The organism is Longimicrobium sp., assembly GCA_036387335.1.
GTDB lineage: Bacteria > Gemmatimonadota > Gemmatimonadetes > Longimicrobiales > Longimicrobiaceae > Longimicrobium.
On record DASVTZ010000110.1, the window covers coordinates 1 to 56,920 of the forward strand.

Annotated in this window: 52 protein-coding genes and 2 tRNA genes (1 of these 54 cut by a window edge); 16 read left to right on the forward strand and 38 right to left on the reverse strand. The window is 69.2% G+C overall.

Annotated features, from left to right (window positions below):
* The 11 genes from VF647_10165 to VF647_10215 all read right to left on the reverse strand — a co-directional run.
* Positions 1-505, reverse strand: a 505-nt coding sequence (locus tag VF647_10165; GenBank protein HEX8452452.1) for a hypothetical protein, incomplete at its 3' end; no start/stop codon positions are given.
* 14 nt (positions 506-519) lie between these two features.
* Positions 520-2,568: an HlyD family efflux transporter periplasmic adaptor subunit gene (locus tag VF647_10170; GenBank protein HEX8452453.1), complete on the reverse strand. Its 2,049-nt coding sequence runs from the start codon at positions 2,566-2,568 to the stop codon at positions 520-522.
* A 4-nt stretch (positions 2,569-2,572) separates the two neighbouring features.
* Positions 2,573-4,798 (reverse strand): peptidase domain-containing ABC transporter, encoded by a 2,226-nt coding sequence (locus VF647_10175; GenBank protein ID HEX8452454.1) that lies wholly within the window; start codon positions 4,796-4,798, stop codon positions 2,573-2,575.
* Between the two features lie 25 nt (positions 4,799-4,823).
* Positions 4,824-5,885: a grasp-with-spasm system SPASM domain peptide maturase gene (gene gwsS, locus VF647_10180; protein ID HEX8452455.1), complete on the reverse strand. Its 1,062-nt coding sequence runs from the start codon at positions 5,883-5,885 to the stop codon at positions 4,824-4,826.
* Positions 5,886-5,889: 4 nt separating this feature from the next.
* On the reverse strand, positions 5,890-6,099 hold the full coding sequence (locus VF647_10185) for a hypothetical protein (GenBank protein ID HEX8452456.1): 210 nt from the start codon (positions 6,097-6,099) through the stop codon (positions 5,890-5,892).
* Positions 6,096-7,079, reverse strand: coding sequence for a grasp-with-spasm system ATP-grasp peptide maturase (gene gwsG, locus VF647_10190; GenBank protein HEX8452457.1), 984 nt, complete (start codon positions 7,077-7,079; stop codon positions 6,096-6,098). Before gwsG ends, VF647_10185 begins: the two co-directional genes overlap by 4 nt.
* A 225-nt stretch (positions 7,080-7,304) precedes the next feature.
* Positions 7,305-7,508 carry a hypothetical protein gene (locus VF647_10195; protein HEX8452458.1) on the reverse strand — a complete coding sequence of 68 codons (204 nt, stop codon included), beginning with the start codon at positions 7,506-7,508 and terminating at the stop codon, positions 7,305-7,307.
* A gap of 348 nt (positions 7,509-7,856) precedes the next feature.
* On the reverse strand, positions 7,857-8,060 hold the full coding sequence (locus VF647_10200; protein ID HEX8452459.1) for a hypothetical protein: 204 nt from the start codon (positions 8,058-8,060) through the stop codon (positions 7,857-7,859).
* A gap of 428 nt (positions 8,061-8,488) precedes the next feature.
* Positions 8,489-8,686: a hypothetical protein gene (locus VF647_10205; protein ID HEX8452460.1), complete on the reverse strand. Its 198-nt coding sequence runs from the start codon at positions 8,684-8,686 to the stop codon at positions 8,489-8,491.
* A 262-nt stretch (positions 8,687-8,948) separates the two neighbouring features.
* On the reverse strand, positions 8,949-10,796 hold the full coding sequence (locus tag VF647_10210) for a DUF2207 domain-containing protein (GenBank protein ID HEX8452461.1): 1,848 nt from the start codon (positions 10,794-10,796) through the stop codon (positions 8,949-8,951).
* Positions 10,796-11,350, reverse strand: coding sequence for a LemA family protein (locus tag VF647_10215; protein ID HEX8452462.1), 555 nt, complete (start codon positions 11,348-11,350; stop codon positions 10,796-10,798). Before VF647_10215 ends, VF647_10210 begins: the two co-directional genes overlap by 1 nt.
* Positions 11,351-11,495: 145 nt before the next feature.
* Here VF647_10215 and VF647_10220 point away from each other — a divergent pair, with 145 nt between their 5' ends.
* Positions 11,496-13,181: an ABC-F family ATP-binding cassette domain-containing protein gene (locus VF647_10220; protein ID HEX8452463.1), complete on the forward strand. Its 1,686-nt coding sequence runs from the start codon at positions 11,496-11,498 to the stop codon at positions 13,179-13,181.
* A gap of 147 nt (positions 13,182-13,328) precedes the next feature.
* Positions 13,329-13,853 carry a hypothetical protein gene (locus tag VF647_10225; protein HEX8452464.1) on the forward strand — a complete coding sequence of 175 codons (525 nt, stop codon included), beginning with the start codon at positions 13,329-13,331 and terminating at the stop codon, positions 13,851-13,853.
* 379 nt (positions 13,854-14,232) lie between these two features.
* On the opposite strand, the gene VF647_10230 is transcribed toward VF647_10225, so the two are convergent.
* Positions 14,233-15,774: an AarF/UbiB family protein gene (locus VF647_10230; GenBank protein HEX8452465.1), complete on the reverse strand. Its 1,542-nt coding sequence runs from the start codon at positions 15,772-15,774 to the stop codon at positions 14,233-14,235.
* A gap of 269 nt (positions 15,775-16,043) precedes the next feature.
* On the opposite strand from VF647_10230, the gene VF647_10235 reads away from it, so the two are divergent.
* Both VF647_10235 and VF647_10240 read left to right on the forward strand, forming a co-directional pair.
* Positions 16,044-19,676: a PAS domain S-box protein gene (locus VF647_10235; protein ID HEX8452466.1), complete on the forward strand. Its 3,633-nt coding sequence runs from the start codon at positions 16,044-16,046 to the stop codon at positions 19,674-19,676.
* 118 nt (positions 19,677-19,794) lie between these two features.
* A complete protein-coding gene (locus tag VF647_10240) occupies positions 19,795-20,055 on the forward strand; it encodes a hypothetical protein (protein HEX8452467.1) in 261 nt (86 codons plus the stop codon).
* A gap of 211 nt (positions 20,056-20,266) precedes the next feature.
* Here VF647_10240 and VF647_10245 read toward each other — a convergent pair whose 3' ends face one another.
* Together VF647_10245 and VF647_10250 are read right to left on the reverse strand one after the other, a co-directional pair.
* Positions 20,267-23,197, reverse strand: coding sequence for an AAA family ATPase (locus VF647_10245; protein ID HEX8452468.1), 2,931 nt, complete (start codon positions 23,195-23,197; stop codon positions 20,267-20,269).
* A gap of 11 nt (positions 23,198-23,208) precedes the next feature.
* Positions 23,209-24,267 (reverse strand): PA0069 family radical SAM protein, encoded by a 1,059-nt coding sequence (locus tag VF647_10250; GenBank protein ID HEX8452469.1) that lies wholly within the window; start codon positions 24,265-24,267, stop codon positions 23,209-23,211.
* 249 nt (positions 24,268-24,516) lie between these two features.
* On the opposite strand from VF647_10250, the gene VF647_10255 reads away from it, so the two are divergent.
* Together VF647_10255 and VF647_10260 are read left to right on the forward strand one after the other, a co-directional pair.
* Complete coding sequence (locus VF647_10255) at positions 24,517-24,999, forward strand: SRPBCC family protein (GenBank protein ID HEX8452470.1); 483 nt, start codon at positions 24,517-24,519, stop codon at positions 24,997-24,999.
* 40 nt (positions 25,000-25,039) lie between these two features.
* Positions 25,040-25,333 (forward strand): metalloregulator ArsR/SmtB family transcription factor, encoded by a 294-nt coding sequence (locus VF647_10260; GenBank protein ID HEX8452471.1) that lies wholly within the window; start codon positions 25,040-25,042, stop codon positions 25,331-25,333.
* Between the two features lie 68 nt (positions 25,334-25,401).
* Here VF647_10260 and VF647_10265 read toward each other — a convergent pair whose 3' ends face one another.
* From VF647_10265 to VF647_10335, 15 genes are all read right to left on the reverse strand, one after another.
* A complete protein-coding gene (locus tag VF647_10265; protein ID HEX8452472.1) occupies positions 25,402-25,959 on the reverse strand; it encodes a putative glycolipid-binding domain-containing protein in 558 nt (185 codons plus the stop codon).
* Between the two features lie 180 nt (positions 25,960-26,139).
* Positions 26,140-27,960, reverse strand: a complete 1,821-nt coding sequence (locus VF647_10270) for a hypothetical protein (GenBank protein HEX8452473.1) — start codon at positions 27,958-27,960, stop codon at positions 26,140-26,142.
* Between the two features lie 299 nt (positions 27,961-28,259).
* Positions 28,260-28,871, reverse strand: a complete 612-nt coding sequence (locus tag VF647_10275) for a YceI family protein (GenBank protein HEX8452474.1) — start codon at positions 28,869-28,871, stop codon at positions 28,260-28,262.
* Positions 28,868-29,563, reverse strand: coding sequence for a hypothetical protein (locus VF647_10280; GenBank protein HEX8452475.1), 696 nt, complete (start codon positions 29,561-29,563; stop codon positions 28,868-28,870). The genes VF647_10275 and VF647_10280 overlap by 4 nt, the downstream gene beginning before the upstream one ends.
* 109 nt (positions 29,564-29,672) lie before the next feature.
* Positions 29,673-30,632 (reverse strand): hypothetical protein, encoded by a 960-nt coding sequence (locus VF647_10285; GenBank protein HEX8452476.1) that lies wholly within the window; start codon positions 30,630-30,632, stop codon positions 29,673-29,675.
* On the reverse strand, positions 30,625-31,257 hold the full coding sequence (locus VF647_10290) for a sigma-70 family RNA polymerase sigma factor (protein HEX8452477.1): 633 nt from the start codon (positions 31,255-31,257) through the stop codon (positions 30,625-30,627). Before VF647_10290 ends, VF647_10285 begins: the two co-directional genes overlap by 8 nt.
* Positions 31,258-31,469: 212 nt before the next feature.
* Positions 31,470-31,649, reverse strand: a complete 180-nt coding sequence (locus tag VF647_10295; protein ID HEX8452478.1) for a hypothetical protein — start codon at positions 31,647-31,649, stop codon at positions 31,470-31,472.
* A gap of 173 nt (positions 31,650-31,822) precedes the next feature.
* A complete protein-coding gene (locus tag VF647_10300) occupies positions 31,823-33,739 on the reverse strand; it encodes a M48 family metallopeptidase (protein ID HEX8452479.1) in 1,917 nt (638 codons plus the stop codon).
* Positions 33,740-33,822: 83 nt separating this feature from the next.
* The gene (locus tag VF647_10305; GenBank protein HEX8452480.1) at positions 33,823-33,987 is read right to left on the reverse strand and encodes a hypothetical protein; all 165 of its coding nucleotides are present in this window, start codon (positions 33,985-33,987) and stop codon (positions 33,823-33,825) included.
* Positions 33,984-34,160, reverse strand: coding sequence for a hypothetical protein (locus VF647_10310; protein HEX8452481.1), 177 nt, complete (start codon positions 34,158-34,160; stop codon positions 33,984-33,986). Before VF647_10310 ends, VF647_10305 begins: the two co-directional genes overlap by 4 nt.
* Positions 34,161-34,289: 129 nt before the next feature.
* The gene (locus VF647_10315) at positions 34,290-34,625 is read right to left on the reverse strand and encodes a type II toxin-antitoxin system PemK/MazF family toxin (GenBank protein ID HEX8452482.1); all 336 of its coding nucleotides are present in this window, start codon (positions 34,623-34,625) and stop codon (positions 34,290-34,292) included.
* Positions 34,626-34,628: 3 nt separating this feature from the next.
* Complete coding sequence (locus VF647_10320) at positions 34,629-34,838, reverse strand: hypothetical protein (protein HEX8452483.1); 210 nt, start codon at positions 34,836-34,838, stop codon at positions 34,629-34,631.
* Positions 34,839-35,034: 196 nt separating this feature from the next.
* Positions 35,035-35,853, reverse strand: coding sequence for an FAD binding domain-containing protein (locus VF647_10325; GenBank protein ID HEX8452484.1), 819 nt, complete (start codon positions 35,851-35,853; stop codon positions 35,035-35,037).
* The gene (locus VF647_10330) at positions 35,850-36,278 is read right to left on the reverse strand and encodes a (2Fe-2S)-binding protein (GenBank protein HEX8452485.1); all 429 of its coding nucleotides are present in this window, start codon (positions 36,276-36,278) and stop codon (positions 35,850-35,852) included. Before VF647_10330 ends, VF647_10325 begins: the two co-directional genes overlap by 4 nt.
* Entirely contained in the window at positions 36,263-38,338 is a 2,076-nt protein-coding gene (locus VF647_10335) for a xanthine dehydrogenase family protein molybdopterin-binding subunit (protein ID HEX8452486.1), read from the reverse strand. Before VF647_10335 ends, VF647_10330 begins: the two co-directional genes overlap by 16 nt.
* Positions 38,339-38,683: 345 nt before the next feature.
* On the opposite strand from VF647_10335, the gene VF647_10340 reads away from it, so the two are divergent.
* The 3 genes from VF647_10340 to VF647_10350 are packed head-to-tail and all read left to right on the forward strand — an operon-like array spanning position 38,684 to position 40,337.
* Positions 38,684-39,253, forward strand: a complete 570-nt coding sequence (locus tag VF647_10340; GenBank protein HEX8452487.1) for a nucleoside deaminase — start codon at positions 38,684-38,686, stop codon at positions 39,251-39,253.
* A gap of 9 nt (positions 39,254-39,262) precedes the next feature.
* Positions 39,263-39,733 (forward strand): hypothetical protein, encoded by a 471-nt coding sequence (locus tag VF647_10345; GenBank protein ID HEX8452488.1) that lies wholly within the window; start codon positions 39,263-39,265, stop codon positions 39,731-39,733.
* A gap of 34 nt (positions 39,734-39,767) precedes the next feature.
* The gene (locus VF647_10350) at positions 39,768-40,337 is read left to right on the forward strand and encodes a hypothetical protein (GenBank protein HEX8452489.1); all 570 of its coding nucleotides are present in this window, start codon (positions 39,768-39,770) and stop codon (positions 40,335-40,337) included.
* Positions 40,338-40,352: 15 nt separating this feature from the next.
* Here the strand turns inward: VF647_10350 and VF647_10355 are convergent, their stop codons facing one another.
* The 3 genes from VF647_10355 to VF647_10365 are packed head-to-tail and all read right to left on the reverse strand — an operon-like array spanning position 40,353 to position 43,512.
* Positions 40,353-41,147 (reverse strand): glycosyltransferase family 2 protein, encoded by a 795-nt coding sequence (locus VF647_10355; protein ID HEX8452490.1) that lies wholly within the window; start codon positions 41,145-41,147, stop codon positions 40,353-40,355.
* Positions 41,144-41,884, reverse strand: a complete 741-nt coding sequence (locus VF647_10360) for a class I SAM-dependent methyltransferase (GenBank protein ID HEX8452491.1) — start codon at positions 41,882-41,884, stop codon at positions 41,144-41,146. Before VF647_10360 ends, VF647_10355 begins: the two co-directional genes overlap by 4 nt.
* Entirely contained in the window at positions 41,881-43,512 is a 1,632-nt protein-coding gene (locus VF647_10365) for a glycosyltransferase family 39 protein (protein HEX8452492.1), read from the reverse strand. The genes VF647_10360 and VF647_10365 overlap by 4 nt, the downstream gene beginning before the upstream one ends.
* Positions 43,513-44,074: 562 nt before the next feature.
* Between VF647_10365 and VF647_10370 the strand changes: the two genes are divergently transcribed.
* From VF647_10370 to VF647_10390, 5 genes are all read left to right on the forward strand, one after another.
* Positions 44,075-44,149 (forward strand) — tRNA-Arg (locus tag VF647_10370).
* 7 nt (positions 44,150-44,156) lie between these two features.
* Positions 44,157-44,230, forward strand: a tRNA-Asp gene (locus VF647_10375).
* Positions 44,231-44,624: 394 nt separating this feature from the next.
* On the forward strand, positions 44,625-45,233 hold the full coding sequence (locus tag VF647_10380) for an HNH endonuclease (GenBank protein ID HEX8452493.1): 609 nt from the start codon (positions 44,625-44,627) through the stop codon (positions 45,231-45,233).
* A 63-nt stretch (positions 45,234-45,296) separates the two neighbouring features.
* Positions 45,297-45,935 (forward strand): RluA family pseudouridine synthase, encoded by a 639-nt coding sequence (locus tag VF647_10385; GenBank protein HEX8452494.1) that lies wholly within the window; start codon positions 45,297-45,299, stop codon positions 45,933-45,935.
* Between the two features lie 75 nt (positions 45,936-46,010).
* Positions 46,011-47,333 carry a hypothetical protein gene (locus VF647_10390; protein HEX8452495.1) on the forward strand — a complete coding sequence of 441 codons (1,323 nt, stop codon included), beginning with the start codon at positions 46,011-46,013 and terminating at the stop codon, positions 47,331-47,333.
* A 7-nt stretch (positions 47,334-47,340) separates the two neighbouring features.
* Here VF647_10390 and VF647_10395 read toward each other — a convergent pair whose 3' ends face one another.
* From VF647_10395 to VF647_10405, 3 genes are all read right to left on the reverse strand, one after another.
* Positions 47,341-48,612, reverse strand: coding sequence for a hypothetical protein (locus VF647_10395; GenBank protein HEX8452496.1), 1,272 nt, complete (start codon positions 48,610-48,612; stop codon positions 47,341-47,343).
* 641 nt (positions 48,613-49,253) lie between these two features.
* Positions 49,254-49,505, reverse strand: a complete 252-nt coding sequence (locus VF647_10400; protein HEX8452497.1) for a hypothetical protein — start codon at positions 49,503-49,505, stop codon at positions 49,254-49,256.
* A gap of 182 nt (positions 49,506-49,687) precedes the next feature.
* Positions 49,688-50,698: a GAF domain-containing protein gene (locus tag VF647_10405; protein ID HEX8452498.1), complete on the reverse strand. Its 1,011-nt coding sequence runs from the start codon at positions 50,696-50,698 to the stop codon at positions 49,688-49,690.
* A 1,012-nt stretch (positions 50,699-51,710) separates the two neighbouring features.
* Between VF647_10405 and VF647_10410 the strand changes: the two genes are divergently transcribed.
* Positions 51,711-52,424 (forward strand): hypothetical protein, encoded by a 714-nt coding sequence (locus VF647_10410; GenBank protein ID HEX8452499.1) that lies wholly within the window; start codon positions 51,711-51,713, stop codon positions 52,422-52,424.
* Between the two features lie 110 nt (positions 52,425-52,534).
* On the forward strand, positions 52,535-54,178 hold the full coding sequence (locus VF647_10415; GenBank protein ID HEX8452500.1) for a hypothetical protein: 1,644 nt from the start codon (positions 52,535-52,537) through the stop codon (positions 54,176-54,178).
* 154 nt (positions 54,179-54,332) lie between these two features.
* On the opposite strand, the gene VF647_10420 is transcribed toward VF647_10415, so the two are convergent.
* The 3 genes from VF647_10420 to VF647_10430 all read right to left on the reverse strand — a co-directional run.
* Positions 54,333-54,671 carry a hypothetical protein gene (locus VF647_10420; GenBank protein HEX8452501.1) on the reverse strand — a complete coding sequence of 113 codons (339 nt, stop codon included), beginning with the start codon at positions 54,669-54,671 and terminating at the stop codon, positions 54,333-54,335.
* Between the two features lie 57 nt (positions 54,672-54,728).
* Complete coding sequence (locus VF647_10425) at positions 54,729-56,153, reverse strand: C1 family peptidase (protein ID HEX8452502.1); 1,425 nt, start codon at positions 56,151-56,153, stop codon at positions 54,729-54,731.
* Positions 56,154-56,470: 317 nt separating this feature from the next.
* Positions 56,471-56,920 carry the final stretch of a PQQ-dependent sugar dehydrogenase gene (locus tag VF647_10430; GenBank protein HEX8452503.1) on the reverse strand. The gene runs 813 nt beyond the window's last position, so only the last 450 of its 1,263 coding nucleotides appear in the window; the start codon falls outside the window, past its right edge; the stop codon is at positions 56,471-56,473.

Consider the following 56,920-nt stretch of genomic DNA (forward strand, 5'->3'; position numbering starts at 1 on the left):
CGCGCCATTCCGGCGGGGCCTGCGGATGCGCGGCGTCCATCTCCTCCAGCGCCAGGTAGGTGGCGAGGTAGCCCGCGCGCTCCATTCCCGCCAGCGCGGCGCCCGGCTGCGGAAGCGACGCCAGCATCCGCTCGTGCTCCGCGGCGCGGGCGCGGGCGGCGGCGGCCACCTCCGCCCAACCGGGAAGCGAGCGGAGCGAGGCCAGGTCCGGGTCGCGCTCCAGCAGCAGGTCGTAGCCTTCGAAGCCGGCGTCCAGCGCGCGGCGAAGGAGCGCCAGCGCCTCGGGCGCGCGGCCGGCCAGCGCCGCGCTGCACGCCGCGTTGTAGAGGTCCAGCGCCGAGGGTGAGGGCATGGCGGCGAGGCGGAGGTAGAGAGCGGCCGACGCCGGGTAGTCGTGCCGGCCGTACGCCTGCGCGGCGGCGCTCCGCAGCGAGTCCGCGGACTGCGCGGCCAGCGGCGCCGCGCACAGCAGCAGGGCGGCGAGCGCCGCGACGGTCTTCTTCATCGGTGATGCTCCCCTCAGTCTGTACCGGAGCCGAGGACCTGGTCGAAGAGGCGGGCCACCAGGCGGCGGTCGCGCGTCACGATCTCTGCGTCGCCGCGCATCTCCTGCCGGAAGGGGAGGCGGCGGCGGTAGGTGGTCACCAGGTCCTGTGGCACTTCCACCTCCACCAGGTACTGCGTCTCGTCGCTGTCCCGCTTCTCCATGGCGAGTTGCGAGACTCGCGCCACCCGGCCCGCCACCGCCCCGAACTCGCGGGAGGGGAAGCTCTCCAGCCGCAGCAGCACCCGCTGCCCCACTTCCACCTTGCCGGCGCCGGCGGATGCCAGGAGCACGCGCCCCACGGCGCGCCCGCCCTCGGGGACGATGGCGAGGAGCGGCGCGCCCTGCTCCACGAACTGGTGCTCGGCCAGCGCGCGGAAGTTGGACACGCGCCCGGCGGAGGGCGCCCGCATCACGTTCTCCTGGTCCCACCGGGCCACGGCGCCGCGCAGGGTGGCGAGCGCCGCGCGCAGCGCCAGTCCCTGGTTGCGCCCCATGTCCTCCATGGACCTGCCCAGCTCCAGAAGCTGCGAGCGCGAGGCGGAGATCTGCACGTCGGCCGCGGCCACGGCGCTCTCCCCGTCCTGCATCGCGGAGCGGCGCTGGAGGTACTCGGCCTCCGCGCGCTCGGCGTCGGCCTCGGAGATCAGGCCGCGCGAGGCCATGGCGCGGGCACGGTCACGGTCGCGGCGGGCGAGATCCAGCTGGTCCGCCTGCACGCGCTGCTTGGCCGCCGCGTTGGCGCGCACCACCTGCTGGTCGCGGATCTGCTGCTCCACCTCCGCCACGCGCCGCGCGTCGTACCCCGCGGCGGACGATGCGCCGCGGTCGGAAAGGCTCTGCAGGAACGCCGCGTAGGCGGGGTGCAGGTCTCCCAGGCTGAGCATGGGGTCGAACGAGGCGGCGATGCGCCCCAGGTCGCCTCCCAGCTCACCCTCCACCTGCTCCAGCCGGCGCGAGAGCGCGAACACGTCCTCCCAGCGGGCGGAGCTGCGCAGCACCAGCAGGGGGGCGCCGGGCTTCACCCGCTCGCCGTCGCGCACGAAGAGGTGGGCCACCTCGCCGCTCACGCGCGGCACCAGGCGCACCGGGGGCTCGGGGGTGGTGAGCACCACTTTGCCGCTCACCACGTCCGGATAGCGCACCAGCCAGCCCACGGCGAAGAGCATGGCCACGGTGGCGAACACCAGCGTCGTACCCCAGCGCACCAGCCAGTGGGGGATGAAGCCGATGATCTCCTGCAGCTCCTCGCTGCGCAGGTTGAGGTCCGGCTCCGCGTCGGAGTCCGCCGGCTCGGAGCGCGCCGGGAGCGGGCGTGCGCTCGCTACCGGTACGGGCGCCGGCGCTTCGGGCTCCGCGGAGTCGTGGGGCGACGACAGGTCGATGCGGTGCGCGCCGGCCACCAGGTGCCTGCGGCCTCGGGCATCGGTCTCCACGCGCGCGGAGCGGGCCTCGGCGGGGGTGAGCACGACGCCGGGGAGCGGGGTGCGCTCGCCCGCGTGCAGCAGCACCGTCTGCCCCGCGTCGTCCTTGAGCACGATGGCCGGCTCGCTGCGCGTCTCTACCACCGGGGGGGCGGAGGCGGCGGGCGGGGCGGCGATCACCACCCGGTTCGGCCCGGCCACCAGGATGTGCCGGCCCGAGTCGTCCACCAGCACGCGGGCGGCGGCGGCCTCCTGCGCCGTGAGCGAGAGCGGCGCGATCTCCACGCGGCGCCCGTCGAACGACACGTACGTGCGTCCCGTGGCGTCCGCCTCCACCCGCGCCAGGTGGCCGCCCAAGAGGCTCAGGTCGGGCGCCGCCGCCTCGGGGGGAGCGTCGCCCGCCGGGAGCGGGATCTCCTCGGCGCCCAGCAGCAGCACCCGGCGGCCGTTCTGGTCCTCCGCCACGCGAGCCTCGGGCACCGCCCCGCCGCCGTGCAGGCCGGGAAGGGGAATGCGCTGCATCCCAAAGACGAGCACCCGGTGCCCGGCACCGTCCACCACCACGCGGATCCCGCCGGCGGCCGTTCCGTTCGCGGACATGGCGTCAGCTCCCAAGCTCGAGTTGGTTCTTCACCAGCGTGTAGTAGTGGCCGCGCAGCGCGGCGAGATCTTCGTGCGTGCCGCGCTCCACCACGCGCCCGCGGTCCAGCACCACGATCTGGTCGGCGTTCTTCACCGTGCTCAGCCGGTGCGCCACGATCACCACCGTGCGCCCGCGGAACTCGTCCTGCAGCCGCCCCATGATCGCCTTCTCGTTGTTGGCGTCCAGCGCGCTGGTGGCCTCGTCGAACAGCAGGTACTTGGGCTGCTTGTAGACGGCCCGGGCGATCAGGAGGCGCTGCTTCTGCCCCTGGCTCATCCCCAGCCCGTCGCGGCCCACGCGCGTGTTGTAGCCCAGAGGCAGCGTTTCCACGTACTCGCGGATGTTCGCCACCGTCACCGCGTGGAGGAGGCGGCGCTGGTCCACCGTGTCCTCGCCCACCGCGATGTTCCCCGCGATGGTGTCGGAGAAGAGCTGCCCGTCCTGGAGCACCGCGCCGCACTGGCTGCGCCAGCTGCGGGCCGAGAGGGTGCCCAGGGCGCTCCCCCCCACCGCGATGTCGCCGCGCGACGGGTTGTAGAACTTCAGCAGCAGCTTAAGCAGCGTCGTCTTTCCGCTCCCGCTGGCGCCCACGATGGCGGTCACCTTGCCGTCGGGGATCTCCATCTCCACGTCCTTGAGCACCTCCTCGCCCAGCGCGCCGCCGTAGCCGAAGCCCACGCCGCGCAGCGAGATGGAGCCTTCCTCCGGCAGATCCACGATCTTCTCGCCCGGCTCCTCCTCGTCCGGGTGCCCGTGCAGCTCGCCCAGCCGCTCGGCCGAGATGCGCGCGTCCTGCGCGTTGTGCACGATGGCGACGAGCTGCCCCAGCGGGCCGTTGAGCTGGCCCAGGATGTACTGCACCGCCAGCAGCATTCCCAGCGTCAGCTCGCCGTCGATCACCAGCTTGGCGCCCAGGAAGGTGATGAAGATGTTCTTCATCTCGTTGATGGCGATGGAGCCGCCGTCCTCGAACTGGCCGAGCGAGAGGGACTTGAGGTTCACGCGAAAGAGCCGCGCCTGGATGCGCTCCCACGCCCACCGCTTCTGCTGCTCCGCGTTGGCCAGCTTGATCTCGCTGATCCCGCCCACCAGCTCCACCAGCGCGCTCTGCGTGCGGGCCTGCTCCGCGAACTTCTGGTAGTCCAGCTCCTTGCGCCGCTTGAGGAAGAGGAGCGAGTACACCACGTAGAGCGCGCTCCCCACCGCGAACACCCCAAAGATTGCCCAGCTGTACACCGCCAGCACCACGCTGAACACCGTCAGCGTCATTACCGAGAAGAGCGTCTGCAGGATGGTGCCGGTAAGGAACTGCTGGATGCGGGTGTGGTCCTGCACACGCTGCAGGATGTCGCCCACGTGGCGCGTGTCGAAGAAGGGGACCGGCAGGCGCAGCAGCTTGGCCAGGAAGTCGGATATGATGGAGACGTAGATGCGCGTCCCCACGTGGAACAGGATGCGATTGCGGATGAACTCCACCGACGTGCGGCTGGCGAGCAGCGCGAGCTGCGCCAGCAGCACCACGTTCACGAAGCCGATGTCCTGGTGCCCGATCCCATGGTCCACCAGCGCCTGCGTAAGGAAGGGGAAGACGAGCTGCAGCAGGCTCGCCACCATCATCCCCAGCGCCACCTGCGTGAACAGACCGCGGTAGCTGCGCACGTAGCCCAGCAGGAAGCGCAGGCCGGCGCGGCTGTTGTCGCCCGCGTCGTCCTGCTCGTAGAACGCCGGCGTGGGCTCCAGCAGCAGCGCCACGCCGCGGTCGCTGGCGGCACCTCCGTCGTGGAGCCAGCCGCGCGTGAACTCCTCGTGCGTGTAGCTGAGCTCGCCGTCGGCGGGGTCCGCCACGTACACCCGGTCGCGCGTCACCCGGTGCACCACCACGAAGTGGTTCTGCCGCCAGTGAACGATGCAGGGAAGAGGCGCCTCGCCCCCCAGCGCGGCCAGCGTGGTGCGCACGGAAAGGGTGCGGAAGCCCACCGCCTCGGCCGCGTAGGCGATGCCCAGCAGCGAGACGCCGCCGCGGTCGATGCAGGCGCGCGCCCGCATCTCGCGCTGGCTGAAGCGCTTGCCGTGGTGGCTGGCCACCATGCGCACGCAGGTGGGGCCGCAGTCCATCGCGTCGAACTGGCGGAGCGAGGGAAAGGTGGGCTTCAGGCGCGGGCGGGCGCGCAGTATGGAGGAGGACATTCGAAGGCGGGGTCGCGGGGTCACGTCAGCGCGCCGCGGCGGGCGCGCTGGCGGGGAAGGGGGCGGGGTCTCCGCCCCACTCCGCCGTATACGGGTCGTAGCTGCAGCGGGCCGGCTTGCTGAGGGCGTCGGCGGGGTCGCGCACCCAGGCGCGGCAGTCGGTGCACACGTAGCGGAACTCGCAGTCGCGGCACGTCGCCACCTGGTCCTTGGTCACTCCCCAGTGCTGGCGGAAGCCGTCGGCCTCCAGCGCGGTGGCGAGCGGCACCCGCGCCGCGTTGCCGAACGCGCGGGGCATCGACGGGCAGTTGCGGATCTCGCCGTACTCGTCTACCGAGATCTTGCGGTTGAGGCACGAGTTGGCCGTGCTCGCCTCGGTGAATGCGCCCATGTTGACGGCGAAGACGGCCGGGTGCACCTGCCCGCAGTGCGAGTGGTGGTCGATCGCCTGCGTGGTGTAGTGCACCGGCGTGTCGCCCCGCCTGAACTCCTGCGTGCGCCCCTGGGGGGCCGAGTGCACCAGCATGGACGACACGCGCTGGTGGCGGAACACCAGCTCCGCCATCTCCTGCGCGCTCCACTCGTCGGACCAGGGAAAGACCACCTCGATGGTGCGCAGGCGGCTGCCGGCGGCCTCGGCCAGCGCCGCGTCCAGCCGGGCGAGCGGCCACGGGGCGAACACGCGCAGCTCCAGCGCCCGGCACCCCAGCCCGTCCAGCTGGCGGACCAGCGAAGCGAAGTCGTGGTCCGATGCGGGGCCTACGTCCACGATGGCGTTGCTCACCAGCCCCGGGTGGTCCCACGAGAGGTCCAGGTCGGGAAAGGCGTCCGGGTCGTCGCACCAGAAGCCCAGCTCGTTTTCCAGGAGGAAGGTGAAGTACTCCTCCAGCGTCTCGGCCGCGGCGGGCCCGTAGATGCAGCGCAGCTCCGCCAGTGTGCGTCCGCGCCCCGCCGTGACCACCTCGTGCAGCCCGTTGGGGACGGGGTGCACGCGGCCGCGCTGCAGGTCGCAGATGGTGCTGCGCCGGGCGCCGCGCACGGGAACGCAGTTGGCGAACAGCACGAACGGCTTGTCTTCGTGGAGCATGGCGTCACACCTCCATGCCGACGCAGCGGGAGATCGTCTTGTAGAAGCCGGCGCAGCCGTACACCTGCGCGCGGTGCCAGTCGCTGTGCGCGGTGCGCGTGACCTCGGGGGGCGTGGGCGCCACGCGCAGGTAGCCGTACGCCAGCGGCACCGCCGCGGGGTCGCTCGCCAGGCCGGCGATGGCCGGCGGGGGGGTGGGGTTCTCGGCGCTCACTGGGCCTCCGTGCGGATCAGGTACTCGGCGACGCGCCGGTACAGCGGGTAGTTGCAGGGCTCCGCCACCATCGCGAACTGCCCCACCGGGTTCACTTCAAGAAAGACGTGCCGCCCGTCCGGCGTGCGGATCAGGTCCAGCGACCCCGTCTCCAGGCGCATCTCGGCCATGAAGCGGTGCACCGCCGCTTCCACGTCCGCCGGCAGGCGGTAGGGGACGTTGCGGTTGGGGTGGACGTGGTTGTAGAGGCGGAAGTCCACCGCGGTCTGCTCGTCGGCCTGCGAGAAGATCGCCATCGGCCAGCACTCGCCGTCCAGGTAGAAGACGCGCAGCTCGCAGTTCTTTTCCACGCGCGCCTGCAGCAGCGAGGGGAAGAAGGCTTCCGGAAGCGCGAGCGCGTCGTCGCGGGTCACCACCGAGGTGTAGGTGGCCCAGCTTCGCCCCTCTTCGTCGGGAAACATCTCGCCGTCGCTGGCGCACTTGGTGATGGCGTCGCCGTGCTCGTCGATGAAGGCCAGCACCTCGGCGCGCTGGTTGGTCACCAGCGTTTCGGGGATCTCCAGCCCGGCGCGCCGCGCGAGCCGCAGCGCGCGCACCTTGTTCACGGCCACGGGGCGGGAGAGCCAGGGCTGCTCCTCCATCAGCGCGAACACGGACTGCGAGACGGCGTGGACCTCGGAGGCCAGGTGGCGCTGCGCCAGCTGCCGGAGCTCGGGCGTCGTGTCGGGCAGGGCTCCCACCCCACGCAGCGTGTGCCACCGGCGCCGCCACACCGCGCCGACCTCTGCGCCGCCGATCTCGCGGCCGCCCACCTGCAGCCGCAGGTCGTCGCGGCCGGGGCCCAACCGCACGGCGAACGCGCCGCCCTCGGTGAGGTCTTCGCCGTTCAGGCGCGTGGCGTCGCCGCCCAGGTGCTCGATCCAGTCCTGCACTACGTCGGTGGTGGCCTCGTACGCCGCCTGGCTCAAAACCAAGATCATCGTTCGCCGCTGCGCTGCATGGGTTTTCCGGCTCGCGCGGCAAGTGCCCTGGGCCCACTGCCCGGGGTGCCACGCGTATGAAATCAGTAAGGAGTGTCGATTGATCGGGCTGATTGTGTTGAGTCCGGGGGGTGGAGAGAGGGCCGGAGTCCCCTCTCCACCATCCGAAGAACCTCGTTGTCGGGCGGTGGCGGCACGGCGTGGTGCCGCCACCGCCGAGCCGTGTTACGCCAGCTGCGTCGACGGCTGCTGCGGCGCCGGGCTCTCGTCGGTGAACACGTCCTTGTCGAGGCCGATGTACTGGCCGTTGACCCACGTGTTGCTCCACACGGTGCTGGAGGTGGCCTGAGCCAGCCCGCCCTTGATCGCGGCGGCTTCGGTGGTGCTCATCGGGGCGAACAGGTCGTTCTTGAGGGACTCGAGCTTCATGGGAGGATCTCTTGGTACGGTGGTGTGAAAGGTGGCCGCGGTCGCGGCCGGGGGGTACTGCAATGTTTTACAGCGGGACGTGTGAAATGATGGATTGTCCAACACCATGATCGAGTAATTCGCGCCACCGCCCGTCGCTCGGCATGCGGCCGCGCTATCGAGCGTAGTGCGGCCCGGCGCGCCCCGCTGGCGGAGATCAGCGCGCGAGAGGAAACACGGAAAGAAAAGTAAATTTAGTCCGATTGTATTTTTGGGTAGTGTGGAGGGGAGACCTGCGCCTCCCCTCCACCCGGGAGCCTTCAGAGAGCGGTGGCCGCGGTTGCGGCCGTACTACAGGGTGCTGATGTGTTACGCGAGCTGCGTCGCCGGCTGCTGCGGGGCCGGGCTCTCGTCGGTGAACACGTCCTTGTCGAGGCCGATGTACTGGCCGTTGACCCACGTGTTGCTCCACACGGTGCTGGAGGTGGCCTGGGCCAGCCCGCCCTTGATCGCGGCGGCCTCGGTGGTGCTCATCGGAGCGAACAGGTCGTTCTTGAGGGACTCGAGCTTCATGGGAGGATCTCCTGGTACGGTGGTGTGAAAGGTGGCCGCGGTCGCGGCCGGGGGGTGCTGCGTGGGGGTACCTGCCGGCTCCGGACGAGAGCCTGTCGCAAATATCAGTTTACGGCAGACGCGACTGCGTGGTAAAACCTCATCCGTAGCTATTTCTCTGCGCGCCAGGCAGTACGCGGGGTCGGAAGCACGGCGGCGCGGTGAAAACCTACCGCGTTTTCGTGGTCCGGTGGCCGGCGCGTGGCGATTCCGGGGAACTATCCCGGCTGCCTCACGCCCGCAGAGTGTTCGAACAACGTCTCTTTCGGTGATTGCGGAATGTGGAGAGGAGGAAGTGGCACCTCTCCGCCCGGCGAGCCTCTGGAGAGCGGTGGCCGCGGTTCGCGCGGCCAGGGTACTGCGGTTGCGCTGCTGGTACGGCGAGCTGCTTACGCCTCGGACGGCTTGACCGGGGCGGGGCCTTCGTCGGTGAACACGTCCTTGTCCAGGCCGATGTACTGGCCGTTGACCCACGTGTTGCTCCACACGGTGTTCGAAGTGGCCTCGGCCATTCCGCCCTTGATCGCGGCGGCTTCCGTGGTGCTCATGGGTGCGAACAGTTCGTTCTCGAGGGACTCGAGCTTCATGGGAGGATCTCCTGGTACGGTGGTGTGAAAGGTGGCCGCGGTCGCGGCCGGGGGGTACTGCGTGGGGGGTCCCTACCGGCTCCGGACGATAGTTTACGGGAAACATCTATTCCTGTCAAGGCGTTTTTATGGCAAATAATCGGCCTATAACATGCGGTACCCCAACGCAGTATGGCACGGAGACCCGTTGGTTTCCGTGCCACGCCGCCTCCCCTTCGGGTGTCGTTCCTTCCTGTTGCGCCTGCGTAAGAGCCGCCCTTCCTCAGAAGCCGCTACCGCCCCCGCCGCCGCTCCCGCCGCCGCTCGACCCGCCGCCGCCCGAGCCGGACCCGGACGAGCTGGGGCTGGACGACATCGTGCTCCCGGCCGTGCTGGACATGGCGCTCATCCGCTGCGAGAAGCCGGTCGCGTGGAAGTGCCCGGTGCCGGTGCCGCGGTACCACTGCGGCGGCTCGCGGTAGATGTCTTCGAAGGCGCGCGCCCAGCGGCCCTCCACGCCGAAGGCCATGGCGTAGGGCAGGAAGCGCTCGAACATCTCCGGCGAGGTGATCATCCGCTTGTAGCGCTCGCTCTCCACGCGGCTCAGGAACTCGCGGAAGCCCAGCGCGCCCTCCCGCGCCCGCGCCCCGGCCGGGGTGCGCGCCGGCATGATGCGCGAGAAGATGAAGACGATGATGGCGCTCGTCACACCGCCGAGCGCCAGCGCGCCCGCCGACACCCAGGAGATCGTGGAATCGAATGCGATGAAGGCGCCCACCACGCTGACGATGAGCACCGCGAACGACATCCCCAGCCACAGGTTCTTCACCTTGTCTGGCCGGCGCAGGTAGTAGCCGCGCTCCACCAGGTTCGCGTACAGCGCGTCGCGGATGCCGGGGAGGGACGTGTAGAACTTTTCGGAGAGATCGGACAGCATCACCGATTCGCTGCCACCGCGCGCGCGGCGTCGGCGCGGGTGATCCGGCTCGTCGCCCGAAGCGTGGGCGACGGCGCGCAGCTCTTCCCAGCTCTCCTCCGACTCCTCGGCGTCCTGGAAGAGCGCGGTCAGGTAGAGCCGCTCGTGCTCCGCAAGCTCGCTCCACTCGTCGCGCGGGCGGCGCCGATAGAACGTGTAGTCGGTGCTGGTGAAGAGGCCCATCAGCTTCTTCTCCGTCGTCTCCTCGATCCCGATGTAGCCGCGCACCGCCATGTCCACCAGCGTGGAGGTGATGTCGCGCATCTCGGCCGTGTGATCGACCAGCGTCCCCACCTCGGCGGGGGTCATGGCTTCGGGCGGCTCGTACTGGACGACGATGGACTCCTCCTGCGGATCGCGCCCCCGCCGGCGCCACGCACGGAAGCTGAGCCCGAACGCCAGCAGCGGCAGGGCGAGCGGCCACAGGCGCACCATCTCCGCGGTGCGGTGCGCCTCGTCGCTGGGGCGCGTGGCGACGAAGCCCGGCGGCCATCCCACGCCGACCGTCACTCCCTCAAAAGGCGCCAGCGGACGAGTAGAGGCGAACTCCACCCCAGTCTCCGTCACGCGCGACTCGCCGTTGGAGCCGGCGAGCGTGGTCCCCTCCGCGCCCGTGTACACGGCCACCGGACCCGCCCGCGCGCCGGCGGGGAGCACCACGCGGCCGTGCACGCGGTCGATCGGCATGTCCCACTGGCTGCCGGTCACGTTCCAGTACAGCTCGTCCAGCGGCCCCGTCTTGCTTCCGTCGTAGAAGAAGCGGATCGCGTTGGCCACGTGGTAGCGGATCACCACCTGCCGGTCCGCGTCGCGCGCGCCGGGGATGTAGATGCGCAGGCGCTTGGTCCACCCGTCCTCGAGGTCCGTGGTCTCCACGCGCATCGCCTTGCCGTCGCCATCGGTCACGGAGGTGACCTCCAGGTCGAGCACCTCCTTGCGCCCCTCGCCGGTCACGTGGCGCAGCAGGAGGTCGCGGTTCAGCCCGTTCCACTCGCCCGTGAAGCCGATGGTGAGCCGCTCGGTGACGTCCAGCTCGCCGTCGCGCCCCACCGTCAGGAGCGCGTCGAAGTCGCGGATGCGGATGGAGCGCTCCTGCGCGTGCAGCGGCGCCCCGAGGGCGAGGAGTATCGCCCCGAGCGCGAGCAGGCGGCGCATCAGAAGCGGACCGCGGGGGTCGCGCGCTCGGCCTCGGCGGCCTCAAAGAACTCGCGCTCGTGGAAGCCCATCGGCCCGGCGAGCAGGTTGGAGGGGAAGGTCTGCACGGCGGTGTTGAGGTCGCGCACCACCGCGTTGTAGTAGCGGCGCGAGTCGCTGATCTTGTCCTCGGTGTCGGAGAGCTGCGTCTGCAGGTCGAGGAAGCTGGCGGAGGCCTGCAGCTCCGGGTAATCCTCCACGGCGACGGTCAGCCCCTGGAGCGCACTGCTCAGCGCGGCCTCGGCCTCGGCCCGCTCGGCGGGGCCGGCACCGCTCGCCGCGACGGCGCGCGCGCGTGCGGCGGTCACGGCCTCAAGCGTGCCGCGCTCGTGGCCGGCGTATCCCTTCACCGTCTCCACCAGGTTCGGCACTAGGTCCGCGCGCCGCTTGAGCTGCACGTCGATGTCGGACCACGCGTTCTGCGACGTGACCCGCAGCTTCACGAGCCGGTTGTACATCCCCACGATCAGGAACGCAATCACGACGCCGACTGCGAGGACGATCAGGATGGTCATGCTTGGGCTCCGGGGGGGGTGGGGGTACGGCAGGATGAGGTGTGAAGCGCAAGGTAGTGCCAGACGCGCCCCCTGCACAGCTTCATCGACGCGCGTCGTGCACGCGGGGGGATCAAAAAACCGGGAATAACCGTTATATTGTGGGATGATCTCCGTATCCAACCTCGAAAAATCGTTTGGCGACCGCGTCCTCTTCCAGGATGCCGCCTTTCAGCTGAACCCGGGCGAGCGCTACGGCATCGTGGGCGCCAACGGGTGCGGCAAGACCACGCTCCTCAGCATCCTCAGCGGCGACGCGGATGCCACCAAGGGCTCCGTCTCGATCCCCAAGTCGGCCCGGCTGGGCGTGCTGCGCCAGGACCAGTTCCTCTACGAGAGCGAAACGATCCTGAACGTCACGCTCATGGGCAACCCGGAGCTGTGGCGGGCGATGGTGGAGAAGGAAAAGGTGCTCGCCAACGCGCACGAGTACTTCGACGCGGACCGCTTCAGCGAGCTGGAAGACACGGTCATGCGCCTGGACGGCTACACCGCCGAAGCGCGCGCCGCCGTCATCCTGGAGGGGCTCGGCCTACCCGCCGAGATCCACGACAAGCCGCTGTCGACGCTTTCCGGCGGCTTCAAGCTGCGCGTGCTGCTGGCGCAGGTGCTGGCCGGCAGCCCGGACGTCCTCCTGCTCGACGAGCCCACGAACCACCTGGACATCCTCTCCATCCGCTGGCTGGAGAAGTTCCTCCACGACTTCGAGGGCCCGGTCGCCGTGATCTCGCACGATCACCGCTTCCTGGACAACGTAGCCAGCTACATCCTGGACGTGGACTACCAGACGGTCACGCTTTACAAGGGGAACTACTCGGACTTCCTGGAGCAGAAGGTGGAAGACCGGGAGCGCAAGGAGAAGGAGATCGAGGGGCGGCAGAAGGAGATCGCCCATCACCAGAAGTTCGTGGACAAGTTCAAGGCCAAGGCGAGCAAGGCCCGGCAGGCGCAGAGCAAGGCCAAGATGATCGAGCGCAAGGTGGAGGAGATGGAAGAGCTCCCCGGCTCGTCGCGCCGCTACCCCAAGTTCCGCTTCAACCAGCGGCGGGAGAGCGGCAAGGAAGTGCTGCGCATCAAGGGCGTGCGCAAGTCGTTCGGCGACAAGGAAGTCCTCCCCGGCGTCGACCTGGAGGTGCGCCGCGGCGACCGCATGGTCATCATGGGGCCCAACGGGATCGGGAAGTCCACGCTGCTCAAGATCGTGATGGGCGAGCTGGCTCCGGACCAAGGCGGGGTGGAGTGGGGGTACGAGGCGCAGCGCAGCTACTTCGCCCAGGACCACCACGAGCAGCTCGAAGACCAGGAGGGCACCGCCGAGCAGTGGCTGTGGGGCTTCTGCCCGGACAAGGACCGCGGCTTCGTGCGCGGCCACCTGGGGATGATGCTCTTCAGTGGCGACGACGGCGAGAAGCGCCTCAGCGCCCTCTCCGGCGGCGAGGCGGCGCGGCTGGTGTTCAGCAAGATCGCGCTGGAGCAGCCCAACGTCCTGGTACTCGACGAGCCCACCAACCACCTGGACCTCGAGTCGATCGAGGCGCTGGTGGCGGGGCTGCAGAGCTACGAGGGCACGCTGATCCTGGTGAGCCACGACCGGTGGTTCGTCGCCCAGCTCGCCACCCGCGTGGTGGAGATCAGCCGCGCCGGCATCCGCGACTTCCTGGGCACCTACGAAGAATACGTCCACTCCTGCGGCGACGACCACCTGGACGCAGACGCCGTCGTGCTCAAGGCGCGCCAGGAAGACCGCAAGGGCAAGCAGCAGGGCGAGAAGCGGGAGCTGGCGGGCCGCTGACCACGGGAGGTCTCACGCGGAGACGCGGAGGCGCGGAGAACCGATCGGGTTCTCCGCGCCTCTTTTCTTTGCGTGGTCTTGCGCTCGCCTGGCGTCAGCTCGACTTTTTCGCGCTCGGCCCCGCCATCCCACCCATCTTCCACACCCATGCCGACCTTCATCCGGGTACTTCTCGCGCTTGCTCTCGTGACGCAGGCCGCGCCGGCTCAGCCCGCGGTGGAGGCCATCGTCGCCCGCATTCGGCGGGAGGTGCAGCGCATCGACGCGCTCCGCCTGACCGCGCAGCACACGATCGAGCTGGAGGGGTTCTCGCTCGAGGGCGGAGAGGCGCGCGTGTTCCTGGAGGGCGGTCGGGTCGCGCGGGTCACGGCGACGCACTTCGGCGAATCAGGAAGGACGGTGGAGACCATCTACTTCCGCGGCGGCTCCCCGGTCTTCGTCTTCCGGCGTTCGATGCGCTACGACCGCCCCCACGGCAGGGTGCAGAACACGGAGGAGGAGCGCTTCTACTTCGACCGCAACCGCCTGATCCGCTGGCGCGGCGCCGACCAGAAGCTCGTGCCGCGCTCCAACCCGAGGTACGCCGAGGAGGAAGCCGGCCATCTCCGCTTCGCCGCGCAGCTCCTGTCCGCGGCGCGATCGCGGGTCCGGACCATTAGCCGGGGCGAGTGAACTCGCTGCAACGACAGCACGAAGTCCGCCTGCGCGGACTCGCGGGCGGGATCCGCGCCTCTTGTGATTCATTCGCGCCCGCCCCCACCCCTTCCTCCACCTCCGCGGCACGCCTCGAATTTCCGTAGGGGCAGCCCCACGTGGCTGCCCGTGCCCTGCCATGCGCCGCGCCTCGCCCCAGGAGCGAATGAATTCGCCGCTGGAACCACGCAAAGTCCGCCTCCGCGGACTCGGGGTCCAATGCCGGATCGCACGAGCCGGCTTCAGCCGCCTTCCCGTAGTTCCAGCCGGGGGCTTCAGCCCCCGGCGACCAGCCGCCGCACCGATCCCGCCCCCCGGAGCCTGCGAAGGCAGGCTTCCCGCAGTTGTTGCAGCGGTTTCAACCGCCGGCCAGCACCGGCTTCTCCCCCAGCACCGGCTTCTCCGCCAGCACCGGTTTCTCCCCCACCTCCAGCCTCTGTACCTCGGGCTCTCCCGCGTTCACCTCCGCCTCCACCCGCCGCCCCACCGCGGCGATGCCGGGAAGGTGCCGCGCGAAGACGGAAAAGATCCCGCGCGATGCATCCACGATGACGCGGGTGACGTCGCGGGCGAGGAGGCCGAGGGCGAATGCGAGGTCGTGGCCCTCACCGTCGGCGGGGCCGAGGGCGCGCAGGACGGCGGAGCGGTGCTTCATCAGGATGGGCCGCATGTAACGCACCGGGTTGAACCCCGGCACGTGCCGCGCACCCAGCCCCTCGATCAGCGCCACGGCGCGTCCGAAATACGTCATCTCGCCCGTGAGCACCACAGGCCAGTCGTGCAGCAGGTGCATCACCTCGTCGGCCAGGGCGCGCTGCATCTCGCCGACGTCGGCGCCGCGGGCGGTCATCTCAAGGAGGAGCACGACCAGGCGGTGGATGGTGGCGCGGTCGGTGCCGGGCTCCACGATGCCGAGCGCGAAGAAGCCGTCCACCACCCGCTCCGCGTCCCCGCCCACGGCGGCGAGGGCGGTGTGCACGAGATGGCGGCGCTGGACCGGATCGACCTCGATCACCATCCCGAAATCGAGAAGCACCAGGGCGCCGTCCGCGCGCACCAGGAGGTTGCCGGGATGCGGATCGGCGTGGAAGAGGCCGTCCACCAGCATCATCTGCACGTACGCCTCGACCACCGCGTCCACCAGCGCGGAGGGGTCGATGAGACCCGCAGCGACCAGCGGCTCGATGCGGTCCACGCGCGTCCCCTCCACGAACTCCAGCACCAGCGTCCGCCGGCTCACCATTCCCTCGATGACGCGCGGCACCACCACGCGCGGGCTGCGGGCGAAGCGCTCGCCGATGGCCCGCGCGTACGCGGCCTCCTTGCGGAAGTCCATCTCGTCCGCGATGCGCCGCTCGAACTCGTCCAGCGCCACGCGGATGCCGCGGAGTTGCGGGTGCGTCCAGCGGCGCTCGACCGCGTCCAGCACGCGGCGCACGAAGCGGACGTCGTGCTCCACCAGCGCTTCCACGCCGGGGCGCAGCACCTTGACCACCACGTCCTCGCCGCGGTGGCGGGCGCGGTACACCTGCCCCAGCGATCCCGCCGCGATCGGCTCGCGGTCGAGCTCCTCGAACACCTCGTCCACCGGCGCGCCGTACGCGGACACCAGCTCGCCCTCGATCTTGGCGAACGGCACCCAGGGCACGCGGTCGGTGAGGTCGCCCAGCGCGCCGAGGTACGGCTCCGGCACCACGTCCGGCCGGGCGGCGAACACCTGGCCGATCTTCACGAAGGTGGGCCCCGCGCGCGGGATGGCGCGCGCCAGCCGCTCCGCGCGGCGCCGGTGGAACGCGGCGCTTCGGCGCACGGGCGCGCCCCACAGCAGCCAGCGCCTGCGATCGCGGGCGATGGAGAACGCAAAGGGGAGAAGCTGGACGAGCAGAAAGAGGGTGCGCATCGGATTGGTGCGTGTGTGGAGCCTGCCTGAGGCGCTCTGTACCCGTATCGGCGGGGACTGTTCGTGGGCGGGCTTCTACGGAATGGGCCTCACACAGAGACACAGAGACACAGAGAAAAGACGGGAAGAGCTTTCTCCGTGGCTCCGGGTCTGTGTGTGAGCCTGCTGTTGCGGTGCCGCTATCCTGTAAAGATCGGGACGGAGCGCTTATAATGATGGCCTGAAGGTCTTCCGCACCACTCTGTCGTTTCGCCGCCCGGCCGCGCGTCATGCCCTGGTACTCCAACCGCTTCCTCCTGCTCCTCCTTTCCGCGCTGGTGTCCGGCGCCGTCGCGGCGTACGCGCTGCGCCACCGCAGGGCGCACGGCGCGCTCGGGTTGGCCGCCGTGGGGCTGTGCTCCGCCGAGTGGTCGCTCGCCTACGCGCTCTTCCTGGCCACCACCGACCCGCTGGCGAGGGCCTGGCTGGTCAAGGCGATCATGCTGGGCGCGGGGATGATCCCGGCGGCGTGGCTCGCGGTGGCCATCGTCTACACCGGGCGCGGGCGGTGGCTGCGCACCCCGGCTTTCGCCGCGGTCGTCGCGGCCGCGGCCATTCCCGTGGCGATGGCGTGGAGCAACGAGCTGCACCACTTCTTCTCCCGGCCGGGAATACCCGGGCCGGACGGCGGCGCCGCGCCCATCGTCAACGGCCCCGGCTTCTACGCCCACCTGTGGGTGTCGTGGCTGATCCTTTCCGCCGCGGTGGTCCTCCTGGCGGTGCACGCGGCGCGGCCACCCCGGGTCTACCTCGGGCGCGACCTGGCGCTCATCCTGGCCATCTCCATCCCCTGGGTGGGGAACGTGGTGCACTACGGGGTCTGGCGCTTCCCCGCCAACCCGATGCCCTTCCTCTTCACCGTTTCCGGCGTGATCCTGGGCTGGGCGATCATGCGGCTGCGGCTGATCCGCGTGGTGCCCGTGGCCCGCGCGGCGCTCATCGAGGGGATGCGCGACGGCGTGGTGGTACTGGACTGCGAGGGAACGGTCGTGGACCTGAACCCCTCCGCGCGCCGCATTCTGCGCGTGGAGGAGGGGCGCGGGGTGGGGGAGCCCGGGCGCGAGGTGCTGGCGCCGCTGGGGCCGGCGGACGTGGCGTACGGCTCGCTGCGCCGCGTGGCGATCGGCGGGCGCGTGTACCAGGTCTCCACCTCCTTCGTGGGCGAGGGGACCGGCGGCGCCGCGGGCGAGCTGGTGGTGCTGGCCGACGTCACCGAGCTGGCGCACAAGAGCTCCGAGCTGGAGGCCGTCTTCCGCGCCCTCCCCGACCTGTACTTCCGCCTGGACGCGGCGGGTCGCATCCTGGACCACCAGTCCGGCGACGGGAACAAGCTGTACACCAGCCCCGACGTCTTTACCGGCCGCAGGCTGGAGGAGGTCCTCCCCGAGGCCGTCGCCGCGCCGGTGATGGAGCGCGTGCAGGAGGTGAGGCGAACCGGGATGCTGGCCACCGTGGAGTACTCGCTCCCGGTGGAGAGCGGGGTGCGCGACTTCGAGGCGCGCTTCCTTCCCTTCGGCGAGGACCAGGTGGTCACCGTCGTGCGCGACGTGACGGACCGCAAGGGCGCCGAGCGTGCCCTGCAGCGCAGCGAGGAGCACTTCCGCGCGCTCATCGAGAACGGCTCCGACCTCATCACCATCGTCGACGCGGAGGGGCGCTTCCGCTACAACTCGCCCTCGGTAAAGCGCATCCTGGGCTTCGATCCGGAGAAGCTGGTGGGGCTGGACGTGCTGCGCCTGATCCACCGAGACGACGTGCAGAGCGTGCGCGAGGCGCTGGAAGCCGTCGCGCGGCAGCCGGGGACGAGCCGGGGCGTGGAGTTCCGCTGCCGCGGCGCGGACGGCAAGTGGCGCGTGCTGGAAGGGATGGGGCGCACGCTGAGCCCCGATTCCACGGCGGAGGGGATCGTCGTCAACTCGCGCGACATCACGCGGCGCAAGACGTCCAGCGAGGCGCTGCGGGCGAGCGAGGAGAGCTACCGCGGCCTCTTCGACTCCCTCACCGAGCTGGTGTACGTGCAGGACCTGGAGGGGCGCTTCCTGAACGTGAACGCGGCCGTGCTGCGCACCTACGGCTACACGCGCGAGGAGCTGATGGGCCAGACGCCCGCCATCCTCGCGGACCTGGAGCGCGTGGACCTGGAGGACACGGGCGTCCGCTTCGGCCGCGTGGTGGCGGGGGAGCCGCAGCGATTCGAGTGGTGGGGGCGGCGCAAGGATGGCAGCACCTTCCCCAAGGAGCTGGTGCTCACGCGCTCCACCTACTTCGGCCAGGACGCGGTGATCGCCGTGGCGCGCGACATCACGGAGCGCAAGCAGGCGGAGGAGGCGCTGCGCGAGGTGCAGGAGCAGCAGGAGGCGCTCCTCAACAACATCCCCGACCTAGCGTGGCTCAAGGACGCCAGTCACCGCGTGCTGGCCGTCAACGAGGCGGTGGCGCGCGCGGCCGGCGTCACCCGCGAGTTCTGCCTGGGGAAGTCGGACTTCGAGATCTGGCCGCTCCCCGTGGCGCGCAAGATCCGCGAAGACGACGAGCGCGTGCTGCGCGAGGGGCGGCAGTTCGTGACCGAGGAAGGCTTCCAGCACCCGGACGGCACGGAGCACTTCCTGGAGACGGTGAAGCAGCCGTTCTTCGACCACGCCGGCCGCATCGCGGGTACCGTGGGGATCGCGCGCGACATCACCGAGCGGAAGCGCACCGAGCAGGCGCTGCAGCGGGCCAAGGAAGAGGCGGAGCGCGCCAACCGCGCCAAGAGCGAGTTCCTGAGCCGCATGAGCCACGAGCTGCGCACGCCCATGAACTCCATCCTGGGCTTCGGGCAGGTGCTGGCGCGCCATCCACTGACGCCCGAGCAGCACAAGGGTGTCGACCACATCCTGCGTGCCGGGCGGCACCTCCTCAACCTGATCAACGAGGTGCTCGACATCGCCCGCATCGAGAGCGGCCGCCAGGCGCTGCTGCTGGAGCCGGTGCGCGCCGCGCAGGTGGTGACGGACGCCCTGAGCCTGATCCGCCCCGTGGCGGTGCAGTACGGCTGCACGCTGGTCAACGAGGTCCCCGTGACCTCGCCCGTCCAGATGCGCGCGGACCGGCAGCGGCTCACGCAGGTCCTTCTCAACCTCCTCTCGAACGCCGTCAAGTACAACCCCGGCGGCTCCGTGAACGTGGCGTGCGAGGTGGACGGCGAACGCGTGCGCATCGCCGTGCGCGACACGGGGCAGGGGATCGCGCCGGAGAAGATGGACCAGCTCTTCGTCCCCTTTGCGCGCCTCGGTGCGGAGGATTCGGGGGTCGAGGGTACGGGGCTCGGCCTCGCGCTTTCTCGCCCGCTGATCGAGGCGATGGGCGGGACGATCGTGGCCGAGAGCGTGGTGGGGGAGGGCTCGATCTTCACCGTGGATCTCCCGCTGGTGGAGGCCCCGTCCGCCGCGCCTGAGCCCGTGCCGCACGCCACGCACGATGCCCCCGCGGCGCGCGACGGTGCATCGCTGGCGAAGGTGCTGTACGTGGAGGACAACGTCGCCAACCTGAGCCTGATCGAGGCGATCCTCTCCGGCCGCCCGGAGATCACCCTCCTCTCGGCCCTCCAGGGCGGCCTCGGAGTGGATCTCGCGGCCGAGCACCGCCCCGACCTGATCCTCCTGGACCTCCACCTCCCCGACCTTCCTGGCGAGGAGGTGCTCCGCCGCCTCCGCGCGGACCCGCGCACCGGCGAGATCCCGGTGATCGTCATCAGCGCGGACGCGACGCCCACCACGGTGAAGCGGCTGCTGGAGAGCGGGGCGCGCGCCTACCTCACCAAGCCGCTGGACATCGACGAGTTCACGGAAGCGATCGACGGGGTGCTGGGCGCGGCACGGTAACGGCATGCCTCACGCGGAGACGCGGAGGCGCGGAGAACTTTGCGTGCTCCCTCTGCGTCTCCGCGCCTCCGCGTGAGATTGCTGTTCGGCGGTTCACCAGAGTTCGCGGAGAAGCTCGATGGACGCGCCGGACGAGACGCCCTGGGAGACGATGCGGATCTGGGTGGCGGAGCTGCTGGACGGGCACCCGCTCCTCGGCGACATCCCGTGCGCCCCGGCCGTGGAGGCGAACCGGCTCGGCGTGCGCCTGGTGTGCGGCGGGTGGATGGTCACGGTGGTGAGCCCGGACTGGTTCCTCCCCTTCACCGAAGAGCGCGCGCGGCTGATCGCGCTGAACCTGGCCGTGCAGGCGCGCGAGCGGTACGACGAAGGAGGGTGAGGGCGGGGGCGAGGATGGGCGCCGGGGGAACCACAACACCGGGGGATAAATCCCCCGGCTGGAACTACGCAAAGACCGCTGAAGCGGTCTGGCGAGCCGCGCGCGACAGCGAATCCAGGCAAACGCGCCCCGTGCACGCGTGCAACGCCCCTCCCCCAGGCAGTTTTGGGGGAGGGGCCGCGAGGTACGAGCGGGGGAGGGGGCCCGCCCGTTATTCCCCCACCCCACCCGCACGCACCACGTCCACCAGCTCGCCGCGGGAGCCGATCTCCAGCTTGCGAAAGATGTTGGAGAGGTGCGTGGTGACGGTGCGGGGGGAGATGTCCAGCGTCTTCGCGATCGTCTTGTTGGACTTGCGCGCGGCCACGAGGCGCGCGATCTCGGCCTCGCGGGCGGTGAGGCCGGCGGCGCCGCTCGCCACCTCGCCGCGCGAGGGAGGGCGGGCACCCAGCTCGCGGATCTGCTCGCGCGTCTTCGCCAGCTCCCGCTCGGCGCCGAGGCGCACGAAGACCTCGTGGACCCGGCGAAGCTCCTGCAGCGCCTCGTCGGTGCGGCCGGAGTCGCGCAGGCGGGCGGCGAAGTGGCGCCGGAGACGGGCCGCCGCGGGGATCACCGGCACCGATTCCAGGCGCTCGGCGGCGGCGCGCAGGCAGCGGATCCCCTCGTCGATGTCGCCGCGCAGCCAGACGAGGAAGGCTTCGCAGGCATCCGCCCACGCCAGCCCCAGGCCGTGCCCCAGCCGCCCCGCGTCCTCGCGCAGCCGCGCGCCGATGCGGGTGGCGCCCTCCACGTCCCCCATCGACAGGTACGCCTCTGCCATGATGGGGAGCACGCGGTGCATCGCCCAGACCGTATATCCCGTGCGGTCCGCGACGGCGAGGCCGCTCTCCCCTACGCGCACCGCTTCGGCGAACTCGCCGGCCGCCAGGTGGTACGCCGCCCGCCCGCAGTGCGCAGGCACGACGGTGTGCACGTCCAGCGGGTGCTCGGGGTCGCCGGCGCCGGAGAGCTCCCACGCCTCGTCCACGTAGCGCCGCCCCCGCTCCAGGTCGCCGCGCCCCAGGTAGATCAGCCCCGTCCACACCAGCAGCCGCGCCAGGATCGTGCGCTGCCGCAGTACGCGCGCGGTGGCGAGGGTGCGCTCCGCGAGGGCGAGCGCCTCGTCCCACTCGCCGGTGTTGGACATCAGCTCCACCGCCAACTCCGCGGCCCGCACGCGGTGGATGGGGGAGTGGATCTCGTCCGCGACGCGCTGGCACTCGGCCACGTGATGGCGGATGGCGGGGGCGTCACCGGTGAGGCCGGCCAGCATCCCCATCCCCCAGTGCACCATGCAGCGCAGCCCCGGCTCGCTCTCCTCGCCCGCCAGCGCGAGGGCCCGCTCGCCGTGCGCGCGCGCCCGTCCCGGTGTGCCGGTCCAGGTGTGCAGAAGGAGGAGGATCAGGTGCACGCGCCCCAGGAGCGGCGCCTCGCCCAGCCGCTCGGCGATGTCGAGCGCCTCCTCCACCTCCTCGCGCGCCTCGCCGGGCGATCCCATCTCCATGAAGCACTCCGCGCGCGCCAGCCGCAGCCGCGCGCGCAGGCCATCGTCGCCGGCGCGGAGGGCGGCGTCGAGGCCCGCATCGAAGTGGCGCAGCGCCTCCGGATAGCGCCCGCCCCAGTAGTCTAGCAAACCGAGGCGCCGCTCCGCCGCACCCACCCGCGCGTCGGCCCCCGCATCGGCGGCGGCGGCGCGTGCGCGCGTCCAGAGATCGACCGCGGCGTCGAAGTCGCCCAGCCGCTGCCGCGCGCGGGCGAGGTCTTCCACCAGACCCGCGGCGGTGCCGTCCGACCGCTCCAGCGCGGCGCCCAGGTAGTCCGCGGCCTCGTGGTTGGCGTAGCGGGCCAGCGCCGCCCGCCCCGCCGCGGCCAGGTAGCGCACCGCCTTTTCCGCGTCGCGCGCGTGTGAGCGGACGAAGTGGTAGGCGAGGCGCCCCGCGTGCTCCGGCGTATCCGCGCCGTGGAGCGACTCCAGCGCCTCGGCCACGCGCGCGTGCAGCAGACGCGCGCGCGCCAATCCGAGCCCGCCGTACAGCGTCTCGCGCAGCATGGGGTGGGTGAAGTCGTAGACGACCGCCGCGCCCTCCAGCCGCTCGTCCAGCACGCGCTGCCTGCGCAGCTCCTCCAGAGCCTCCACCAGTTCCGCGTCACTGGCCTGCGACACCTCGCACAGCTCGTCGTAGCGCGCGCCGGTGCCGATCACGGCGAGCAGCTCCGCCACCTCGCGCGTGGCCGGCGCCAGCGTGGCGACGCGCTCCATCACGGCCTCGCGGATGGAGCGCGGCAGCTCGATCCCCTCCAGCTCCGACCCCTTCCAGCGCCCGTCCTGCAGCGCCAGCCGGCCGGACTTCACCAGCATCTTGAGGATCTCTTCCAGAAAGAAGGGATTTCCACGTGTCCACCAGTACAGCAGCTCCGCGAGCGCTTCGTCATCCCCGAACAGCTCGCTCACCAGCGCCCCGGTCCCCTCGCGCGACAGGGGAACGACGGGGTGCACGCGCGCGTTCCCCCGCGACTGCTCCAGCGCGCGCAGCCACGCGGCGCCCTGCGTGTCGTTGTACGATGCCAGCAGCGCGATCCGCTTGTCGCCCAGGTGGCGCGCGGCGAAGTGCAGCAGCTCCAGCGACGATGCATCCGCCCACTGCAGGTCGTCGATCAGCAGGAGGAGGGGACGGCGCGCGGCGAGCCTTCCCAGGAACTCGGTGAAGCTCCAGAGGAGGCGCGTCTTGAGCTCGGGTTGCGCTTCGGGGCCAGGGCGATGCAGGGCGGGGATGAGCCAGGCCAGCTCCGTCTCGCCGCCGCGCGTGAGCGTCGCCAGCGCCTCGGGGGACAGCGCGCGGACGATGGGGAGGAGGAGGTCCGCGACGGGGGCGTACGGGATGCCGGCCTCGACTGGATACGCTCGACCCACGGCCACGCTCCACCCGCGCCGCTCGGCGTCCTCGGCGGCCGCGCGCAGGAGGCGGCTCTTCCCGATCCCGCTCTCGCCCGAGAACACCAGCATCCCGCCGCGCCCCGCATCCGCCGAATCCAGCAGCTCGCGCAGCATCGCAACCTCGGCTTCGCGGCCCACCAGCGGAAGGGGAGGGAGGGGTGAGGACATCGGGTTCGTGGTCAGAAGAGGCCGAGCTGGGGACCCGCCGGCTTCCTGAACGCCGCCGACGAAAGGGGTTCGAACGTCTCCGGGATCCCCGCCTTGCGCCGCGCGACGCGAAAGAGCGACTCCAGGTGGTCCGCGTACACCCCCTCGCCCCGGCCGCGGGCGTGGAAGCGCGCGTCGTACAGCTCGCCGCCGCGCATCTCGCGGATGCGGTTCAGCACGCGGTCCTTGCGATCGGGATAATGGCGCTCCAGCCACCCCGTGAAAAGCTCCTTGAGCCCGTGCGGCAGCCTGAGCGCCACGTACGACGCGAATCTTGCCCCCGCGCGGGCGCTCTCCGCCAGGATCGCGGGGATCTCGTGGTCGTTGAGCCCGGGGATCACGGGCCCGATCAGCACCCCAGCCGGCACCCCCGCATCCGCCAGCTTCGCGATCGCCTCCAGCCGCCGCGCCGGCGTGGACGCGCGCGGCTCCAGCACCCGCTGCAGCTCCGCATCCAGCGAGGTGATGGAGATGAAGACCTTGGCCGCGTCGTGCCGCGCGAGCTCCGCGTACAGGTCCGCGTCGCGCGTGACGGTGTGGCTCTTGGTGATGACGGCGACGGGGTTGCGGAATTCGGCGAGCACCTCCACGCAGCGCCGCGTAAGCCCCAGCTTGCGCTCCACGGGCTGGTACGGATCGGTGACGCCGCTCAGCCCCACCGCGTCGCCCTTCCACCCGCGCGCGGAGAGCTCGCGGCGCAGGATCTCGGGCGCGTCCTCCTTTACCAGGATCTTCGTCTCGAAGTCGAGCCCGGCGGAGAAGCCCAGGTATTCGTGCGTGGGCCGCGCGAAGCAGTACGCGCACCCGTGCTCGCAGCCGCGGTACGGGTTGATGCCGTAGTCGAAGCTCACGTCCGGGCTGTCGTTCTTTACGATCAGCGTCTTCGCGGGGTCGCGCAGGAAGACGGTCTTCGGCCCGGGATCGTCCGGATCGTACGCGTCCACGTCCGCCACCACTTCGATGCGCTCGAAGCGGTTGGGCGGGTTCTCGGCCGCGCCGCGGCCACGGATCTGGATCGGTGCAGATGACACTCGCGCATGGGGTTGGGGTGCTTCCCGAGTACCCCTTTGCGTCTCGAAAGTGTCCGTGGCGGGAGAACATCAGGGAAAAGCATCACGCGGAGTCGCGGAGGGAACTACAAGGCGCAGAGAAAACCTCTCGGGGCCGCATTCAGGTGAGATGCGCAACGTAAAGCTTGCGTATTCCTCGGCGGCCGGTTACGATACGCAACGTGGATGTTGCATATCGTGGATAGACTACCCGCTACGGAGACATGAACGATGAGCATCGAAACCGAAGCAGCCGGAACCGGGACCAGCACGGACCGCATCGAAAAGGTGATGGAACTGCGCGCCCCGCGCTCGCGTGTGTGGCGTGCGATTTCAAACGCGGAAGAGTTCGCGCAGTGGTTCCGGGTGAAGCTCGATGGGACGTTCGCGGAGGGGGCCACCGTGACGGGAGACGTCAGCCATGCGGACGGCCGGCATGCATGCGCCATCGAGATGCAGATCGAGCGCATCGAGCCCGAGGGGTACTTCTCGTATCGCTGGCATCCCTACCCGATGGATCCCACGGTGGACTACTCGTCCGAGCCCACCACGCTGGTCGAGTTCACGCTGCAGGAGACGGAGAGCGGCACCACCGTCACCATCGTGGAGTCCGGCTTCGACCAGATCCCCATCGCCCGCCGGGCCGAGGCGCTCCTCATGAACACGGGCGGGTGGGCCGGGCAGATGAAGAACCTCGCGCGCTATGTCGAGTAGCCGGGGCGCGGCGGCTCTTCAGATCACCGAGGCCGCGCCCGTGTTCGCCGCCCTTGGAGACGCGACCCGGCTGCGCCTCCTCGGGCGCCTCTCCGCCGAGGGGTCGCTCTCCATCACGCGCCTCAGCGAGGGCGCCGGAGTGACGCGCCAGGCGATCACCCGCCACCTCCACGCGCTGGGAGATGCGGGTCTGGTCCGCGATTCACGCCATGGACGCGAGCGGCTCTACGAACTGGATCTGAGGCGCCTCGAAATCGCGAAGCGCTACCTCGATCAGGTCGCGACGCGGTGGGACGAGGCCGCGGATCGACTGAGGGCGTTCGTCGAGGAGTGATGACGAGTGACGGCCGGCTGGGGCGGGACGACCAGCCGGCCGTGCCCGATCAACGCTGGACCGGCCGCTCACTCCGGCACGGCGAGCTCCGCGATCCACAGCCCCTCGTACAGGCGCACCCGTCCGATCGCGTCCGTGTCCAGCCGCGCCGTGAAGTCCTCACCATCGAGCAGGGCGCGATAGCGATAGACGCTCTCGGCCTCGCGGGTGTACGTCTGCTCGAGCGGCTCCAGGCGTACGTCCGGGAACCTCAGCCAGGCACTTCGTACAGCCCTGGTTTCCCCGACCGCGAGTGCCAGGCGGCGGATCGGAAGCGTGTTGGTTGCGGGGGTGAACCCGAGGTCGACGTCCAGCGCGCCGTCGAGCTCCTGAAGGGGCGCGCCATCCCGCGACCACCCTCCATCGCCGTCCGCGTCGAGTGCCACGTGGATCGCACGGCCGCCGACCTCGCCCTCTACCAAGGCCGAGCGCGTGAGCCACCACGGGTCGCAGTTGATCTCGTAGCGCAGCGATGCGGCCACGCCGTCCTCCTCCACCGCAACCTCCCCGGTCAGCCGCCAGCCCGTGGCTACGCGTGCCACGCGCGCCTTCTCGCGCCCCGGCACATCGAGCCGACGCCAGCGCATCAGCGATTCAGCGGGGTAGGCAGGTAGGGTCACGTTGGCCGGATGAAAGCGCTCGGGTGGTTCACCATCGAAGGTACCAGCGCCCGAATGGGCAAAGGTTGCAGGCACCGCTCATCAGACTCAGAGTGGCATCCGGAAGCGAATGATCGGATGCGTAGCGCGCTCCCATAAAATCGGAGATTATGATGCTCCAGTCACCGTCAAGCTTGCGCCAAGGCCACGGCAGGCGGTGTCGATGCCGTTCAGTAGGGAGTTCAACTGGCGCAACCGTCCCCCCGCCTGCGACTCTGGATTTTCAGCGGCGCGTTCCCAAATGGCCTTCTGGAGGTGCGGTTGGACGATTACAACGCGTCTACTGCAACGTGGCTGCATTCGCGACAGCGCTTCGATGAAATCTGCGCGATCGCACCCAGTGCCGTCGCGCCAAGTAAGTACTCGACCGTCGCCGTTCAGTCTGGACAGTAGTCCCGATTGTAGGTTCTCCCGATCTAGAAAGCGAAGATTCTTGATTGCTTGACTAACAACCACTTCATATGTAGCAACCGCCACAGAGCGGTTAGGAGAAGCAGAATCACTCGCTTTCACGTGAATGAGCGTGAGCACCTGAGCCTCCTCATCGAAATGGATAAAGTCGGCCTTTTCTCCCGCGCCATCGTCGCACGCAAGCCATCCACCGCCGAACCCCGCCTCAAGCAATCCACTCCACCTGCCCCATACCCAGCAGAAAAGGGACGTCTCGTCACCGATCCGGTCGAGAGTAGACGGCTTCTCATCTGTAATCGTCCAACCCGTGAGATCTACCCATTCGTAGCCAGAAAACGGATTGTCTCTAAATCGGTACCGATACAGCAATCCTCCACTGATCACGTGCTCAGAATCATACCGGACGACCAACATATCGCGCTCTTCACAGTAACGCTGGATCTTTTCGACATCTTCACGATCGTGATCGTGGTCTGCGTGCGCCTGAGCATTGCAGAAAACGTGTTCCTCCTCGATCTCAAAATGGAGTGAGATCGAGCCGATGCGTACGCCCTCTCTATGAATGATTGCACTCAGATTTGGGCCAACCTGCGGTATCACGGAAAATGCGACCTGAGTCGCGATTCTTTCGCGGTCTTCACGATTCTGATTATCTCCACCATCTCTCTCAATTATCTCCGGCAGATAGAATCCCATGTCGAAAGCCGAGTTCACCTCTTTGCCCCCAGATCCCGGAACGGCAAGGAAGCGGATCGGGGCGAAACTCGGACGAGTCGTTTCGGATACGGTTGTGAGGATAACGACGGTCGCTGCTCGGAAAGCGTCCCAATTTCCCGGGCGTGAAATCCAGACACGGGAATCCGCAGGCGCGACGCCGATTGTAACATCTGCTTGTCCGTCATCGAACGAGCAACGCACGGCCGTAAAGTGGTACGTCTGGTCCCCGAGAGGATCAATCGCGTCACCTAGATCCGCTCCAGATAGCATTTTCGTGTCCGATTTAAGACTTGTCGGATGGTGAATACCTCTTAACCAGACGGTTCGAGTTACGCCGTGAACGAACGCAGCGTTCATGATTCCCTGGGAGATAAATGCCAGCGAGCCCAAACCTGGAACTGAGTGATCGCCAACACGAGCGGCAATCTTGTCGCGAATGCTGGAATCAGACGAGTGAATTCCGAAGAAATTCCCCAGTCTGACTACAACTACGACATGGTTACGAATGTCCCGGATCTCCGTATTCGCTGTCCACGCCGGTACTGTATGTTCCTCTATAATGATCGCGCCTGTTTGAACCGTCTCAACGTTTTCGTACTTCGGCTGTGCGCCTAGGAGGCGGCGCTTACGGGTGGTATCGACTCGGCTCACTTCAGAGCAGCCTTGGACGACTTTCCGGAACAAAGCATCACTGGCTTCGTCTTCCTCTGACTGAAGCAGTAGCAGCGAGACGAATGGTCGAAGTTCATGAAGCTCCAGCCGTGCAACCGGCAATTGCTGAGCAGGGGCCAGGGATGTCATGTTGTGTTAAAGGGGTGGGGTGGCGTTTGCAGAGATTGAACCCTTCGGAGCGCGGTATCCAGGTTCAGGCAGCGTGCCCCCATCAACCGCCAAGTGGGGGTGGAGAGCAAGTATAATGCTGCTCACTAACGTACATCGTGCCGATGAACTTGGCGAGAGCAGGGGAGCCGGTGCGTGTGCCTCGGCCAACGCGAGGAGCGCCCCGGACCTCTTTGAGAATGTAGTGGATACGCTGCCTGCTTTGCATATCGACTCGCGAAGTTCCTATCCGCAGTGATGCCCACCTAAGTCTCCGCTCCTCACCGCCCGAACACCAGGTTCAGCCCCAGGTGGACCGTGTCGTCCACCGCGAGCTCTCCCAGCGACGTTCCGCGATACGCCACCCCCCAGCGCTGCCGGTCGATGGCGAGCTGCGCCGTTGCGCGGAGGCCGCCGCCGGGTAGAGGGACGGCGCGCGCGGCGAAGCGGACCGGGTGCGTCTGGCCGCGCAGGGTGAGGTCGCCCACGACGTCGTAGTGGACCGGGCCGGAGGGCGTCACGCTGCGCAGGCGGAAATCCGCCGCGGGATAATGCTCGGTGGCGAAGAAGTGGTCGCTGCGCAGGTGGTCGCGCAGGCGGCGGCGGGGGATGGGGTCGCTCTCCGGGATGTCGGTGACCTCGATGGCGTGCATGTCGATGCGGAAGGCGCCGCCGCGCACGTTCCCTCCGTCGGCCAGCAGGTAGCCGCCGGCGAGGCGCACGGTGCCCTCGTGACTCCCCCTGCCGCGGAACTTCGTGCCCTTCCAGCGGATGACCGACCGCGCGGGGTCCAGGCGCAGCGTGTCCTCGCGTGCGGCGGGCGCCGGCTCCGGGTGCGCGCCCGGGGTGCCGGGCGCGCAGAGGAGGGCCAGCGCGAGCAGTCCGCCGATCATCGGCCGACGTCCCGCAGGACGATGGTGCGCTCGCCGCGCCAGATGCCGTCGGGACCCCGCGTGAGCCGCACGATGCCGGAGCCGCCTCGATTCCGCACCTGCGCGCGGTAGGTGGGGGTGACGCGCGGGTCGCCCTCGAACACGAAGTCATCGATGTACCCCTCCGCGCCCCGGCCCTCCTGCACGGTGGCGTGGATGTGCGCGGGGTCCAGCCGGCCGGGGTAGTGCCCGGGGCGGAGGGTGGCGACGCAGTAGCGGCCCTGCGCGTCGGTGCGCAGCCAGCCCCGAAGGTAGCCGTGGCGGCGGCCGTTACCCGTCTCGTCGCCGCGTAGCGCGTAGACGCCGGCGGCGTTGGTCTGGTAGAGATAGAGGAGGACCCCCGCGGCAGGGGTGCGCCCGTCCGCGCGCAGCACCCTGCCGGTGAGGACGAGCGGCTCGCCGGGCTCCGCGTGGTCCGCCAGGCGCACGGCCCAGGAGAGCCGCGACGGCGCCTCGGGAGCACCGCACCACTCGCACGGCGGTGGATCGCGCCGCAGCGCCGCCAGGACGCGATTGCGCGGCGCGTTGACGGCGGCGACCGCGCCGGGGCAGCCGGGCTTCAGCAGGGGGATGGAGCGATCGGGGAGGGCGTCGGACGACGGCGATGCGGATGCCAGCGTCGCGAGGAACAGGGCGGGGAAGAGGTTCGGCATTGTGGGGCTCCTGCTCGGGAGACGATCCGCGGACATTCACCGCGGAGGCGGGACGGTTGTCCCGCTCTCCCATACAGGTTGCGCCGACTCCGGTTGTGTTAGCGGCGGGCTACCAGAGCAGCCCCAGCTTGCGCTGCCACAGCTCCAGCGCGCGCCCGTCCAGCCGCAGCGTGGCGGCGCGATCCTCCCCCGCCGGCAGCGACGACACGGCGGCGAGACGATCGTACACGCGCCCACGCTCGGCGGCGGGTACGCGCTGGAGGAGGTGCCAGAGCATTGGCGCGGCGTCCAGTCCTGCCGCGCCGGCGAGCGCCACGTCCAGGTCGGCGCGCCTAAAAGTGCCGAAGTCCATCGCCGCCAGCGCGTTCCGCAGCGGCGCAGGGCTCCCGGCCGGGAACGGGGTGCCGGGGCCGCGGCCGGGGCGCATCAACGCCACGCTTCCGGCGGGGACCACCGAGCGGCGGCCCCCGTTCACCAGCTCCACGTAGCCGGACGTCACGCGGATCTGGCCGGATCCGTCGTCGTCCACCGTCAGCAGGTAGGCGCACCCCAGGTCCACGGCGAGCGCCGCGGGCGTCTCCACCATGAAGACTCGGGGCGGCGACCACACCTTCGCGTCGATGGTGCCCCGGCGCAACGCCATGCGGTGCTCCCCGCGGCGCGAGCGGAGCGCCGAGAGGAGGCTGTTCGGACCCACCTCCGCGAAGCCGATCCCGCCCAGCTCAACGCGGGCGCGGGATCGCGCGTCCGTCTCCAGCCACCTCCCCGGACGCAGGCGCTCCTCGCCATCGACACGTCCGCCATCCACGCGCGGCGCTCCGACCAGCCCCGCCACCTGCCATCCGTGAGGATCGTCGCGCAGCCACATCCGGCCTCCAAAGATCGCCAGCAGCAGCGTGGCGGCCATCGCGAGCGGCGCCCACACGCGCGTGGGGAAGCGCCGCCGAGCGGCAGGCACAGCAAGGGCGCGCTCCTGGTACGCCAGCGGGCGGAGGAGGCGCTCCAGCTTCTCCACCTCCGCGTCCGGCCGGGCGGACGGGTCCCACAGGTAGTCGTCGTGCTCAACCATCGAAACCTCCAAGCTCTTCCCTGAGCTGTTTCATGCCGCGATGCAGGTTCACCCGCACCGATCCGGGAGTGAGCCCCGTGCGCTCGGCGATCTCGGCGCCGCTCATCCCTTCCACCAGGCGCAGCACGAGCGGCTCGCGGTACGCTTCCGGGAGCCGGTGGATCGCCGCGAGTACGTCCTCCACCTTCAACTCGCCGGCCGACGGTGCCGCGGCCGGATCGGGGACGTCGTCCTCGAGCGCCACCAGCCTGCGCCCGCCGCGGTGCAGCATGCGCGCGCGGTTGCGGGCGATGGCGGCGATCCACTTCACGAACGCCGCCGGCTCGCGCAGCGTGTGCATCCGCGCCAGCGCGGCGAGGAAGACGTCCTGCACCAGGTCTTCCGCCTCCTGCCGCGGCGCGTGGGCCAGCAGGATGCCGTGCACCAGCCGGCCGTGCAGCCGGTACAGCTCCGCGAAGGCTCCGCGGTCGCCCCCCTGCGCGGCGCGGACCAGCGCGTCGTCCACCCCCGCGGCGGGCTCGGCGCGCAGGCGGGCGAACGGGTTCAGCCCCACGCGTACCGGCGTATGGACGGAGAGCGCCTCATCCACCCGCCGCTCCTCGTAAGTCCGTGCGGACCATGCCACCTCCGGAAAGCCGGGAAAGCCGCCATGCACCCTCGTATTGTCTAAGATGCACTTCCGCCGCGGATGTTAACCGGAGACCAGAGATGCTCGGCGAGAACGGCAACTGCTTGGCTCACACAGAGCCACAGAGACACAGAGGAGACGAAAGGAAAGGGGGTGTGGGTCCCGCTGCACGGGAGTTTTGCCCGCGGAAGGCAGTGTCCGAACCGAGCTCAGAGGTCACCTTCGACTTCCCAGTCCTCGCCGATCGGAGCTATAAGGTCCTCGCGGGTGACCGAGATGACGCCGCGCGACCTCCCGACGAAGGGGCGCAATCCCTCCCCTACAGGCGCGAGCTTCGCAACAGGTCGGTTACGCTTGAAGATGATGAACTCCGCGCCGGTTTCTTCCACCTGGTCTATCAGCTTCAGGCAGATGGCTTCGAATTCCCCGGCCTGAACCTGCCGGCGGCCACGGATCGTTTCCGTCGACAGATCGCTCCTTGGCGACCGCCGAGTGTGCTCATGCCGATGTCGGCAGAAGCCACCGGGGCACCGCGCTGGTGCTACCTCCTCAGGACCACCCTCTATGCAAACGACCGGGGTGCGGCGCGCCGGCCGCGGACGTACACGTCGGAGCCGCGGACGGCGGCGACGGGCTTGCGTAGGTTCTTGAAGTTGCCCTCGAGCGTCAACACGACGGCGTTACCGGGGATGGGGATCTCCTGCACCAGCCGCTGCACGAGATTGGCCGCGTGGTTGCCGTGCTCCGCGCGCTTCCACGTCCAGTCGGGGACGACGGCGAGGATGTAGAGCGGGTGCTCGGGGAGGATCTTCACCTCCTTGCGCACCAGGAAGGCGCTGGCGACGTCGCGCTGGCGGCGCAGCGCTTCCTCGATCGCGCGCACGGCCTCGTCATCGAGCCCATGCGGAAGGAACACGTCGCGCGCGGACAGGGCGCCGGCGTTCCGCTCCTCCTGCGCGGCCGCCATCAGGTCCGCGTGCTCCTGCAGGCGCCGCCAGTACGCCTCCGCCTCCTCCACCCGGCCGGCGCGATGCAGAAAGGCGTGCGCTGCCGCGCATCCGGCGTGCACCAGACCGACCTCCGCCGCCATCGCCGACTCCAGGTGCCGGAGACCTTCCTCGTTCTCGCACTCCAGCAGCATCTGACCCAGCATATAGCGGATCTGGGCGTCGGCGGGCTCGGCCTCAGCGAGATCGCGGAAGAGCGGGACCGCCGCCTCCGCACCGCGCAGGTTGGCGACGGCGAACGCGCGCTCCTTCGCTTCGTCAGGCGTGAGCGACTCCGTCCGCGCTTCGAGCTCGGCCAGGCGCTCGGCGGCCTGCCGCGCCTGCTGGTGCTGGGCCGTCCAGCCACCCCTGATCTGCTCCAGCCATACCCGGTCCATACGGCGCAGGGCGTCATCGGCGGGGCGGCCCAGGTATGCCTCCGCGGCGCTCGGTACCCCGTCGGCGGGCGCGATCAGCGCGGGCCCGGGCGCCACGCCCAGCGCGGCGATGCGCTCTCCTAGCTCGGGGTGGGTATCGCCGCTCCGCGTGGGGGCGTTCAGCGCCTGCGCCAGGAGGATCGCCGCTTCGGCTTCCGGCATGGGCGCGCGCAGGCTGCGGCCCATCGTGGTGAACGCGTCGGTGGGCGGCTCCGGCTCGGCGGCGGCGCGCTTCCACAGGGTGGGCCAAAAGGACTCCACGAGGTGCCGCGACCGCACCGCGATCCGCGCCAGCGCCGACGCCATCACCCCTGGACCCACGAGCGCCGCCGCCCGAGCATCCGCCTCGAACTCCTGCGAGCGGGCCAGCACGAATGAGTACGCGGCGAAGCGGGGCGCGTACCAGGCGAAGAAGCGCTCGAAGATAAAGGTGGCGCCGTGCTCGTTCTGCCGAAGCTGCTCCAGGATGCGCGCCCAGGTGGCGCGGATGCGGTAGCTCCACGCGCCGCTGCGCCCGTGCGCGCGGGAGAGGTGCCCGAACTCGTGCGCCAGCACCGCGCGGAACTCGTCCGCGGGGAGTGCGTGCATCAGCGGCACGCCCAGCACCAGGTAGTTGCGGTGCCATCCGAACATCCCCAGCCGCGGCACCTGCGACACGGAGGCGTTGAAGTCGTCCGTCAGCAGCACGTGGTGGGCACGCGGCGCCTGCACCCCCTTTCGGATTGCATCCACCTCCGCGAAGAGCCGCGGCGCATCCGTGGGAGCCAGCTCCCTTCCCTGGGGCGGATCGATCCGCACCCACATCGCCCTGACGATCGTCCACACCAGCAGCCCGATCGGAATGGCGAGCTTGATGAGGAGCACCCACCCGCCATGCGCCGCCACCAGCGCGCCTACACCCAGGCCGAGCGCCACCAGCAGCGTGAGCACGGCGAAGACGTACACGTAGCCGAGCGCCCCGAAGAGGAGCACTCGCGCGCGGTACCTGCCCGGGTTCGCCCGAGCGACACGCTCCAGCCGTGCCACGTAGCTGTCGAATTCTGCGGAAGTCTGCATGTGGATCGGTCGAGTCGCGCGTCGTGCGTTGGGCTAACTGCGCGAAAAAACAGCGAAGTCACACTGCTGCCGGGGTGCTAACGTCAGTACTCCGGCCAGCCGGCCAGATCCGCCGGGAGCCCCTCTTCCGCGAGCGCCCGCTCCTCGGCGGGATCGAGCTTCGCGCACTCGTCGTCGAAACGGGCGCGGCGAAGCGCAGCCTCTTTCTCAGAGACCAGGTCGGAATCAGGGGAGCGCGGATATCTCAACTGTTTCTCCCGAGCCTGGGAACTCCGAGCTTCTTCACGGTGGTCGTGAGGTTCTGTTTCATGCGGTCCGAGAGCTCAATGCGCTCCACGCGGATCGCTGCCCCCTTCTGCGACACCACTGTCGACTTGAATGCGGGCGATCCTCGCCGCTTCAGACGACCGATCTTGTTCATCTCAGTACACCTCGTCGATGTAAAGAGGTAATCCCGCACATGCCGTCAGGACCGATCCGCTGCACCTCTCCGCCAGTGACATCCGGTTCTTCGCCGCCTGCACGCACGGAACCTCCGCCATCGCCACGCTCACGCACGGATGATCTCGTTCAGTCCAGCGATAACAAGCTCGATCTCTCGTCGGGACGCCTCGCCCAGCCGGTCGCTGATGCGCTCCACCGCGAGCACTCGCACCTGGCTGATCTTGACCCAGGACGGGCGCGGGAGTGTCGGCGCTTTGAGTGGCAGGCTGAGCGGGAAGCCCGCGCTTGGGGGCTGGCTCGTCAGTGCCACCGCGATCACAGTCCCAGAACGCACGTTGAACGAGTCGCGGCTGAGGACGAGCACAGGACGACGGCCTGCCTGCTCCTGTCCACGCACCGGATCGAGCTCTGCCCAACGGATCTCACCTCGGCGGATGATCACCGGTCAGTACTCCGGCCAGTCAACCAGATCCGCCGCGAGCCCCTCTTCCGCGAGCGCCCGCTCCTCGGCGGGATTGAGCTTCGCGCACTCGTCGTCGAACCGGGCGCAGCGAAGTGCAGCCTCCTCCTCAGAAGAGAACTGAGTGCGTCCGCCGCTTTCCACGCGGAGTTCATCCACCGTGTCGACGGCCCGTGTCTGCTCTTGTCCCCGCATAGGGTCCACCTTGCCTAGGATTGTGTTTGCCTCGTCCTCGCGAACGCCACAGAAGCAACCTAAGCACATGTTCCAACTTCATCCAGGGGCGCCACTTAACCGGTTCGCGGGGTGGCTGATTCCAGGCGGCAGGCGCACTCTGAGGACCCGCAGTGCGACCATACGGCGCTCCAAGCACCAGTATCGCAGCCGCTCCTTACGCGGTCTCCGCCCACCACTGGCGGAGAAGGTTGCCGGCGACGCGCAGGCGGTACTCGGCGGTGGAGCGCACGTCATCGATGGGGCGGATCTCGGAGTTGAGGGCGCGGTGCGCGTCGTCGATGGAGCCGCCGTCGGCGAGGACGCGCTCGGTGGCGGGGGCGCGGACGACGGTGGCGGCCACGCTGCCGAACGCCACGCGCGGCTCGGGGCCGCGGACGCCCGCCATCACCACCTTGCTGATGGCCTGCGCGGCGCGCGTTCCCACCTTTCGGAACCACTGCGTGCCCTCGACGCGCGGGACCTCGATGGCGACGATCAGCTCGTCGGGGCGGATGACGGTGGCGCGGTAGCCGGTGTAGAGCTCCGTGATGGGGACGCGCCGCTCGCCCGACGCGCTGCGCAGCACGACGACGGCGTCCGCGACGGCGAGGACGGGGAGCGAGTCGCCGGCGGGGGAGCCGTTGGCGACGTTGCCGGCCAGGGTGCCGCGGTTCTGGATCTGCGCGCCGCCCACCTCGCGCGAGGCGGACACCAGCGCGGGGAGCCAGTCGTTCACGGCGTCGGAGCGTATCAGCTCCGTGTACGTGGTCAGCGCGCCGATGCGCAGCACGCCGTCCGCGGTGATGCCGCGCAGCTCGTCCAGCGCCCACAGGTTGAGGAAGCGCCGCGCCGGCGTCGTGCCGAAGTGCAGGTTCACGAAGACGTCCGTGCACCCCGCGATCGGCGTGCGCGGGCCGTCCTCGGCCAGGATGGCGAGCGCCTCGTCCAGCGTGCGCGGGTCGCGCAGGTCGAGCGGTGTGGTGGCGGTCTTCATTCGCTCACGCTGTGGATGGCGCGGTAGATGGCCTCGTAGCCGGTGCAGCGGCACAGGTTGCCAGCCAGGCCGGTGCGCACCTCCTCCAGCGTGGGCGCCGGGCCCAGCGCGACGGCGGCCAGGATCATCCCCGGCGTGCAGATGCCGCACTGCGCCCCGCTGAACTCCGCGAACGCGCGCTGGTACGGGTGCTCGCCGCCCAGCCCCTCGATCGTCACCACCTCCGCGTCGCGCGCCTGGGCGAAGGGGACGAGGCAGGAGACGACCGGCTCGCCGTCGATCAGCACGGTGCACGCGCCGCACTCGCCCTCGCCGCACCCCTCCTTGGTTCCCGTGAGGCCGCACTCCTCGCGAAGAACGTCCAGCAGGCGCTTCATAGGATGCGCGTCGACCTCCGCCGGCGCGCCGTTCAGCGTGAAGCGCATGCCACCTCCATGATGCTCTCCGGGACCGCGGGGATCGAGCGCACGTCCAGCCCGATGTGGCGGATGGCGTTGACGAGCGCGGGGGCGGGGCCGTCGATCGGCATCTCGCCCACGCCCTTGGCGCCAAAGGGGCCGTATCCGCTCGGATTCTCCAGCACGATGACGTCCATGCGCGGCGTGTCCAGCGTGGTGGGGATGGTGTAGTTGGTGAGCGTGGGGTTCGCCATCCCGCCGTCCTTCATCACCACGTTCTCGTTGAGCGCCCAGCCTACGCCCTGCGCCGTGCCGCCCTCGATCTGCCCCACGACCATCGACGGGTGGATCGCCTTGCCGATCTCGTGGACGATGGTCATGCGCAGCGGCCTGACCTCGTAGGTGACCGGATCCAGCTCCACTTCGGCCACGTCGCAACCCCATCCGTACGCGGCGTAGGCGTCGCCGGTGTACTCGGTGTCGTCCCAGGAGATCTCGTCCGGCTTCTGGAACTGCTTGGTGACGGAGAGCGGGCCGTGCTCGCGGACGTACTCGCCGGGCGTCATCACGCCGATCGTCTCGCGCATCTCCTCCGCGCAGCGCTGCAGGATCTTGCCGACCACCATGCAGGTGCGCGACGCGACGGTGGGGCCGCTGTCGGGCACCTGGTGCGTGTCCGGCTGCACGATCTCCACCTGCTCGTACGGGATGCCGAGCGCGTCCGCCACGATCTGCGCGTGCATGGTGCGCGTCCCCTGGCCCATCTCCACGCTCGCCACACGGATGCGCGCGCCGGTCTCCGTCGCCTCCAGCGTCGCCTTAGATGACAGGTAGATCTCGCCGCTCCCGGTGAAGCCGGAGCCGTGGAAGAAGAGCGAAAGGCCGATCCCCCGGTTGCTCCCGGCGTATTCGGCGCGCTTGCGATGGTAATCGGAGCGCTCCACACCGGCCTTCAGCGACTCCAGGGCGCTGCAGTCCTCGCCCATGATCTGGCCGGTGGCGCTGGTGTCGCCGGGGCGCAGCGCGTTCAGCTCGCGGAGGCGCACCGGGTCCATCCCCAGCGCCTCGGCGATGCGGTCCATGTGCACCTCGGTGGCGAACTGCGTCTGCGGCGCGCCGAAGCCGCGGAAGGCGCCGTTGGGCGGCGTGTTCGTCATCACCACGCGGCCCTCGATGCGCGTGTGGTCGCACCGGTACGGCCCCGCCGCGTGGATGCACCCGCGCGAAAGGACCACGGGGCTGAGCGTGACGTAGGCGCCGCCGTCCATCAGCACGTCGATCTCCATGGCGACCAGGCGGCCGTCGTTCATCACGCCCGTGCGGTGGCGGATGATGGACGGGTGGCGCTTGGTGGTCGCGATCATGTCCTCCACGCGGTCGTACACCATCTTCACCGGCCGCCCCGCCTTTCGCGCCAGCAGCGATGCATGCCCGGCCAGGATGTTGGGATACTCCTCCTTCCCCCCGAACCCGCCGCCCGTCTCCGTCTGCACCACACGCACCTGCCGGTCGCTCATCTGGAGGAGCGCCTTGATGGCCTTGTGCACGTAGTACGGGCACTGCATGGAGCCGTGGATGGTCATCCCGCCCGCCTCGGGAACGGCGATCACCCCGTTGGTCTCGATGTAGACGTGCTCCTGGTGGCCCGTGCGGTACGTCCCTTCCACGACCCGGTCCGCCGTTGCCATCGCCGCGTCCACGTCGCCTTTGCGGATGCGGATGGTCTTGAAGACGGTGGACGACTGCTCCGGGTCGAGCACGGGCTCCTCGGTGTCGTACTCGATGCGCACCTCGGCGGCCATCAGCCGCTCGCGGTCCTCGTGGGCCAGGAGGAGGATGGGCTCGGCGAAGTGGTTGATCTCCTCCGCCACCAGGAACGGCTGGTCGTCCTCGATGAGCGCCACGAAGTTGCAGCGCGGCCCGGGGATGTCGCGGTAGTCCACGACGGTGAAGCCCGCCGGATCGAAGTCCAGGCTGATGGAGCGGATGCGCCCCTTCGCGATCGTGGAGCGGATCGTCCGCCCGTAGATCATCCCCGGAAAGCTGAGGTCGTCCACGTACCGGGCGGCGCCGGTCGTCTTGGCCATCCCGTCTTTGCGCGATACGCTCCGGCCGACGGCTGGGGTCATGCGGGCCTGTGTGTAGAAAGGGCGGTGGGCGTGCTGTGGTACAAATAGCTGTTTTTCGCCGAACGGCAACTGCTGGGCTCACGCGGAGACGCGGAGACGCAGAGAGAAACCGCGAACCGCATGGCTCACACAGAGACACAGAGACACAGAGGAAGAACGACAAGAGGGTTTCCTCCGTGGCTTTCAGCTTTTCTGTTGTTCCCTCCGCGGGCTCCGCGCCTCCGCGTGAGATTGCTGTTCGTGTGTCCGCGGGCTATGGTTCGAAAAGGGCAGCTCATCCGCCACCTCTCTCAGACTCGCCTCATGCGCATCCCGCCCATCCACATCGAGTACCCCGACTGGGTCGAGAGCACCGTCGACTGGGACCGCCGCTACACGACCGACGAGGAGAAGATGCGCCTCGCCATCGACGTCTCGCGCGCGAACGTGGTGCATGGGACCGGTGGCCCGTTCGGTGCGGCCATTATCGAGCAGGGGACGGGCGCGCTGGTGGCGGTGGGGATGAACAGCGTGGTGCGGCTGAACAACTGCACGCTCCATGGCGAGATGGTGGCGTTCATGATGGCCCAGTCGCGGCTCCAGTCGTTTTCGATGCGCTCGGATGGCGGCACCGTCTACGAGCTCGCCACCTCGTGCGAGCCGTGCGCCATGTGCCTGGGCGCCACGCTGTGGAGCGGCGTGCGCCGCGTCCTCTGCGGCGCGCACCGCGACGACGCGCGCCGCCTCAACTTCGACGAGGGCCCCGTCTTCCCCGAGTCGCACGCGTACCTGGAGGCGCGCGGCATCGAGTTCGTGCACGGCGTCCTGCGCGAAGAGGCCAACGCGGTGCTGGAGCTGTACCGCGCGGGCAAGGGAGTCATCTACAACGGATGAGGGGTTGAGATGAAGGTTGCACGCGTGCCCCGGCTTCTCGCGCCGGCTCTGCTCCTGTTGGCCGCGGCGTGCGGCGACACTGCCGGCGCCGACCCGCTGAAGCGGGTGTACGTCCTCAGCACCGCAGCTGGGCGTCCACTACCGTTAAGCGTAGAGCAGTCGCTTCCCGATGGGACTCGGCGTGTCCACACCGTGCTGTCGGACACTCTCCTGTTCGTCTCCGATTCCATACTTCATCGCCGGCGGGAAGAGCTTTTCTCCCATGTGACCCCCGGCAACCTCGCGCTCGGGTCTTCGCAACGGGTCGAGAAAACCGGCCGCTACCGCAGGCGTGGAGAGGTGCTGTTCATCACATGGCTGGATCAGGGTCGCGACACGCTCTGGGTGCGTTCCGGTACGCTGGTCGCCGCCGAGAACGTGGGCTCTGTTTGTACCAGCTGCCAGCCGTTGGTACAAACGGTGGAATTCGTGTACCGTTAACGCCGGACCTACTCCCGCGAGAATGAACATGCATATGTACCGCAGGATCTCGGTTCTGATCTTCAGCATTCTCCTGTACGCCGGATGCGACTCACCAGCCGAAGCAGACGACCCGTCCGCTCGAACGGTGAGTTTCGACTTCAGCGGGCACCGTTCGGGAACCTTCCAGGTCCAGGGGCCCCCCGCGGAAGGAGGGCCGCACTCGGGAGCATTCGTGCGCGGCGAGCAGATACAGCCGACGCGTGACATCGGGATCCAGGCATTCCGGCCCACTCAGGGGACTGTGGGCGACCGGATCAGCCTCGCATTCCCGCCGCGAACGGGCACACATTCATGCACCTGTCCGGTGGAGAACCCCACTGGCTGTGTCTTCCTGCTCGTGCGGTTCGGCATCGACCCGGCTCGTGGCGGAGGATTCGGTCCTGGGGAGGAGCGGTTCCTCGCGGAGACGTGCACCCTGACCGTCGAGGAACTGACCGCGGAACACGCGCGCGGATCGTTCTCCGGTAGCGGGATCATCTCCTGGCGCGTGGATGGGTTGACCCGGGAAGCTCCCCTGACGATAACCAACGGACGATTCGACGCGGAGCTGCACCCGGAGTAGGGGATCTCGCCACCTCTACGGGGTACCCCTGTCACGCCCGGACACCCCGGCTTGCGCGCGGGGGTGGGCAAGGCGATGCGCCGGCCCTCCCGGCGAGGCGTACACAGGCGTCCCCGCACGCGAGAGGTTGAAGCGCAGGATGTGCCAGACCGCGGCGACTCCGTCTTTCCAATCGATCTTCTTCCCCTCCGAGTAGGTGCGCCCGGCGTAGCTGATGGGCACCTCGTAGATGCGCGCCCGCGACTGCGCGAGGCGCGCCGTCAGCTCCACCTCGATTCCGAAGCGGGTGGAGCGGAGCGGGAGGCTCCGCAGCAGGTCCGTGCGCGCCATCTTGTAGCACGTCTCCACGTCGGTGAGGTTCAGGTCCGTGAGCATGTTGGAGAGGAGCGTCACGAGCCCGTTCCCAACGCGGTGCCAGAAGTAGAGCACCCGGCGCGGGCTCCCCAGGAAGCGGCTCCCGAACACCGCGTCGGCGCGTCCGTCCGCGATGGGCTCCAGGAGGCGCGGGAGCTCGAAGGGGTCGTACTCCAGGTCCGCGTCGTGGATGACCACCACGTCGCCTCGCGCCCGCTCGAAGCCCGACCGCACGGCCGCGCCCTTGCCGCGGTTGCGCGGGTGCGTGACGAGGATGTCGATCACCCCATCGCGCTGCAGCTCCGCCAGGATCTCCTGCGAGCCGTCCGTGGATGCGTCGTCCACGCAGATCACCTCCATGTGGAGCGGCACGGCGCGGAGGCGCTCCAGCGATGCGCGCACCGCGCCCGCCTCGTTGTACACGGGGACGACGACGGAGAGGAGGATCTCGCTCACGGCTCCTCCCTGCGCGTCGCCACCAGGAGCAGGCTCTGCCCCAGCGGCGGATGCCAGCGGCTTTCCACCGCGCGGATCAGCGGGATTGCCCATCGGTCGTACAGGCGTGCGTCGCGGGGGGTGACGGTGCGCTTGCGCAGGAGAACGCCGCTGGCCCACCACGCCAGCACACCGGGTAGATTGACGTAGTGCAGCTCGTCCACGCCGAACCCCGCTTCGGTCACCTTCTGGCGGAGCGTGGAGCGCGTGTAGCGGCGGAAGTGCTCGAACGCCGCGTCCAGCGTGCCGTAGATGGCGGGGAGCGCGGGGACGAAAAGGAGGAGCCGCCCGCCCGGCGCCAGCACGCGGCGCGCGGCGCGAAGGAAGGCGCCGTCGTTCTCCACGTGTTCCAGCACGTTGACGGCCACCACGCTGCTGGCGCCGCTCTCGGGCGCATCCGCGTCCAGGTAGCCGTGCCGCACGCGCACGCGCGCCTCCCCCGCCATCCGCTCGCGCAGCACGCCGAAGTTGTTCTCCGCCGGCTCCACCAGCGTGAGGCGGGCGTGCGGGGCCGCGCGCAGCAGGTGCTGGGAAAAGGTGCCGATCCCCGCGCCCACCTCCACGGCGTGGCTTCCCAGGTGGGGCGCGAAGCGGGACGCGATCCACCGGTAGTAGTTCTTTGCCTCCGCCATGGAGTCCAGCTCGGCGCTCGCGTAGCGGAAGCCGGTCGATGCGTCGTTCGGCGCCGTGTCGCTCATCGCTCGGGGAGGATGCCGCAGGGGCGGAATGCGTTGGGCGGCGCATCGGCGGCGCGGGGCGGCCCGCCGGGCACGATGCGGGCGAGCGCCGCGTTCTCGCGCGACACCGCGCCCACGACGCAGAAGTCGTCGCGGTGCTCCAGCAGGACCGGATGCAGGTAAAAGGGCGCGAGGTCCTCGATCTGGTCGACCACCACGTACGACGCGTTCACCTCACGCGCGGCGCGGAAAAAGGTGTCGGGCGGTGCCACGGCCAGCGGGTACACGCGCCCCGGGTAGCCTGAGATGGCGTAGAACAGAGTCGGCTTGCGGTTGATGACGGCCGAGCCCGCCGGCAGCCTCCCGCGCAGGTCGCGGGCGAGGATGAAGAAGTCGCGCCACGGCTGCTTGATGCACGCGTACGTTCGCCCCGCCACCGCCGCCGCCCGGCACGATGCCCCGATCTGCACCTCATCGACGAGCGAAGGGAGCATCGCCGCGCCCATCGCGGCCGCCGCGAGGGCGGCGGGCCAGCGCGCCGTGCTCCATCGCGCCGCGAGGTCACGAACCGCCTCGCCGGCGTAGCGCAGCGCCAGCGGCAGAAAGGGGATCAGGAAGCGGTCGCCTGCCCAGGTGGGCGGCCACAGGAGCAGGAGGCCGACGTACATCGGCACCCACAGCTCGGCCACTCCCGGACGCCGCGCCGCCCGCGCCCACCCCGCGATGGCGAGCGCCGTCACGACGCATCCGAACAGGAATCCCGCGCCGGGTGTGCCCAGGAGGACGACGCCCTCGAGGGTACCGAGGTACCGCCCGCCGTTGTCCGGGATGCGCTGGAGCAGGTCCAGCGGCCCGACGGTGCCGAGCGCGGGCTGGTACGGATTCACGTACCGGAACGCTCCCAGGTAGCCGGGCGAACCCAGCCGCGCGCCGCGCACCCCCCACAGGATGATGGCGGGACCTAGGGTGGCCGCGAGTGCCGCGAGCGCCTTCCACCGCCGCGTCGCCGCCAGCCACACGGCCGCGGCGACCAGCAGCGGCAGACCGGCGGAGCGGGTGAAGTGCGCCAGCCCCGCCCCCACGATCGCCACCGCCACCCACCCCGCTTCGCCCGTCCGCCTCCCCTCGGGCGCGACGGCCGGGCGGGAGTCCAGGTGCGAAAACCCCCACAGCGCGAGCATGGTGAACGCCCAGAACGGCACGTCCGACAGCTCGTAGTGCGCGTTGAGGATCACCCCCGGGCAGAGCGCCAGCAGCACCCCGGACGCGAGCGCCACGCCGGGCGTGCTGGTGCGCCGCACCCAAAGGTACGAGAGCGCGACCGCGGCGGCCGCGAACAGCGCCACGATCAGCTTGAACCCGGCCCACGAGCTCACCCCCATCATCATCCCCGCGGCGAGGATGGCGGGGAAGACCGGAGGATACTGCGCGTGCGGCCGGCGCGCGGGGTCCCACAGCTCCAGGTATCCACGGCCTTCGGCCAGCGAGCGCGCCAGGGCGTAGTATGCGCCGTTGTCGCCCCCGGTGTACGGCGTGGGCTCGAGCGCGAGCAGCACCAGCGCCAGGTTGAGCGCCGCCAGCCCGAGCGCAATCTGCCACGCGCGAGGCTTCCGCCTCGTCTTTTGGGGCGCGGGCGGCGTGTCGGGCACGGCGGTGCTGGTTTGCGGCGGACGCGCGGTGCGGCGTCGGGGCATAGACGTGGAAGACTTCTGCGGGGGGAGGGCCGGAAGCCGAAAAGGTAACGACGCGGGGGAGCGCTGGACAGACGCCCATCGCCGCCGCATCTTGACAGCTTCGCGGACTCCGGCTAAACTCGTCGCTCGGGAGTCGCGTCCCTCTGGCAGCCCCTCACCGGGCCGCCCGGTCCTCCAGCAAGGAGGCCGTGGATGCGATTCCCGTTTTGCGTTGTACCCTTTGCCGATCACACGAACGAGCCGGAAGACCGACCCATGACCGCGAGCTTCGCCCCCACGACGCACTCAGCCGCGCAGATCCGTCTGCGCAGCCTGGCCGCGCCGTGCGATGCGGCGATGAAGCTGGGGCTCGGCCATGCGCGAGATTCGCGACGGGGTTGGGATTACGGTTATACGTTCGGGAGGTGGCCGGAGTAGGGCGTTCGTCGCCCTGCCACGGCCAGTGCGGCGCCAGACCAGGCGCCCCGCCTTCCCGAACGCGATGGGAAGGCGGGGCGCTTTTTCTTTGTGACGACACGCGCTCGTAGCTCAGCTGGAACAGAGCACCGGATTACGAATCCGGGGGTCGGGAGTTCGAATCTCTCCGAGCGCACTGATTTGGGGCGTTAGCCAAGTGGTTCAAGGCGCCGGCCTGTCTCGCCGGAGATCGTGGGTTCGAATCCCACACGCCTCGTTGAACAGAAGTGCGTGAGTGCGTGAGTGCGCTGGTGCGCCATGCCCGTCCGCGCGAGCGCCCGGGGATGAATGAATCCCCCCGGCTAGAACGACGGGAAGTCGGCACTTTTGTCATCCTGAGCGACGCGCCACTCCGGCCTCGCCCGTTCACCAATCTATGGCGCGGAGCGAAGGATCTACTGCGCGTGGCGAGAGACCCGTAAGGAACCGCAGGCCTCCTGCTTCGCCGGCTAGATCCTTCGGTCGCCGCAAGAGTCTGGCGTCACGCCGCGGTCGGTGGGGCGGCTCCCTCAGGATGACAAATGGGGGGGAACACCCGGTGGTTCAGCACTTAGCACTTAGGACTTAGCACTTTCACGCACTAACGCACTAACGCACTCCCCCACCGACCCATGCCCACCCCCACCCTCCCCCCGCCCTCCCCCCGCCGCGGATGCCTTGCGCTGAACGCGTCGTTCGAGCCGCTGGCGGTGATCCCGGCGGCGCGGGCGGTGCGGCTGGTGCTGGAGAGGCGCGCCGAGCTCGTGGAGGCCGACCCCGCGCGCCCGCTGCGCTCCGCCGGAACCGAGCTCCCGTTCCCGGCCGTGATCCGCCTCGCGCGGTACGTGCACGTGCCGCGGAAGCTGCGCCGCGGCGTGTCGAACCTCCTGCTCCTGGCGCGCGACGGCTACCGGTGCAGCTACTGCGGACGGCACCGGTCCGAGCTGCGCAGCCGCGAGTTCCTGACGCGCGACCACATCGTTCCGCAGCAGTGGTTCAAGGAGCACGGGGGCGATCCGAACACGTGGACCAACGTCGCCACCGCGTGCAGCACGTGCAACGGGCGCAAGGGAAACCAGTCGCTGGCGCAGTTCACCCGCGCGACCGGGCTCCGGCTGCGGATCACGCCCGCCGAGCCGCACTTCGTCCACCTGGAGTGGGCGGTGCGCGCGCTCACCCCGCTGCAGCGCAAGTACGTCACCGAGTTCTTTGGCGCAGCCGCGGCCGATGCGCTCGGGTGACAGCGGGGCTCGGATCATGAAAGGGAGGCACGGAGATGGTTTCCGTGCCTCCCTTTGAGTTCGATGGATCAGGAACCGCTCGTTCTGCACCGCACCGATTCCCTCTGGGTCGTCTCCAAGCCCGCTGGAATGCTGGTGCACCCCGTCACGCCCGAGGGCGGCGGGACGCTGGCGGAGTGGATCGCGGAGTGCGAGCCCGGGCCGGTTCACCTCGTCGGCCGCCTGGATCGCGACACCTCGGGGCTCGTGCTGGTCGCGCGCAGGCCGGAGGTGCACCGGTACTTCGCACGGCACCCGCCCGAGCGCCGCTATCTCGCGCTCGTCCGCGGCCATCCCCCGGACGCGGGCATCGTCGACGCGCCCATCGGACGCGATCGTGACGACCCACCGCTGCGCGCCGTGCGGCCGGAGGGTCAGCCTGCGCGCACCCGCTTCCGCACCCTGCACCGGCTGCGGGACGCCGCGCTGGTCGAGCTGGTGCTCGATACCGGGCGCACCCACCAGATCCGCGTGCACATGATGCACCTCGGCCACCCCGTCCTCGGCGACCGCTGGTATGGACGCGCCGGCCTGGAGCTGATCGGCCGCCAAGCGCTGCACGCCGCGCGGCTCGCCTTCACCGATCCGGACACCGGCGCGCCCATCACCGTCGAGTGTCCGCTCCCGCCCGACATGGCCGTGCTCCTCGAATCTCTCGCCTGACCCAGCAGGCGATCGCGATGGCGCGGCGGGTCCGGGGCCGGTAGTATCCGGCATCGCCCCAGCCATCAAATGAAAATGAACCGTTCACTCGACCCCGCCGAGCTGGAATCCGCCGCGGCCCGGCTGCGCCCCGCGAACCTGGCCTTCGCCGCACGCTACACCGGCGAGACGGCGCAGCGGCAGCCGGTGCACACGGTCTACCAGGGCGCCCAGCACTTCCGCCACGATGCAGCCGCCGAGCACGGCCGCACCGCGCTCGAAGCGCTGCGCGAGTACGCGCCCAACGCGCACGATTTCGCCCACGCCCTCGGCATCGCCGCGGACCAGGCGCTCTACGCGCGGGTGATCGAGAAGCTGGAGCGCGAGCCGGTGGAGGACTTCCGCGTGGACTTCGAGGACGGCTACGGCTACCCGCCCGACGACGAGGAGGACGCCACCGCCCTCGCCGTCGCCGACGAGATGGCGCGCGGGATGGAGGCCGGGACGCTCCCCGCGTACATCGGCCTGCGGCTGAAGGCGCTCAACGAGGAGCTTCGCCCGCGCAGCATCCGCACGCTGCACGTCTTCCTCACGCGCCTGCTGGAGCGCACGGGCGGACGGCTGCCGACGGGCTTCATCCTCACCGTCCCCAAAGTCACCATCCCGGAGCAGGCGGCCTTTTTCGCCGACGTGCTGCAGATGCTGGAGGCGCGGCTGGGCCTTGAGGACGGCGCGCTCCGCTTCGAGCTGATGGTGGAGGTCCCGCAGGCCGTGCTCGGCGCGGACGGGCGCACGCCGCTCCCCGCCTTCCTGGATGCCGCGCGCGGGCGCCTGACCGCGGCGCACTTCGGCACCTACGACTACACCTCGGGGCTCGGCATCACCGCCGCGCACCAGCAGATGCGCCACCGGGCCTGCGACTTCGCGCGCCACGTCATGCAGGTGGCGTTCGCGGGCACAGGGATCTGGCTGTCGGACGGCTCCACCGCCGTCCTCCCCGTGCTGGTCTACGCCCAACCCACCAGCTTTACCGAGCGCGATGAAAACCGCACGGTTGTCCACCGCGCCTGGCGGATGCACTTCGAGGACGTGCAGCACTCGCTCGTCCACGGCTACTACCAGGGGTGGGACCTGCACCCGGCGCAGCTTCCCACGCGCTTCGCGGCCGTCTTCGCCTTCTTCCTGGCCGGCCGCGATGCCGCCGCCATCCGCCTCCGCGCCTTCCTCGCCAAAGCCGCGCAGGCCGGCGACTCCTTTGACGACCCGCACGCGGGGCAGGCGCTGCTCAACTACTTCCTCCGCGGCATCGCATCAGGAGCGTTCACGGATGAAGAGGTGCGCACGCTCACCGGCCTGACCGAGGACGAGCTGGCGAGCCGGTCGTTTCACCACGTGCTGGAGGTGCGGCAGCCGAGGTAAGCGGCGTCTATTTGGGCTCCCGCACCGGCCGCGGGGTGGGAGAGCAGTGGCCGCGCGCCAGCGACGACAGGCACGGCGTCTCCCCATCGACGGGGCCGGTGCCGCCCTGGCCCCAGCCGTTGGCTCCCCAGCACCAGGCACGCCCCTCGGCATCGGTAGCACACACCGCCTCGTGCACCGCCACCGTGCGGAAGCGGATCTCGCTCGGCACCTGGACAGGGGTGGGGTGAGGGTCCATGTCCGTGCGGCCGGTGCCGAGCTGGCCCCAATTGTTGCGGCCCCAGCACCAGAGCGCGCCTTCCGCGGTCAGCCCGCACGTCACGCGTTCACCCGCGCTCAATGCCGTGAAGCGATGATCCCCTTCCACGGGAGCAGCGGTGGTTCGGGTGCCGGTGGTGCCGTCGCCCAGGTCTCCGAAGCTGCCCGTGCCCCAGCAGTACGCCCGGCCGCTCCTGCCCAGCGCGCACGCGTGCATGGAGCCCACCGACACGTCGCCCACCGGCTCCGGCAGGTTCACGCGTACCGGCCGGCCGCTGCCGCGCCCCGCCTCACCGCCCGACGCGGTGTCGCCCGCCTGGATCCCCCAGCAGTACGTGGCACCGTCCCGTGCCACGCCGCAGGTGAGGTATTCGCCCGCGCTCACCCGCGTGAAGCGCACCGGGCCACCCACCGCCGTCGGCGTGCGGTTGCACGGGTACATGCCGCAGGGGCGCGCGCCCATCCCTCCCTGGCCGTGGTCGTTGATCCCCCAGCAATACGCCACGCCATCCGTCGCCACTCCGCACGTCGTCCCGCTCCATCCAGAGATCGCGGTGAAGCGCAGCGGGGTCTCCATCAGCCGCGGCGTGCCGGACCCCCGCGTCACGTCGGCGGGCGTGCCGAAGCTGCCCAGCCGGTTTTCTCCCCAGCAGAAGACCCGGCCGTCCATGGCGAGCGCGCAGGTGTGGGCGTTCCCCACCGACAGCGCCTTCACCGGCGCCGGCACCGCCACTCGCAGCGGGACGCGGCTGCACGGGCGCGTCTGGTCGTACGCGGTGCACCTCTCCATCTCCCGCTCTCCCACACCCAGCAGGGAAACGCGCGAGTAGCCATCCGAATCCTGCCCCCAGCACGCCACACCGCCCGCCGCGTCGATGCCGCACGTACGGTCGGTGCCTGCGACGATGGTGGCGAACCGCGCCTGCCCCGCGCCCTGTGCCACGGCGGGGGCCGCCGCCAGCGCGGCGAGCAGGGCAGGGATGAAGCGTCGACCACGCGAAGCGGAGTGGTGCAGAGTCATGGTGGCACGGGGGGAGGAATAGGGAACCCGGTCCCGTCCTACAAAGAGCGCACCCTGGGAATCTCAGCGGTAATGGCTGCACACATAGGAGGCAGCAACAGCATCTCGTCTACCAGAACGCGGTGGTTCGTCTCCGGCGGGTCAGGAGTTCGGGTACCCGATTTCCGCTACTAGCCTACTGCTCGGTGGGCTCCCTGGTCTGCGGTCGAGCCCGGCGGGAGTCACTCCTGCCGGTTAACGACTGGGGGCGAGGCATACTGCTTGGGTATCGGAAACTTCGGCCAGTTCAGGACAGAGGTTTCGACGACCTGCGAGAACGTAGGCTTCCCGCCCGCCTATAGCTTCGCGCCTGTGTGGGTATCTGGTGGGCTGCGGTTTGCCTCAATCAGCGTGGGAACGAGCCACGCCTGCGCCATCACCGTATTGGCGAGGCCTACTGCTGGGGTGTAAACGGCGGGAGGCTGGGTGATGGAACAGAGACGAACCGGGCCGCTCCGGTGCGGATGGCGGGGCCATAGCAAGGGCGCCGCAGGTACACCTTGGTTCTTAGCTGTGCTCCACGACGGGAAAGATCCACAATTGCAGAGGCCCGACCGATGATCGGGCCTCTCACCTTTGCAGTCGAGCGGTAGGGGCGCCGGTTAGTACGCTCGCTGTACCAACTCGTATCCCGGCCAGATCTTCTGTGCACCGGTTGGATCATTCCCATACAGCGCATCGAGTTCCGCGTGGAGTTGTTCGCGAGACGCGTTGTCGAACGCCTCGACGTTGAATTCGAACTCCGTTGTTCCGGGGGAGGTTTGCTCAAAGACGAAGATCCGCTCGGGTACTTCCTTGCTCGTGCCGTCGCCGAACTCGGGGGTGTCCAGCTCGGAACTGCCAGTGACGTTCATCGCGACGCTCCGCTATTTAGGGCGTGCTACCCGTGCGACACTCGCGCACGTCACGCACCCCCGTTAGGTAAACCCTTCTGCGTCTCCTTCTAAGTGATTGTGTGTTACCATCTTACTACGTCGGTGGTTCCCTGGTCAAATTCTATTCCACAAGCAGGGAGTCCATTCCAGTTATCGAAGCGTCATCCAGAACCGCTAGCGCCAGTGACTCGCTTTCCGATTACCTCTTTTGCGTAGAAGAGGCCTGCGAGTGACAACGCGAGATTTGCGCACAGGGCGTGGTGATCGTCGGTCAGACGCTCGCCGACGTTCGAAGAGACGCAGATCGCGCCATGTGCGCGGTGCGGGCGGTCATCCGCAGCTGGGATGGGGGCAGCGATCCGGCATCGGAACTGCACCTCATCGCTCGACCGTTTCTGATCATCAAGGTCCGGACGCGGATCTTTGTCATAGTTGATCAGGACCGTTTTGCCTCGTTGCACCGCGTAGCCAACGTGTCCTTCGCCGACCCTCCAAACTCTGCGGTGTTCGATAGCGTCTGGGTGCTTGCTCCGCCCGATCACGTGAAGCTCTTCCCCACGCAGTTCTAAGATGTCGAAGAAGAAGAGTTCGTCGTTGCCCGCGAACCCAAATAGCTCGAACCGCTTGTCGGCTAGGCGCTGTGCAACACGGGCGGCGATACTTTGAAACTCCGCGTGGATCTCTTGGAGGGTTTCGAGATGGGTTTGCTGCGAGGCGGCATTCGGGGCGGCGAGACTAGCGTTCACTTGGCGAACGAACTGGAGAACCTCTTGGCTGGTAGAATGCTGTAGCGCTCCCCACGCCTCCAAGCTGTTTCGATGGTGTCGCAGCTCGCTTACCTGTCCCTGAAGCTGAAGTACTTGCACCGGCGCGTCGAGCAGAGAGAGTTCTCCAAGCTGCTGGAGTTCGCGCTGAATTCCGAACTTGGCCAAATGGGTATAGAGGGCCACAACGAACAGGATAACTGAGAGTGCAACCATCAAGACAGTCTGTGTGGAATTTTTCGATTCCAAAGCCAGCCCGACTAATAGACCTCCAATGCCAAGAGCCATGCTTCCGCCGTACTCATACCAGGGCAGATGTCTTTGCTGCGTGCGTAGCCGGTCCTTTTGATGGTTGTTGAATTCATCGATCTTTTGAACGTCACGAGGGGAAAGAGAAACAGTGCTCATAAGCGGTTTATCCCTGGAGGTGGTCTAGATTGTCGAATCTTGCGCGCTAGTGTGGGATAACTTTTCTCTACGTCGAATGTATGGGTTTAGCACGGGGGATGTGCAAGAAAAAAATCGTCAGAGGCGGGTCGGCGCGCGGAACTGTATGACGGCGCCATCGGACCTGGGGGTATCCGATTCAGAGTGCAGCCAGCCCGCAGTGCACTATACGCGTTAACGACGGATCTGATCTCGGTTTTGCCACGATTTTCCGGACATGTAGGGTCGGTACTCATCATTGGAGCGCCACGGGTGTCTTCGAAGTGACGGTTGGCCAGCTGAGCACAGGTCGAATACGCGCGCACATTCCCCCGCCACGGTGTAGGGCGCCTCTGGGCCGGAAAACCTCACCGATGCGTCCGGCCGCCCCGGTGTCCGCCATCCGCCTACGGCGCCACGATCATCAAAATGCCAGCAAGATTTCAAAACCTAGTGCATCAGAGTTCGATGATCGCACCTCGTCCAGATTCGCAGAACCCGATTATGCCGAGGACAAGTTGATTTGTGTGCCCCCGAGCGGAAACGTGCGGGTTCTCTCCACAAAGCGCCGGTGCCTTCCGAGGCGATGGATCGAAGTATACACGCCCCGAAAAGGCTTGGTAGCTGGTGGCGAAAAGCCGTCCGACCGTTGGCCGATCTGGGCTGACGACCGCGCTTTTGAACACGAACGGCTACACAGAAAGTGCGTTTGCTGACGCGATGAGCGTGCAGCCCGGAGCTGCTGAACGTAAGAAGTCTGGGACGTGCGAAGGCACGTTTGAGTTGCGGCACGCGTGGTGCGCAAATTCGGATGGTTACGCGCCGCGCCTGACGAAGGATTCCAACTCCCGCTGTCTCGACTCCGCGAAAGTTCGGAATCTGTCGCGGGGAGACCTGCGCTCTATCCACACACCGGGAAGCCCATGACGCGAATGCCCTCTCTCCTTCCCTTCGAAGCGCTTCCGCTCGCGTCAGAACTGGGTCGGTAGCCCCAGTGGGTACGCACGGAGACGCCGAGACTCCGCTGGAGGCGCTCGCCCGCGAGGGGAGGACGCGCGCGCAGGCTGCCGCGGCCGAGGAAGCGCGCCGCCAGCGCGAGGAAGAGCGGGCTTCCAGGCGCGAGGTGCTCCGCATCGGGAGGACGTACCTGCTCGATGCGCTGGTGGAGCAGCCGCGCGTGCCGCAGAGGATCACCCTGCTGCGCGTGATAGCGGCGACGGCGGTGTGCTGCGTTCTGTGGATCGGAGGCGACGCGCTGGGGCTGCCGCGCCTGTCGGGCGTGGGCCTGGCGGGGGTGCTCGTGCTGCCGTTCGCGTGGTTCGCCGTGCGCCGGTGGAACGCGGTGCGGCTCCTGCGCGTCGAGCGCGCCTGGCTGCACGACCTCCCGTTCCCGGTGTTCGGCTACTTCGACACCCTCAGCGCCAGTCCCGACGAGGAGTGCACGCTTCGTGTAAAGGTGTGGACACACGGCGAAGGACCCTCGGACGAGGTGATGGAAGGGATCGCGGGCCTGGCGGGCGGCGCCACGTCGGTGACGCGCTCGCGTGGCGGCTGGCGGATACAGAGCGGTGTCCTGCGCAGCCCCGCCTTCGAAGATTCCGGGCCCACGAACGGCGCGCGGCTCGGGTGGATGCGCTCCGTGATCGAGCAGTCGCTCCTCCCGCTGCACCGAGTCCACCCGATCCGGTGCGTGGAGTTCGGGGAGTGAGCCATCCCGGCTCGGGTGAGATTCCAACCAAGTGGAGGATTAGGGCGTCAGAGAGGAACGGCGCGGCAACCCGCATCGCGCCGTCTCCCTCCGCGCTCCCCGATCCCTCGATGACACCCCTTCGCCGCACCGCCTGCATCCTCCTGGCAACTCTGGGCCTCGGCGGAGGGCTGGCCGCCCAGCAGCCCGCCGCAACGGGCAACGGGCTGCACGGGAGTTGGGAGGGGGTGATGAGCTCGCCGACCTCGCCGCAGTTCATCACGCTCACCCTGCGCCCCGAAGGTGCCGAGCCGGGGAGCACGCTAGAGGTTCTGGGGCAGACGCTGAAGGCGAGCGAGGCGCGGGTGGCCGGCGACTCCGTGGTGATGCGCATCGGCGAGGGGCCGCGCGCGGTGCTGATCGACGGAGCGATGCGGGATCGCGAGCTCGTCGGCAGGCTGCGGCAGGGGGCGGACACGCTCGCCTTCACCCTGCGCCGCATCCCCGACTATCCCAGGCCGCGCGACCGCGTGGAGGCGTGGCAGCAGGACATCGACGCGCTGACGACGCGGTTCGTGGAGCTGGACCGCAGCTTCACCGCGGCCGAGCGGGCGCGCTTCATGGAACGGCTCGCCGAGACGCGGGGCCGCCTGGCGGAGCTGAACGACGACGAGGTCGTGGTGCGGCTGGCATCGGCCATCGCGCTTGCGAACAACGCGCACACGCGGCTCTACATCCTGCGCAACGCCACCGAGCTGCGGCGCCTGCCCCTGCGCCTGTGGTGGTTCAGCGACGGCCTGTACGTGGTGCGCACGACGCCGGAGCACCGCCGTCTGCTGGGGTGCCGCATCGACGCGGTGGCGGGGGTGGATGCGAGGGAGGCGAGGGAGCGCGTGGCCCCTCTGTTCGCCGGCAACCGCTCTTGGGGCGACTACATGAGCGTGTACTCGCTCACCAGCCCCGAGGTGCTGCGCGGGCTGGGGATGATCGCGTCGTCCGACTCGGTCGCGTTCGCGGTGTCGCGCTGCGGCGGGGCGGCTCGTGCGGTGGTGAAGCCGCTCTCGCTGGCCCGGCGCGACCGGGCGGTGGAGGCGTGGTGGGACCTGTCGCCCCGCCACCCCGGCATCGACTCGACGTGGGTGCAGGCGCTGTCGGCGAGGGGCGGCGCGCTCCCGCTGTACCTCCGCAACCCCACGCGCAACTACTGGTTCGAGTACCTGCCGGAGAGCGGTGTGCTCTACTTCCAGTACAACCGCGCGCAGGACGCCGCGGACGAGAACACCGCCCGCTTCGGCGAGCGGCTCCTGGCGGCGCTCGGGGAGCATCGTCCGAAGGCCTTCGTAATGGACGTGCGCTTCAACACCGGCGGGAACCTGACGCTCGCCACGGGCCTGATGAAGACGCTGGAGGAGCGGACGCGCGGCACCCCCCGCTTCATCATCACCGGGCGCTCCACGTTTTCCGCGGGGATCTCGCAGGTGGCGTTGTGGCGACAGGCGGGCGACGTGACCATCGTGGGGGAGCCGGTGGGGGACGAGCTGGAGACGTGGGCGGAGGGCGGCAACGTGCGGCTGCCGAACTCCCGCCTCAAGGCTCACTTCGCCAACGGCGCGCACAGCTACTCGCCCGCGCCCTGCCCGGCGAACACGCCCTGCTACGACCTATCCTCGCCACCGCTCACCCCCGACATCCGCGCGATGGCGAGTTGGGCCGACTACCGCGCCGGCCGCGACCCCGCCATGGACGCCATCCTCGCCCGTATCCGCGGCCGCTGATCGGGTCCGTGCAGGTGCGTGCGTAGCTCTCAGCGAGGGCTCCCCAACCTGCCGATGTGGTTGCGCCACGAATGCGAGGCCCGACGAGCACCAAAACGACCGCCGCAGTCGATATCGTCCGCGGCGGCCGGATGTTTCTCGCAAGGGGGCGGGCTCAGCCACCGTAGATTCCGGGATGTCTCGCGCCCATCGGCGGAGTCGCGGCGGGCGCCTGTATCGAGGTCACGTCCGCGCCGAACGTTTCGAGTTGCCGCACCAACTCCTTCGCCGACTGGTAGACCTTGCTCGGATTTACGCCCAGAGATCCCGCCACGGCAGTCGGGAACGAGGTGAGGAACCCGGCGACGGTGACAGCGTCATTTCCGAGCGCATAGGGAGCGAGGGCGTCCGCGAGGGATTTCGAGACCACGACGGAATTGGGAGCCACCCGGATGTCCAGCACCCGGTCCTTCACGTCTGGGTTCTGGTCGACATGTATCTTGAATCTCGACATTCGCAGCTCGCGATCAGGGGTTCCGCCCTTCCGATCCGTCAGCTCGGGCATCGCGCGCTACAGACGCAGGAGTTCCCAGAGGAACTTGTCGACGTAGCTCGCGGAAAGATACCCGTAGCCCGCCGGAACTCTGGGGTGGCCCTCCGGCGCTGACTCCTTCTGGTCGCTCCACCTTAGTGTGCTCCAACTGTTCTTGAACACGAACCAGCCGCCACCAGGCGCGGCCTCGGACGGCATGAACCCGCAGACGCAGACCGCATGCCCCCCACCGACGACCGAAAACTGGGTCGGGTCCAGTACGTGCCCATACCGCAGCGCCTGTGACCAGCCCCAGTTGCTCACCTGAGTCAGCGGATCGAAGAACACGGGAAGCGAGACCGCCACCGCGCCCCGCTCGACTTCCGCCAGCAGCAGGCGCGCCTTCCCGGCCGAACGGGCCGCGACGTCCTGGTAAACCGCCGCCGAGTGAAGCCTCCCTCTTCCGTCCGCCGCCGCCGCCGCCGACGGGTGAACGCCGGCGATCTCCTGCGACTCGTTCCCCGGCAGCGGCACGGGATTGTAGGGCCATTTGCCCTCGTCGCATACACCCTCCCTCTGCAGAGCGTTCCTCGCGCACCGCAGCAGCGTTCCCTCGTCTGAAGGATGCGGGTCGCCCCCGCGGATCTTGGCGCCCCAGTACAGATGCTGCTCGGACAGGTCGTCGTGGCGGAAGTGCTCCTCGCTGCAGGCCACGACCGCGTGGGCCACGCACGTGCCGCGCTGCCCCTGGTCGCGAACCGGGGTCGCCAGGGCGCACTCGACTGTATGAGATGAGGACACCAGGGATTCAGACGCCGTCGGGAGCTCCTCCTGGCGGTACCCGTCTCCCGTGAACGCGTCCTCAGGAGGCGCCGATCCCAGGGAGAACGTAGCGGGCGCCGCGGCATTGGAGGCGATCCCGGCCCGGGCTGCGGCAGAGATCGTGCTCGCCGCCACGTTGCTCATCCTGGGGAGGCTTATCTCCGGGTTCTTGGCGATCGAGGGGAATTGTAGCGTCAGCGCATACATCTCTTCGTAGCTACCGACGCCCGCCGCCTGCAACGTGCGATGCTCGGTACGCTCGACCCGGGTCTTCACCAGGTCGGTGAAGCGAACGGACACCGGTACTTCGGCGCGAATGCGTCGCGGCGGAACCACGGCTCGCTTCCTCACTTCAACCGGCAGCACCGTCTCGACCGCTCGCCGGAAGGATGCCCTCCTCAGCACCTGTCGTCTGTGGGATGCGGCCCCGGCCCGAACGGTCCCCAGGATCGCTCCCGCGATCGCGCTGACGCGCGCCCAGGTGACTGTAGCCTCCGCGGCCGGAACGGGCCGTTCCCGAAGCGACGCGCGGACACTCCGATGCAGCTCGGATTGGGCGCTGTCGGAGAGGCGTACCCTGGATCTGTGTACTTCCCGGATGGTGTCCCGAACGATCCTCTGCTCTGCAAGGGATATCGGCATTTCTCCTCCGTCCCGGTTCTCACACCCCGCTACGACTGGAAGCGGACAGTTAAGACGGTAGTGTAGCCTATTCTCCCCTCGCGATACAAGAACTAAATCGTACTCCACGAGCCACTCTGCACGACGAGCGCGTGGGCATAGACGGAGCGTCCGGCCCCGAACGGCTGTTTTGTAGGGAGGTGCGTCCGCACGCCCGTGCAAGCGCTCGTGGCCTTTGCTGAACGGTCGGACGTGGGTGCGGTGGGCGCTTGGTTCACTAAAATGGAAGCGGCGCGGAGAAGGACGTCGTCTCCGCGCCGCTTCGGTCAAACCGCCGGTTACCTGCGCGGCGCGATCCTCAGCAGCTCGCCGTTCTCGGCGTCGGTGACCAGGTAGAGTGCGCCGTCCGGCCCCTGGCGCACGTCGCGGATGCGCTGCCTGCGGTCGGTGAGGAGGTGCTCCTCGCCCGTCACGCGCCCGTTGGCGAGCGTCAGGCGGACGAGGCGCATCTCCCGCAGCGCGCCCACGAAGAGGCTGCTGCGCCACGCCGGGAACGCGCTCCCCGTGTAGACCTGCGCACCGGACGGGGCGATCACCGGGTCCCAGTAGTAGACGGGCTGTTCGGTGCCCGGGCGCTGCGTGGTCGCGGCGCCGAGCGCGGAGGTGATGGGCGAGCCGTTGTACTCGATGCCGTACGCCACGATGGGCCAGCCGTAGTTCTTCCCCTTCTGCACCCGGTTCAGCTCGTCGCCGCCGCGCGTGCCGTGCTCGATCGTCCAGAAGTTGCC

What these genes read in the sequence shown, in the direction of transcription:
- VF647_10275 (HEX8452474.1), bottom strand. Translation starts at nt 28,871, where the DNA reads ATGATCGGCGGACTGCTCGCGCTGGCCCTCCTCTGCGCGCCCGGCACC.
- VF647_10255 (HEX8452470.1), top strand. Translation starts at nt 24,517, where the DNA reads ATGAGCATCGAAACCGAAGCAGCCGGAACCGGGACCAGCACGGACCGC.
- VF647_10310 (HEX8452481.1), bottom strand. Translation starts at nt 34,160, where the DNA reads ATGAACAAGATCGGTCGTCTGAAGCGGCGAGGATCGCCCGCATTCAAG.
- VF647_10285 (HEX8452476.1), bottom strand. Translation starts at nt 30,632, where the DNA reads ATGGTTGAGCACGACGACTACCTGTGGGACCCGTCCGCCCGGCCGGAC.
- VF647_10335 (HEX8452486.1), bottom strand. Translation starts at nt 38,338, where the DNA reads ATGGCCAAGACGACCGGCGCCGCCCGGTACGTGGACGACCTCAGCTTT.
- VF647_10420 (HEX8452501.1), bottom strand. Translation starts at nt 54,671, where the DNA reads ATGTCGAGATTCAAGATACATGTCGACCAGAACCCAGACGTGAAGGAC.
- VF647_10170 (HEX8452453.1), bottom strand. Translation starts at nt 2,568, where the DNA reads ATGTCCGCGAACGGAACGGCCGCCGGCGGGATCCGCGTGGTGGTGGAC.
- VF647_10400 (HEX8452497.1), bottom strand. Translation starts at nt 49,505, where the DNA reads ATGAACGTCACTGGCAGTTCCGAGCTGGACACCCCCGAGTTCGGCGAC.
- VF647_10175 (HEX8452454.1), bottom strand. Translation starts at nt 4,798, where the DNA reads ATGTCCTCCTCCATACTGCGCGCCCGCCCGCGCCTGAAGCCCACCTTT.
- VF647_10320 (HEX8452483.1), bottom strand. Translation starts at nt 34,838, where the DNA reads ATGCGGGGACAAGAGCAGACACGGGCCGTCGACACGGTGGATGAACTC.
- VF647_10215 (HEX8452462.1), bottom strand. Translation starts at nt 11,350, where the DNA reads ATGACCATCCTGATCGTCCTCGCAGTCGGCGTCGTGATTGCGTTCCTG.
- VF647_10340 (HEX8452487.1), top strand. Translation starts at nt 38,684, where the DNA reads ATGCGCATCCCGCCCATCCACATCGAGTACCCCGACTGGGTCGAGAGC.
- VF647_10405 (HEX8452498.1), bottom strand. Translation starts at nt 50,698, where the DNA reads ATGAGCACTGTTTCTCTTTCCCCTCGTGACGTTCAAAAGATCGATGAA.
- VF647_10220 (HEX8452463.1), top strand. Translation starts at nt 11,496, where the DNA reads ATGATCTCCGTATCCAACCTCGAAAAATCGTTTGGCGACCGCGTCCTC.
- VF647_10385 (HEX8452494.1), top strand. Translation starts at nt 45,297, where the DNA reads ATGGATCAGGAACCGCTCGTTCTGCACCGCACCGATTCCCTCTGGGTC.
- VF647_10345 (HEX8452488.1), top strand. Translation starts at nt 39,263, where the DNA reads ATGAAGGTTGCACGCGTGCCCCGGCTTCTCGCGCCGGCTCTGCTCCTG.
- gwsS (HEX8452455.1), bottom strand. Translation starts at nt 5,885, where the DNA reads ATGCTCCACGAAGACAAGCCGTTCGTGCTGTTCGCCAACTGCGTTCCC.
- VF647_10380 (HEX8452493.1), top strand. Translation starts at nt 44,625, where the DNA reads ATGCCCACCCCCACCCTCCCCCCGCCCTCCCCCCGCCGCGGATGCCTT.
- VF647_10425 (HEX8452502.1), bottom strand. Translation starts at nt 56,153, where the DNA reads ATGCCGATATCCCTTGCAGAGCAGAGGATCGTTCGGGACACCATCCGG.
- VF647_10210 (HEX8452461.1), bottom strand. Translation starts at nt 10,796, where the DNA reads ATGCGCCGCCTGCTCGCGCTCGGGGCGATACTCCTCGCCCTCGGGGCG.
- VF647_10265 (HEX8452472.1), bottom strand. Translation starts at nt 25,959, where the DNA reads ATGCGCTGGCGTCGGCTCGATGTGCCGGGGCGCGAGAAGGCGCGCGTG.
- VF647_10395 (HEX8452496.1), bottom strand. Translation starts at nt 48,612, where the DNA reads ATGACTCTGCACCACTCCGCTTCGCGTGGTCGACGCTTCATCCCTGCC.
- VF647_10230 (HEX8452465.1), bottom strand. Translation starts at nt 15,774, where the DNA reads ATGCGCACCCTCTTTCTGCTCGTCCAGCTTCTCCCCTTTGCGTTCTCC.
- VF647_10415 (HEX8452500.1), top strand. Translation starts at nt 52,535, where the DNA reads ATGACACCCCTTCGCCGCACCGCCTGCATCCTCCTGGCAACTCTGGGC.
- VF647_10325 (HEX8452484.1), bottom strand. Translation starts at nt 35,853, where the DNA reads ATGAAGACCGCCACCACACCGCTCGACCTGCGCGACCCGCGCACGCTG.
- VF647_10360 (HEX8452491.1), bottom strand. Translation starts at nt 41,884, where the DNA reads ATGAGCGACACGGCGCCGAACGACGCATCGACCGGCTTCCGCTACGCG.
- VF647_10240 (HEX8452467.1), top strand. Translation starts at nt 19,795, where the DNA reads ATGGACGCGCCGGACGAGACGCCCTGGGAGACGATGCGGATCTGGGTG.
- VF647_10390 (HEX8452495.1), top strand. Translation starts at nt 46,011, where the DNA reads ATGAACCGTTCACTCGACCCCGCCGAGCTGGAATCCGCCGCGGCCCGG.
- VF647_10300 (HEX8452479.1), bottom strand. Translation starts at nt 33,739, where the DNA reads ATGCAGACTTCCGCAGAATTCGACAGCTACGTGGCACGGCTGGAGCGT.
- VF647_10195 (HEX8452458.1), bottom strand. Translation starts at nt 7,508, where the DNA reads ATGAAGCTCGAGTCCCTCAAGAACGACCTGTTCGCCCCGATGAGCACC.
- VF647_10200 (HEX8452459.1), bottom strand. Translation starts at nt 8,060, where the DNA reads ATGAAGCTCGAGTCCCTCAAGAACGACCTGTTCGCTCCGATGAGCACC.
- VF647_10235 (HEX8452466.1), top strand. Translation starts at nt 16,044, where the DNA reads ATGCCCTGGTACTCCAACCGCTTCCTCCTGCTCCTCCTTTCCGCGCTG.
- VF647_10350 (HEX8452489.1), top strand. Translation starts at nt 39,768, where the DNA reads ATGTACCGCAGGATCTCGGTTCTGATCTTCAGCATTCTCCTGTACGCC.
- VF647_10205 (HEX8452460.1), bottom strand. Translation starts at nt 8,686, where the DNA reads ATGAAGCTCGAGTCCCTCGAGAACGAACTGTTCGCACCCATGAGCACC.
- VF647_10245 (HEX8452468.1), bottom strand. Translation starts at nt 23,197, where the DNA reads ATGTCCTCACCCCTCCCTCCCCTTCCGCTGGTGGGCCGCGAAGCCGAG.
- VF647_10330 (HEX8452485.1), bottom strand. Translation starts at nt 36,278, where the DNA reads ATGCGCTTCACGCTGAACGGCGCGCCGGCGGAGGTCGACGCGCATCCT.
- VF647_10270 (HEX8452473.1), bottom strand. Translation starts at nt 27,960, where the DNA reads ATGACATCCCTGGCCCCTGCTCAGCAATTGCCGGTTGCACGGCTGGAG.
- VF647_10280 (HEX8452475.1), bottom strand. Translation starts at nt 29,563, where the DNA reads ATGCCGAACCTCTTCCCCGCCCTGTTCCTCGCGACGCTGGCATCCGCA.
- gwsG (HEX8452457.1), bottom strand. Translation starts at nt 7,079, where the DNA reads ATGATCTTGGTTTTGAGCCAGGCGGCGTACGAGGCCACCACCGACGTA.
- VF647_10225 (HEX8452464.1), top strand. Translation starts at nt 13,329, where the DNA reads ATGCCGACCTTCATCCGGGTACTTCTCGCGCTTGCTCTCGTGACGCAG.